We start from the raw sequence: 57,671 nt of genomic DNA on the forward strand, positions 1-57,671 counted from the left end.
CATTGAAAAACAGATCGTAGACATCTGGAAGAGGCACATCGGCGAGATGCTCCTGCCCGTGCAGGAGAAAGCCATTCAGCAATATGGCCTCTTCGAATCCCGCAACCTGATCGTCTTCTCACCCACCTCCTCGGGCAAGACATTCATCGGCGAGATGGCCGCGATCAAGGCGGCCCGTAAAAAGCTCAAGGTCTTCTACCTGGTCCCGCAGAAGTCGCTCGCCGAGGAGAAGTTCGTCGAATTCAGCGAACGCTATGGCGAGGTCGGCATTCGCGTCGTCATCTCCAACCGCGACCACCGCGAGTTCGACGAATTGATCCAGCGCGGTGACTTCGATATCGCTATCGTGGTCTACGAGAAAATGCAGGGTCTGCTCGTGAACACACCTTCGTTGCTCACCAGCGCTGGGCTGATCGTCGTCGACGAACTCCAGATGATCACCGACGAATTCCGTGGGCCGGTGCTCGAAGTGCTGCTCACGCGGATCGTGACGTCGGACGCCAGTCCGCAGATTCTCGGCCTTTCCGCCGTGCTCGGCAAAACCGACCGCCTGGAGAAATGGCTGAAGGCACGCGTCCTCGTCGAGGCGCAGCGTCCCGTTGAGCTTCGCAAGGGCATCCTGTGCCAGGGAGTGTTCAACTACCGCGAACACAATTCGGGCGCCGCAGGGTCGGAGGACATGGTTTGGGACGACAACAATTCCAAGAACGCCGATCTCCAGCTGCTACTCAACATCGCGCACCTCGCCCAACGCGGCGAGCAATGCATGGTCTTCATGCGGGATCGCAACTCGACGGTGTTCGCGGCGCGCAGTCTGTCGGACCTGGTGTCACTTCCTTCCGCGACCGAAGCCATCGAGGAACTCGCCGACATGGAGGACACCTACGCCCGCGAAATTCTCACTGAGCTACTCACCCAGGGCATTGCCTTCCACAACTCCGATCTGACCTGGGCCGAGCGCCGCTTGATCGAAAAGCACTTCCGCGCCGGGACCATCAAGGCGCTGTTCTCGACGTCCACCCTGGCAATGGGCATGAACCTCCCGGCCAAGAACGTGTTCGTCGATTCGCAAAAGTGGAAATACTCTTCCAAATTCCGCCGCTGGGTCACCGAGGACATCACGCGCAGCGAATACGAGAACATGAGCGGCCGCGCCGGGCGACTGTCGCTCGCCTCGGACTTCGGGCGCTCCATCATGGTCAGCCTGGGCGATTATCCGGCGAAGGCGATGGCGCGGCACTATATCGAGGGGAGCTTTGAAGACATCACGCCGACACTCGCCAACGCGCCGCTAGAGAGCCACGTCGTCAATCTGATCGCATCGGGCCTGTGCGCAACGCGGGAAGAACTCTACCACTTCCTCCTCGGCAGCTTTACCGGCCATGAGGTTTGGCGGCAGAAGCAGACGCTCGATCAGTTCCGCAAGGATGTCGACCAAGCTGTGGACATCTGCATCTCGTGCTCCACGGTGGTCGAACACGAGGGGCAGCTGGTCATCACCGAGTTGGGGCGTACCTGCGCTTCACAATGCCTGCACCCAAAGACGGCCTTCGCCTTCTTTCGCTGGGCGCAATCGGCGAAGGATCGTTTCTCCACCGAGTTCGAGATGCTGGTGATCGCCGCGCGCAGCCACGACGCCAACGACATATACGTCACGATGTCGACCGAGGAGAACCGGCGCGCCGGGTATCGGGACCAGGTGTTGAATCGCGCCCGTGGCGGCGACATCGCGCAGTGGGCCGTTTTTCAGGCGGTCGCCAAGGAAACGCACTGCATTTACGAGGTGAACAAACGGTACAAGCTCGCGCTCATGATGGACGACTGGATCGAGGAGCTGCCGATCAAAAAAATCGAGCAGGGATACCGGGTCTGGGGCGGCGCAGTGCGACGGGTCGCCGAGGAATTCGATTGGCTCATTCACGGCATGGCGCTCGTGTGCGAGATCGCCGGGTGGAACGAGAAGCAGGTTGACCAGGTCCACGATTTGTCGCTGCGTCTGACCCAGGGCATCAGGAACGATGCGGTGGAGTTGGCTCGCATGAATCTTCGCGGGGTTGGCCGCGCCGTCCTGCGAAAGCTCGTGGATTCAAAATTGTGCGATCAGAGTGCCCTTGAAGAATCATCCGAGGCTCGACTCAGTGAAATCCTCGGCCCGAAGACCGGCAAGAAATTGTTCGACCTGGTTCGTGAGGGCGCGCCAACGGCGATGCACCAAGAAGAGGAAACTGCTCCTGTGGGATTAGTCGAACCCAATTTCGAAGCCGACCCCATGCCAAGCCTTATCCTCGATATCAAGCAGCACCGCGTGTCCTACAAAGGCGCGATGGTCGACCTGCAACCGACGCCGCTCAAGTTCATCGCGCTTCTTGCGAAGAAGCCCGGCAAGATCGTGACCAAGCAGGAAATTTACAACAGCATCTGGGGCCTCAATGACGCGGCAGACAATCCGATCTATGACCATCAGATCACCGACACAAGGCACACGCTGGTACGAGCATTAGAGAGATTAGCTGGAAATGGGAATGGTATCCGATCTCAGGAAGTACGGGGTCTTATCAAGACCAAGCCGCGCGTCGGTTACTGGCTTGACTTGCCAGGAGATCAGGTTTGCGTCCATGAATGAAAGACACATGTGGAGGACAAAATGGGCTATCCAAGTAGTTTCTTTTTGGCTACTTGAAATTCTTCGTCGGACAGGATCCCTTGCTCCTTTAACGTTGCTAACTTTTGAAGTTCATCTGACAGATTTGTCGCCGGTGTTGTTACTTGCGGTGCCCGAGACTTACGGATAGCTTCATCAATATAATTTTTAATCTCCCTAGCGATTGCATTGTTTTTAGTCTGGGCAAACATGAAAGTGTTTTCGTCTTTTGTTGCGGCTAATAAACCGCCTTTGCTTTCATTGCCACCGGGAATTGTGAATTGAAGATAGCCGCTAAATACCGCACCCGCTTCTTTGAATTGAATAGCCACAATTGATGAAAAGGGAATCTCCTTGGTGCCCTTGAGGCCTTTATTCAGAAAACCCAGGACGCCCTTTGGGGTAATCGTTACCCTGTCTTCGAATATCTCTAACAAATCCCCTACGCCCTTCATAGTATAGACTGTGTTCATTGCCTACTCCTTTTTGTCGTCCCGTAAGTATGCCGGTTCAACCTGAACTTGATTGAAGCCAGTTTTTTATGGTTCGTCAACACACTATCATTTGTCTACTTCTTTGCTCTTCTCCACCCTGCTTGTATTGCCTCCTCCTCGGTGCAAAACCACTTTTCGCCCGCCGCTTCGTTGATCTGCGTCTTATCGTAGTTGTGCTGCCCGGGCACATGAAAGATCCGTTCGCCGCTGGCATTGATGTTACCTTTGATCTTGCACTTGCTATCTCCGGGAGCTGAGGGCGGTGCGCTATCGGGGGTGGGTGTTGGCGTCGCAGATTCCCCACCACCCCAAAGTCCCCGTCCCGCTTCCCGCGCCTCGCGCTCCAGCGCCCGGAATTCTTCCATCTTGGCAAACGGGTACCGCGTGTAGGCGTGGCCGTAACCCTGGCGGATAAGTTCAGCGTTAAGGAGAGTGCCGTCCGGCAAGAACACATAGGCAAGTAAACGCCCGTATTTGTCACGATGGTTCGTCGCGGCGCTCGCTTGGTCGAGTTCGAGGCGCACAGTCTTGCCATCCGCCATTTTGTGGGTGAAGGCGCTCGCTTCTTTGCCGAAGTACTGAACAGGTTTTCTAGGATCAACAGTCTCCGGGGTGTCCACCCCTATAAGTCGAACCTTGTCTTTATGTCCATCGATCTGAATCGCCAGCGTATCGCCATCGACTGCGCGAGTAACCGTTGCGGTAAGAGTGCTGCTCGAATCTTCGGCCAAGCACACCGTAGAGAGAAAAATAAAAGCCAGAAGTGCAAGCACTGAGGCCCGTTTCATCAAACACCTCCATTTTTCAGGATCCGATCTTTTACCGATAGTTTGCCGAGTGTTCGGCGATTCGTCAAAGCCAATCGCGGTCGCGGCTTCGGCAAACCGATAAAGAAACGACTTTGCAGCGAGGATTTCTCGGGCCGCAATCCGGTAAATTCCCAGCTATGCGAAAGCCCAGGCACATCGAGTCCCTGGAATACGGGCCAGGGAAGGAACTGAGAACGACAGACCCCAACCTCACCGAGATTTTCCGGGAGGTCAGATCGATCTATGCACTGGCCGATTTCCCAGTGGTGGTTCAGGGTGAAACCGGTACCGGGAAAGAAGGAATCGCCAGGGCGCTTCATTGGCACAGCCAACGACGCAGCAAGCCGTTCGTAGCGGTGAACTGTGGCGCAATTCCCGAAGGCATCGTGGACAGCGAATTTTTCGGCCACGAACGCGGGGCATTCAGTGGTGCGATCACGACCAGGAAAGGGCACTTCGAGGTCGCCAACGGCGGCACACTTTTTTTGGATGAGATCAGTGAGTTGCCACTGACTCTTCAAGCCCGCCTCTTGCGTGTTCTGCAAGAAAGCGAAATCGTGAGAGTAGGTAGTAGCCGCGTGATCAAAGTAGACGTTCGGATCGTAGCGGCAACGAACAAGGATTTGAAGACTCTCGTCGGCAAGGGGAAATTTCGCGCTGACCTCTACTATCGAATATCGACAGCTACTGTTCACCTCCAACCACTTCGGGAGCGACCCGCCGACATCATGATGCTCGCGAGAACTACTCGCGATGAGTGCCTGGCAAAAATAAAACGGTCGCCTGTTTTGCACTTTCAGCCGATCCTTGCTCGTGTTCTGCGCTCATATCCCTGGCCGGGAAATGTACGCGAGCTTAAAAGCACGATTGAGGTCGCAATTGCTCGTGCTGTCGGGGGACATCGAAAGACCATTTCAATCGCCGATCTTAATGACAATTGTCTACACCAAGAAAACCAGCAACCAGAAAACTTTCAATCTTCTCTTGAACGGCAAATTTCTCAATATTTGGTGTCCGAGCCAGACGCATCAATAATTTCAATCGCCTCCTTTCTGCACGCTGACTACTACAAAGTGCGACGCATCATTTGTAAAATAAAACAGATTCCTAAGTAGCTTTTGCTTCGAGCAGCTGCGTCCTTTTTTCTTCAGGGCTATTCAATGAACTATGCTTCTCGTAATTGGAATCAATATCAATTCAAAGGGTACAAGAAGAGTTGCAAGGGCCACAGTCAGCCGTCGTCTTTTTCGCACAATCCGACTCACGCAAAAGACATTCGCCACAAAAAGTAAAGACAAGATGCCCACCACGCTAAGTACTGATAGAAAGACAACCGCAATCAGGGACTTATTCCAATTGACGAACCAACTCCCACATTGAACAAACAGAACCAACAATCCCAAAAGCCACGCGCTAACAGGACTTGTTAGTTCTGAATGACCACGCTCGGAGGGATCGTGCATGAAGACCTGCCAGAATACCGGAATGATCGCAACAGCAAACCCAACACCGCCGATATTTCCCAACACGACACGTCTTAGATTGTTTCCAGGCTCGACCACAGAATCAATAATGCTTATTATAATGAAAGCAATACCAATACAGAACATTTTTACATTGAGTTTTGTGTGACGGCACAAAATCAATAATATACTTGTCGATACAAATGAAGTATAGAAACCCACACAGCGATAGCAGAACAAACACTGAACTCCATCTGCAGAAAGGCTACGCTGAGGTATTCTGTGACAGAAATGGCCAGCAAATCCTTCCAAGATCGCCCACATTGTCTCTCCTTTCACCGCTAGGAGATCAATCAGACCACCTCACTTCGTGCCTCAGACCCTCTCTGTGCGCATTGAGCAAATGGCTTGACTATTGCAAAACGCTACCTCTTAAGAGGACATTCCCCATTTTCCCGTTGCACTTTCCCTTTATTTGTACTTTTTGGCCCTTTTGAAGGTTTGCGAGTTGACCCTTGGCTTTATCGTCAAACATGCATTGCACACCACCGAAGGAAAAGTCCCCGCCAGCTTTCAGAACGACATACGGTGTGTCCGTAATGTCCTTGCCGATATTATCGATGGTTCCGGAAACAAGAAGAACCTTGTCCTTGAATTTTTCATCAGCTGCAACTTCGTTTGCTTTATAGGCGTTGAATAACTGGTCGGCCGTGATCGACACCGCCGGGCCTTCAGACTGGACGGATTTTGTTTCCTCTCTTTCAGAGCTGCAAGCTAAAAGTAGGGCAAAAATCAGACCAGCCATGAGTAGGACGAGAACAGTTTCCGTACGTCGATTCATGATTCCTCCTTTGTGAAAAGCGAGATAAGTCGTATGGTCCGGCATAGGCGAATTCCTCTGCCGTTGGTACGAGAGCGCTATGATCTAAGAAAGCCTGCCCCTTTCTTTTCTGGATATCGTGATAAACGTAGAGTGTTAGTGGTTCTTGAGAACTATTTTCGGGCGATCTGCAAACGGACTCGAGGAAAGGCATATTGCGAAAATCATTCTGGGCCCAAGACAGCAGGTAAATAATGACACCGATGCCGCCTAAGACACCGGTGAGAAAGCGAAGAGCATTATTACTATGTCTCCAGCCCGCTTCTTGGGTGAGTGCATCGGCAAGTATTGGCAGCATGAATAAGATGGCTATTGTCCGAGTCGTCAAAATTTCAGCCAACCAAAATAAAGGACCAATAACTAGCCCCCAGAAAAGTCCGTAGCAGCGACTGCATATCGGCGAACGCCATCGCCCAATGGCTAAGCAACGTGATTCCAGCCGATGGCAAGGCCAGTATTTGAAAAGGCTATTCATTTCAAGCACCAACAGGTTCTTTGAACTGGCGAATTAGTTGTTCAATGTGGGGGAGTTTTGAAGATTCAAAATAGTAATTTTTACCAGCAATCAAGACCCGATATTTTAACCAGATATTGCCGAGGCAAAGATTTGATGGCTCTGGACCAGTGATTTTGCTCCATTCCGCTTCCAGCGTGTGAAAGGCTGGTCTGCGGTTTTTTAGTTCATCGAATTTACTCGCCCATAAATGGCACCTTGCCTCACCGCGGCTTTTGTCCAGAAGAATCCCGAGAGCGGCAAGGACGAAAAATGTCACGATGTAGAGGAATAGTCCAACGATGAACCCAATTAGCCCCCACCAGCCCCTATGGACTCGCACTGCAGTTATCCCTTTTGGCGATGCGTAAAGGTTCCAGTAATCGAGCGAGACCCAAAGACAAGGCGTATTCGTGGTTTTTACGGCTTCAATTACGGGTAAGGCGACAGTAGGCGAAGCGACAGCATTTTCTGTTTGGCTTGCCCATCCGTCTAAAATCAGTTTCTTTTGGGCTTGAAATTCATCCTCAGATAGAATTCCCTTTTCTTTTAATTCGGCGAGTTTCTCAAGGCGCTCTGAAATATCCATTGGTCGTCTCACATCGAGAGGAGCTTTTTCTTTTGCTCACTGAACTCTTCCTCAGTAAGCACACCTTTTTCTTTTAGCTGAGCCAGCTTTTCCAGTTGAGCAAGAGCATCGGATGACAGCCCTGATGAGCTTGGTGGAGAAACGGCCTGTGAAGGAGCAAAGGGAATGGATGATGCGACTGCCGCTTGCGGCACAGCGCCCGTTGCTTTGAGCGGGACTTCACCTGCCAACACACGTTTTCGAACAGCCAAGTACCACGGGAAGACAATGATCCAAAGAATGACCGCTCCGAAAAAGATGGCCACGGGTCCAGAAAGACCTGTCTTGTATTTATTAATTTCGATCTTGGAAGCATCTGTCGCCGCCCAAATCGCAGTGCAAAGGATGAAAAGCGAGGAGACAAGGAGGCTTGAATTTTCCCCCGCTACTCCAGCAGCGACGCTGGACACAAAGACCATCGCAACCAACAACAGGATCGTGATCAGAATTGCACGGCCCATTACCGCTCCTCCTCAGGCTAAAGGTGTTGTCAAATGATACCCATAACTTGCAGTGTGCGCCTGTTCAGTTCTTTGATGATTCATGTAAGCTAAGCACAATTGAAAGCCTCCCGCAAGGATCTTGGAGGACAGAAACATTTCTCTCCTCCGTTTCTTCGAGCCACGCCGTGACTCTAGCTCTTGCTTGTGACATCCGGGGTCACATAAGCACACAAGGTCGGATTTAAATTCCCCGAACTCGATCTGCAATTCTCTCGCACGGATAAACGTGCCGATTTGAACTCACACATGGCCGATTTCGCTTTCTCGTTGGAGGCGCGTACACGGACAACGCGGAAGGAAGCGGGGGTATCCTTTACAAAACGCGGCGTTGCGTTCGGATGCTTTTTGCGTGCGTTCCTGGTGCTGTTGGGGTGTGCGGCACGGATTCATCGCGGCGACGAGGATGAAGCGCGCGGGATAGCGGATCGTCAGCGCGGCGCGGCTGATGGTAACCTCGCCGTCCTCCAGGGGTTGGCGCAGCATTTCCAGGACGTTGCGATGAAATTCGGGCAACTCGTCCATGAACAGCACGCCGTGATGCGCCAGACTGACCTGCCCCGGCCGCGGCACCGCGCCGCCGCCGATCAAGCCGGCGTCGCTCGCCCCGTGGTGCGGATTGCAGAACGGTCGTTCCGCCACCAGTCCGGTGCCGTTGAGCTTGCCGGCGATGCTGTAGATTTTATTGGTTTCCATGATCTGCGACAGGGCCAGCGGCGGCAGCAGGGTCGGCAGGCGCCGCGCCAGCATGGTCTTGCCCGAACCGGGCGGCCCGATGAGCAGCAGATTGTGGCCGCCCGCCGCCACGACCTCGAGCGCGCGCTTGGCGTGCGGCTGGCCGCAGACGTCGCTCAAATCCACGTCGGCGGCCGACGGCGTGTGGCCCCGAACCGGCGTCAACGGCGCGGCCCCGATCTCCCGCTCGTTGCGCAGCCAGCCGACCAACTCGGCCAGATGCGCAAATCCCCGCACCTCGATGCCCTCGACCGCCGCCGCTTCCGGCACGTTGCCCTGCGGCACCAACAGGCCCTCGTAACCCTGTTCCGCCAGATGCGAAGCGACGACCAGCACCCCGGATACGGCCTTGATCGAGCCGTCGAGCCCCAATTCGCCCAGCATGGCATGGGTGCGCGTGCGCAGCAGCGGCACCAGGCCGTAGGCCTGCATGATCGCGATGGCGATGGGTACGTCGAGCGCCGCGCCCTCTTTGCGCCGGTCGGCGGGCGCGAGGTTGACGATGGTGCGGTGATGGAGGCACGAAAACCCGCTGCTGGACAGTGCTGAGCGGACGCGCTCCTCGCTTTCGCGGACCACGCCGTCGGGCAGGCCCACGATGCGCAGCGCCGGCAATCCGCGCCCGGCGTGGACCTCGACCTGGATCGTGTAGGCATCCACGCCGATCGTCGCCGCCGAAATCACCTGACCCAGCATCGCCTCACCTCCGCTCACAAGCAGAGCAAGGGCGATGCCAACAACCGGGAATCGAGTTGTCCCTTATTTATCAACTTGTTACGAAGATGACTGAAAAAAGTCGGCCGGCAAATGCATTCGGCTTTCGGATTCATGCATCCGATTGCCGGAAAGCGAATCAGCACCCATTTTCAGCTTCGGGAAGGTCCAACTATGCCCTGATCGACCATCAACGCTAACCGCAGGCGTTACCGTCATCATCTCCGGACGAGGAATCCTCGTCGTCGTCTGTCATCCACCCGCCGGAGTCGTCGTCCGAATCATCGGTATCGTCGCCGTTGTCGTCATCGTCAAATGCGGTGTCGTCGCCGTTGTCATCATCCTGGTACGCGGTGTCGTCGTCGTCGGGATCATCATCGTCATCCTCCAGGCTGTACTGTCCGGTTACCAGAATATCGCCGGTCCCGCTGACCCGTACGCCGTGCCCGTTCTCCGTACTCGACCCGTCCGCGCCCTTGTAGGTCGCCATCCAGATCAAATCACCTTCCGGCGAATATTTCCGGGTATCGATCTCGCACTTCTTTCGATAGACATCATAAGGGGGAGATTTCAGTCGGCAGGAATGCCCGACGGCGAACGCGTTGTCCGCATCATCCAGGGCAATCGCCATGGCGATTCCCAAACGTTGATCCGGTTCACCAATGTACTGGTCGAACCAGGCCAGCGATCCGTCCGCCTCGACCTTCATCACAGTTAAATAACCGGATATTGCGCCGTCCGACCATTGGCCGGCGAGAATCGCGCTCCCCGTGGAATCGACGACGATGTCCTGCGCGGATCCTTGGACGCCCTCGCCATGGGCATAATTCCATTGGTATGCGCCGCTCGCACTGAACTTGACCACGAACAGGTTGCGGTCGGAACCGCCGATGAGCAGATTGCCGTCCGCGTCCAGGGCGATCGCATTCACGTCCAACCGGTCATCGCTAAAATCCGGCACATAGGATGAATCCCAGAGCAGATCGCCGTTCGCGCCGTATTTGATGGCATCGACGGAATACACCTCGTTCTTGATTTTCATCACGGCGAGGTAAATGTTGCCCGCCTCGTCCAACACCATGTCTCCGGCATAGTGATAGATCACCTCCGGTTCCGTATGGATGCGTTTCCAACGCGCATTGCCCGCGGCATCGTACGACACCAGCGCGATGCGGGTGTCCAGGCCTTCTTCCGCCGCATGGCCGCAAACGATGGTGTTTCCCGCAGTATCGGTTCGAATGTGGGTCGGCATATCGACAAAGTTATCCGGCACCACGTCCCAGACGGCGTTCCATTGCTGGTTTCCGTCGGCGTCATAACCCATGGTGCGGAAAATATCGCCGTCGCCCAACCCGGTAATGTAGACCTTGCCGTTGTCGCCGATGGTGACTTCGCGGGCGTCAAACGGCACCGCGAGTTGCCAATCCAACGTACTGTCAGCGGTAAAACAAACGAGCTGACCGCCGGCCATGGTCAAGTGGCAGCTTTCGTCGTTCGCGCCAATATCAGCGGCCCAGAGGCTGGTCCAGCCGTCGCCGGAATGCATTTCGTGTAGCAGATTACCCGTAGAATCATAGCGCAAGGTCACACCGTCGGCAAAAACCATTTGCGAGAGCAGCATCGCCGGAATCGCCACCAACAAGGTAATAATCGCTCTCATCGGGGAACCCTCCTTTTTCCAAAAAGCCGGACGAGTGAAGAACCACGCCATCGGCGAGTTTTCCACGATACTATTTAATTGTCAAGGATGTTATCATATGAACGTTATTCGATGAATTCGCCAACCGGCCCGCGCTCGATTGGCTCGGAAGACCCTCAATCGCGGGCGATCGAACTTGCCCGGTTCACAAGCGACAATGCGACAGATAAAACGTGAAAATCGGAAAACAATGATTGCGAACCAATCCCAATTTCTATATAAGGAAACAACGATCTTCCACGGACGTAAAAACCATGAAACACTCCTTTTTTCATCTTTTCGGCATTCTCTTGATCGTCCTCTGTTTTTTCCTCGCCGGTTGCGATAACGACGACCCGAATGACGAGCAATCGGCGGACGGCACACCGGCGGGCGACGACGATCAGGCGGTTGACGACGACGATGACAACGACGACGACAACAATGACGACAACGACGACGACAACGACGACGACAACGACGACAACGACGACGCCTTTTATCCGCCCGACCAAACCGGGCCTTATCCGGTCGGCGTGACGACGATTTACTTCACGGACGAAAGCCGGTGGCAGCTTTGGGGATTGCGCTATCGCGAGTTGCCGCTCGAAATCTGGTACCCGTCGACCGGCGTTGGCGGCGTGCCGAACGACATGACCGCGATGGTCGGCGATCTGCCGGATTGGGCCTGGTCGGTGCTCGGCCTGGTTTACGGCGACTACATGGACAGTCTGCTGGCGATCACCACCACCGCGATGCGGGACGCGGAACCGGATACCACCGACGGGCCGTTCCCGGTGATTTTCTTCAGCCACGGGATTTCGGCCCTGCGCTTTCAAAACTTCACGCTCTGCGAACACCTGGCCAGCCACGGCTTCGTCGTCGTCGCACCCGACCATTACGACGGGGCGATTTTCACCAACATTCCCGGCGAGGCGGTGATCCTCTTCAACCCGGCGACGCTGGTCACCGGCCTGATCGACCGGCCGCCCGACGTCGATTTCATTTATCAATCGTTGCTGAACCTGCCCCAGGACGGTTCGCTGGCCGCCTCGATTCCGCTGGACCTGACGATTTTCGGCCTTTCCGGCCACAGTTACGGCGGCCTGACTTCCATGCAGGTGGGGCCGGAATTCGACTACATCGACGCCATCGCGCCGCTCAACCCGATCTTCCTCGATTACTATCCGCCGTCGTTCGACAAGCCGTTCTTCATGCTGCAAAGCGACCAGGACGAAATCGTCGGCATCGGCAACGACTGGACGCGCGGGGCGTTCGATCAATCCAATTCCGATAAAAAAATCCACCTGCTGCTCAAACGCGGCAGCCATTACAGCGCCACCGACGCCTGCCAACTGTTGCCGCGCTGGTTTATCCGCCCGGCCAACGGCTGCGACAATCCCGAGCGCATCGACCCGCTGTTGGCGAACTACATCTCCTATTCCTACATGACCGCCTTTTTCAAATCGGTATTGATGGAAGACGAACGCTACAACGACTACCTGCTGGTGAATCATTTCCCGGTGGAGTTGGAACTGACGACGCAGTGGGCGGAGACACCCGCGGTGAATTAAGCCGCGCCAAAAAAAAGCGCGCCGGCCGCTCATCGCGGGGCGCGCTTTTCGTTTAACGTTTGCGCGGATTAGTGGGCGATCACCCAGGTATCGAAGGTGTTGCCGTCGATGTCGATGGCGTTGAGCGTCATGACCTTATCATCCACCTGAACGCTCATGAAATGGTGAACGGCGTTGTAGACCGTGATGTGCTCGACGTCGCGCACCCAGTAATCGAGGCTGCCCGCCGCGCCGCCGATGATGTAGCTGGTGACGCCGTTGAGCAGGCCGCGTTCGAAATCGTGCGTGTGGCCGTTGAAGTACACGTCGACGCCGTACTCTTCCATCAGCGGCACCACGAACGTGCGGACCAGCGGTTCGCCCTCATAACCGTCCCAGCCTTCGGTCCAGGGCGGCGTATGGAAAAACACCACGCGGAACTCGGCATTCTGGAATTCCTCGGACTCCAGCGCCTCGGTGAAGAACCGGTACTGCGGGGTGCCGGGAATGCAGATGTTGGCCGTATCCAGCGCCAGGGCGATGAAAAAGACGTTGCCGTAGGTGAACGAGTAGTACTCTTTGTCGTTGTTCGGAAAATGGAACGATTGATAGAAGAACGGCGAACAACCCTCGTGATTGCCGATCGCCACATACAGCGGCGCCTGGCGCCACACGGCCTCACCCGGCCCGAAGAGCTGCTCGTCGAAATCCGGCCCGTTCCAACCGGAGTCCACCGTGTCGCCGGATGAAATCGCCAACCAGGGATCCTCTTCCAGCATCAGGGCCGTAATCTGCGAGAAGATATCGTAGTGTTCCTGGCTGTCGCTGAAGGCGATGAAATTGAACGGCTCGCCGGGTTCGGGCGCGGTGCGGAAGGTCGCGACGGTGGATTCGTTCAGGCAGGAGCGCACTTTATAGTAATAGGTGGTGCCGGGTTCGAGGCCCGTGATCGCCAGTTCGTGATGAATGGTCAAGGTATCGTCGTGGACCCATTGGCCCAGATCGGCGGTCAAACCGTATTCGACCAGCGAATCGCTCGCCGTGTCCGTCCGCCAGAGCACCGAAATACCCGTCTGCGAAACGAGTTGCAGATAAGGCTGCCGGGTGATTACCGCGGGGCAATCCATCGGCGTGGTATCGTCGTCGTCATCGTCATTGTTGTCGTCATTGTCATCGTCGTCATCATTGTCGTCGTTATCGTCGTTGTCGTCGTTGTCGTCATCGTCGTCATCGTCGCCGGTGTCGTCATCGGCGGGAGCGGCATCGTCGTTGTCGTCGTCATCGTCGCCGGAGCAACCGGTCAACAGAGCGGACAGACCGAGAACGAAACCGAAAAGAAAAAGGAACAAAAGCAACAACTTGAACTTCATGGTACTCTCCGTTCCGGCGCATCGTCTTTTTTACCGCGCGGTTTTAGCGTTCGGCGGTTTAGCCACCGCAAATACTCACTGGGATTGCCCTTCAGGTCAACCGGGGTTGTGCAAATTTTTCTTTGTATCAGCAAACGATAAATAACGAGAATCAGGAACAACTTGCCCAAGCCAAGCATACGGAAAACGATGGAAATGGATCTTTTTATTTCCCGGCCTACCGGGGTTTTCAAACAAATGGCGAATTTTAATAATTCACCAATCCGCGCCGAACAGATACAGGATGTTTCATTTAGTTACGCCAACCAATCGCGAGGAGAGTCATTCCGCGTAAAAGGAGTAGAAAATGAATCTCTACCGGCTGATTTTCGGATGCTTGCTTTTATTGCCGCTTGGTTTCGCGACCGCTTTTTTCGGCTGCGGCGACGATGATGACGACAACGACGATAACCACGCCGACGATGACGATAGCGCCGATGACGACAGCGCCGACGATGACGACGACGACAACGACGATAATGACGACAATGACAACGATGACAATGACGATGATGAGGCACCTTTTATCGTCAGCACCATACCCGCCGATAACGCCACCGAGGTGGCTTTGAGCAGCACCATCGTCATGACCTTCAGCGAGCCGATGGACACAACTTCGGTGGAAGAAAATTTCAATCTGGGCGCCCAAGGTGGCGATTTCGACTGGAACGCGAACGAGGATACCCTGACCTTTACCCCCGATTCGCTGCTGACCGAAGGACAGAATTACACGATTTTCATCGGCAGCGGCGCCATGGACAAAGCGGGCAATCCGCTGACGGCCAGCTTTTCCGCCGATTTCCAAACCGTCGATCTATGGACCATGACGTTCAACGATCCGGATAACGAAAACGACCTCGGCAACGGGATCGCGCTGGACGGCGAAGGGAACCTCTATCTGGTGGGGAGCTACACGGAAAGCGGCCAGGAAGAGAATATCTGGATTCACGCCATGGACGCCGCCGGCACCGAGTTGTGGACGCGGAAGGTCAACGGTCCAGCCTCGGACACCGACAACGGCAACGACATTTACGTCGACGGCGACCGGAATGTTTACGTGGTCGGCGATATCGGCCAGACGGTCGGCTATTTTGATCTGTGGGTACGGAAATACGATTCCTACACGACCGAGCAATGGACGCGGACCTACGGCGACATTTCACTGGGTTACGACTACGGCAACGGCATTGCGGTGGACGGTGACGGCAACGTCATCGTCTGCGGCCGGACGGGCGTCAGCGGCGCCGACTGGGACATCCTCATCCGCAAATACGATCCCGACGGCACGATCGTTTGGATGCGCGCCTACGACGGAGGTTTGAACGCCTTTGACGGCTGCAACGACGTGACGACCGACGCGGACGGCAATATCTACACGGTAGGGGTCGTCAACGACGTTACCGGCGAGGATACCAACATCTGGGTGCGAAAACTCGATGCGGACGGCACACCTCAATGGACCAAGACCTGCAACGGTCCCCAAAGCATGTCGGATTCGGGAAACGGCATCGCGCTGGACGCCGACGGCAACGTCTATGTGACGGGTTCGGTGCGGGTCAGCGGCCAATATGCCAACATTTGGGTCCGCAAGTACGACAACGACGGCAATGTCGAATGGACAGCCACGTTGGACGGCGACGACCACCTTTCCGACGAGGGCCGCGACATCGCCGTCGATTCCTCGGGCAACGTCTACGTCGCCGGAAAAAGCGAATCGTCGACCGAGTTCAGCGGCGCCTGGGTCGGCAAATTCGACAACGGGGGAACGCTGCTTTGGCAAGACATTTATCAAGGCGCGGACTCCGGAGACGACACGGCCAACGGCATCGCCCTGGACGGCAACGACAACGTTTACGTGGTCGGTACGGTCTACACCGACGCCCAAAACCGCAATATCTGGTTGCGAAAATACGACTCCGACGGTCACTGGGCGGATTGAAAACAGTCGTTTAAAGAGAACGCCGTTCGTCGCGACGAGCGGCGTTCTTTTATGGTTTCCCGTCCCGCGTCAGATTTTTCACGACGACCGCCATCCACACGGTGTTGGCGATCGCGACGGAAAAAATCACCGCCAGCGGAAGCCAGATCGACCACCAGGGCAAACGATCCCAGGTGCCGAGCGCGATCTGGACCGAGGCGATATTCATCAGCAGAAACAGCAGATTCAACGACGCGGCCATGCCGGCGTAGAACAAGTCGAGCATTGCGAAAAACGGCGCTTGCCGCTCCGGCGGTAGGGCTAAAAACTTTTTCTTGTTGGGAATATTGAGCCATTGCGGGTGCCGGCGAAACCAGGGAGTCAGCCGGGAAAAACCGTACATCATTCCCGTCAACAGCCAGGGAACGGCAAACAGCGAGACGAACTCACCGCCTTTTTCGGCCCAGCGATCCGGCAGACCGTCGGCGCCGAAATGCACCGGCACTTTCGCCGGCAACCGGTTCCACGACCAAAACGCCAGAAAAGTGATCGCCAGCAGAAAAATGATCGTCAGGCCATGACAAAGTAGTAACAAGGTTCGCTTGTTCTCGCCGCCGGTCCCGGGTCCGATTTCTTTTCGCTCGGTGATCATCGTTCGGCTCCCTCTCGCATCGCCTATCGAAAAAAGTGGCAACATGACTTTCCGCGATTCGTTTCTTATAATCCATCCGTTCCGATGCCAGCAATGGAGTAATGATGCCTGCTGTATCTCCGGACCAATCGGTGGAGAACCATTCTCTGACTATCCAATTGCCTGGATTACTTCTCGGGCCGCTGCTCTACGGTCTGATCGCCTTTCAATCCCTGAGCGGCTTATGGATCATGCTCCGGAAAAAACTGGATTTCCTGGATTACTCGTTCCTGATTGTTCATCGCAGCATCGGCATTTTTCTCGCTTTGTACCTGCTTTTTTACGGCTTCTTCCGGATTTTCCGGACCTTTCGAAGCAATCGCGCCGGAATCGTTTTTTCCGGATTGATTCTGTTCTTTATCGGCTTTTATTTTTTTCAGACTCCTTACCAAATCTATTACTTCCTGGCCGCGGCCTTTTTGGCGCTTTATCTCGCCAAAACCGTCCGGATCGAGAAACATCCGGTGAAAAGCGCTGCCCTGGCTTTGTTCCTTTGGTTGCTGGGGTTCACGATCGTCTTTAATGGTTTGCATCTTTGTTTCGTCAATGCGTTGCGCAACGATTTTTATCATTTGCTCCATCGTTACGGCGCCCTGACGGCGGCGCTGTGTTTTTATCTCCTGTTAGGTTTGCCGCCAGCCGTTTCCCAAGCCCGGCGGATTATGCGGATCGTTTTAATAGCCGGATTGCTCCTGCTGCCCTTGATTTATTCCGTCAAAATGGGCTTGAATCTGACCAATCGATATGCCGTTCTCCGCGACCCGACACCACCAAAACCGGTTCAAGTGGACATGGCGGAAGCGCAAGCCGGTAAGATATTCGTGCCGCCCGAACATCTCTGGCCGTCCGCACAATGTTCCACCGGAAGCTGTCACAATCATCATACCATTTACGAACAATGGTATTATTCCGCTCACCGCTTGGCGGGCAAAACCGAACCCTACAAGAAACTGGTCAAACAATACGCCAAGGAAAAGGGACCGGACGCGACTCTCTTTTGTTCGCGTTGCCATACGCCGCTGCTCGCCTTGGCCGGGATGCCCGATAATCCGGACAATCCGGCGCAGGATGCCTGGCGTGACGAAGGCATTTCCTGCCAATACTGTCATTCGATCACCGCGGTCCCGGCCGATGCCGACAACGGACGGGTGACCTTGAGTTTTCCCAACACTCATTTGGACGATTACGATTCGCGCCATCCGGAGATTGCCGGGTGGCGTGACCGCTTTCTCAACGCGAATCTCATGCCCCATCGGGACGCCTTCAAACACCCCGTACACTCCACTTCCGAATATTGCGCCGCCTGCCACCGGGTGAAAATGTCGCTGCAGATCGATGGGAAAACGATCCTCTTGGGTGACACTCACACCCCCTGGCTGACCTCGCAATCCTATCGGGAAGGAATCACTTGCCAGGATTGCCACCTGCCGTTGACCAAGGTTACGAAAAATCCGGATCATCCCTGGCACGCAGCGGGAGATCATCGCTTCGTCGGCACCTGCCAGGCGCTTTCCCTGCTCGTGCCCGGCGAAGAAGGAATCGACAAATATTACGACGAAATCACCGTCCAGCGGCTGCTGGGTGACATTGAAATCCCGACCTACGAATTGTATTACCTCGCGTTCGTTAGCAGCGGAAAGCTACGGGCTTACCAGCATTACCTGAAAAATCAGACGCCCATCGCCATTGAATTGACAGTCCCCGAAAAAGCCGGACCGGCCGCGACGATTTCCTGCCTTGTCCGTTCGCGAAACAACACTCACGCGCATGTTTTACCGTCCGGCCCCCTGGATCTGAACGAACTTTGGCTGGAAGTGACCGCCACCGACGCGCGGGGACGATTGATCTACTCGACGCCCGGTCTGGACGAAAACCATTATCTTTCTGAAAACGCCACCAGCCTGGGAGTCGAACTATACGACGACGACGGCCAGCGGATCTTCAACCACCGTTTCTGGGCGATTGCCCGGGTGGCCAACAAGCGCGTATTGGCGCCGGATGAATTCCGCGACGATCGTTTTGAAATCGCCATACCAGAGAACGCCTTTTTCCCCATCCAAATCATCGCCACCTGGAATTATCGGCGGTACAATCAGCACATGGCCGATTGGGTTTATGGCCCCGGCGTCGTTACCTTTCCCGTCACCCCGATGGCGGAAGAAAAAAAGACCATCGTTTCCGAATGACTTATCGGCCAAGCTTTTTTATAATCCGTACGGCCTGCTGTCATTGCCGGAGCGCCGATGCCTGATGAAATGTCGGAACAATCTCCGAAAAAATCCACCCTCGAATTTCGTTTGCCTGGTTTGTTCCTGGGGCCGTTCCTTCTCGTTCTGATTATTTCGCAGACGGTTACCGGAGTCTGGATCGCCTTGCGGAAGGATTTGAATTTTTACGATTTTTCCTTCCTGACGATTCATCGCGGCCTCGGCGTTCTAATGGCGGGGCTGCTGCTCTTGTACGGTTTCCCGAGAATCTTTCAATCTTTCCGCGCCGTTCGCTTCGGCATTTACTTTTCCTTACTGGTTTCCGTTTTCACCGCTTTCATTAATTTGGCCGAAGTGCCCTATCAGATCAATTATCCGCTCGCGGCGCTGGCCATGGCGGGCTTTCTGATCCTGGCGGTCCGCCGCGATTATTCGCTTGCCAAGAGTTTGCCGGTGATTTTTTTAATCTGGCTGTTGGGTTTCACCGTCGTGCAGACCGGCGTACAACTTTGTTTTCTCAACTCGCTGCGGAATAATTTCTACCATTATCTGCATCGGTACGGCGCCTTGGCGGCGGCGGCCCTGTTTTTCTGGCTGGTTCGCTTTCAACCGGTCGAAAACCGGATTTTGCGAATCGCCCGAATTCCCGTTTTCGCCCTGTTTTTGATCGTTCTATTGATCCATCCGCTGAAAAACGGCGGAAATCTGACCGAAAAATACGCCGCAAAACGCCTGCCGGTCGCCCCGCAACCTCTGCAAGTGGAGATGGCCGAAGCCGGCTCCGGCAAGGTGCTCGTGCCCAACAATCGTTTCTGGCCGTCGACCTATTGCTCGGCCGGCGACTGCCACAATCATCATACAATTTACGAACAGTGGTACTATTCGCCTCACCGGCTGGCCGGCAAAACCGAGCCGTATAAAAAGCTGCTCAAGCAATACGCGAAAGAAAAAGGCCCGAACGCCGTCGTTTTTTGTTCGCGCTGTCACACGCCGTTGATCGCGTTGTCAGGCCTGCTCGACAATCCCGACGATCCTGCCCAGGACGCCATGCGCGAAGAAGGCATTTCCTGCCAATACTGCCATGTCATTACCGCGGTAGGTCCGGTCGCCGCCAACGGTCTGGCGACGCTGCGATTCCCCCGAACTCATCTGGACGATTTCGATCTGACCGATCCGCAAATGATCACCCTGCGAGACTCTTTTCTGACCGCCAACCTCATGCCGCATCGCAAAATCTTTAAACACCCGGTGCAAACCACCGCCGAATATTGCGCCGCCTGCCACCGGGTGAATATGCCCATGCTGGTCAACGGGAAACCGCTGGTGTTGGGTGATACCCATACTCCCTGGCTAACGTCGCAAGCCCAAAGCGAAGGCGTCGACTGCCGGGCCTGTCATTTGCCGCTGACCCGGGTGACCAGAAACCCCGCCCACCCCTGGCACGCCGCGGGCGACCACCGCTTCGTCGGCACCTGCCAGTCTCTTTCTTTGTTGGTTCCCGGCGAACTGGCAATCGACAAGAATTACGATGAGATCACCCTGCAGCGGCTGCTGGGAAACATTGAAATCACCAACTACGAAAAGTTCTATCTGGCTCTGATCCGCCACCCGAAGCTGAAAGCTTACAATCGTTACCTGAAAAACCAGACGCCGATCGCGATCGACCTGACGGTGCCGGCGAAGGCGCAACCGGCCACGACCGTTTCCTGCCTCGTGCACTCGCAAAACAACACCCACGCCCACGTGTTGCCGTCCGGCCCACTGGATCTCAATGAACTTTGGTTGGAAGTGACCGCCACTGACGCGCGGGGACGATTGATCTACTCGACGCCCGGTCTGGACGAAAACCATTATCTATCCGATAAAGCGATCAGTCTGGGAATCGAACTGTACGACGCCGACAATCAACGCATTTTAAACCACCGCTTCTGGGCCATCGCCCGAGTGGCCAACAAGCGCGTGCTGGCGCCCGACGAATCGCGCGACGACCGCTTCGAGATCGCCCTGCCGGCGGACGCCGCCTTTCCCATTCGAATCAAGGCCCGCTGGAATTACCGGCGCTACAACCAGCACATGGCCGATTGGGTCTACGGCCCCGGCCAGGTGACGTTCCCCGTTGCGCTGATGGCCGAAAAGGAAACGATCATCAACGCACTATAACGATTTTTCCACCGAGGATTTCATGAGCGCGAGAGTACCCAAATCGATGGCCGGCTATTTTCAAGGATGCCATACGGTGGTCGTCATTCCCCTGGCCTGGGGCGAGATGGACGCCTTTCAGCACTTGAACAACATCATTTACTTCCGCTACTTCGAAACGGCGCGCATTGCATTTTTTGAAAAAATGAAAATGACGAAAAAAGGTTTGCCGCACGGCGTCGGGCCGATCCTGGCTTCGACCGGTTGCCGATTCAAAGCGCCGCTGGCCTATCCCGACACGCTATACGTCGGCGTGCGCGTCCTGGAGATCGGCGCGGATCGTTTCAAGCTGGAACATCTGGTCGTCAGCGAAAAGCTGCAAAAGGTGGCCGCCGTCGGCGAGGTCGTCGTCGTTTCTTACGATTATTCGGCCCAGGCCAAAACCGGTCTGCCGGAAAGCTGGCGCCGGTGCCTGGAAAAAGCGAAGCATTAACGGGCGAACGCGCGATCGCCGCGTTGTCAGTCGGGGCGGCCGGCGAGTTTGAGCAGCGCCTCGTCGGTCAGGCCCACGGCCATCATGGTGATCGCGCAGTCGATGCGGTACGAGTGACGCGCTTCCATGTAATCGAGCACCCACCATTGGCATTCCTGGCCGCGGCAGGTTTCTTTCAGCAACGGACAGAATTTGCGCGGCGCCTCGCGGCCGGTATCGTTCTTTTCGATCAAATCCTTGCTCATGACTGGGCTCCCGTGATTGGTTCGGATCGTTGAGACGTCGTTAATCTATCATGCCGGCGAAAAGCGAAACAACTTCCCCGGGCCGTCGTTTGTTTTTCAACAGTCCCGATAAAAATTGAGCTGAAAAACTATCGCTCATACTCCGCCAAGCGACCGGACCGATAAATTAAATACATTTGTATACAGTTAGTTACAATAAAGGGCGGTTTTATCCTCCCGGAACTCGTCGCGGAACAAAACTTGCATCGAATGTTAATTGCAACCACTTCAGGAGATTCCCGATGAATTTTTATCGAGTGGTGGCGCGCATCGCCGTATTGATTATTTTGTTATTTTTTGTTGTTCAAGCAAAGGCCGATTATTACTATTCCGGTCCAGGCTATATTTATATCAATCCTTCTCCAAACGTTAACCGTTCGAGCTTTTATGATGGGGAAAACGACCGGCTCCTTTCTCTCTATTTGCGTCCCGGGCTATGGCTAGCCGAATGCACCGCGGCCGGTTGCCTCACCCAGCCGATCGAACCGAGAAATCATAGCATCGACGTAACGTATTTCGGCGCCGATACGGAAGGGCTGTTTTTTCTTTATGAGGACAGGACCCTCGGCGAGATTCGTATCGGGCGAGAGGCAGCCAAGGGCTGGACGGTCGCGACTTTTCATCCCGGCTACGAGTGCGCGGATTTGATCTCGGTGGCCATGCAGCCCGGCCAACACATCGGCCTATTGTGCCGCGACGATGCCGGTACGTATTTCATCCAACGGCGGAAGGAAACCGGTTGGCGGCGCGCCCTGCTGGATTTCCTGCCGGAGAATTCGGCGCTTTCGGCGCAAGCCCTGGCTTTTGGACCGGATGGTTGCCCCTATTTGGCTTTCGCTAAATATGTGGGCTTAGCCGGGCCTTCGCCGGATTACGATATTGTGACCCTCAAGCGGGAAAGCGACGGCGATTGGTCGGAGGAGTTGGTCCAATCCTTCAGTTCGACTCCGGTTAATGCGTATATCGCCGCCGATTACGGAACGCCGCCGTATGTCATGATTTCTTATGGCGCGATGTGGTATCGCCCATCGGGCATCATCGTTTATCAACGGAATTCCAGCGGTCAGGGGTGGCGGTCCATCTGGGGTATCGCCGTATCGACCGAGGAGTCGGTTGGGACCTGCGAAATGGGGATCGGAGAAAACGGCGAACCGATCGTTCCCAACAGCTACTACCTGCCGGCCGAATATGACGAGGATTCCAGTTCGGGTTATCTCGATTTTTGCCTTTATTCGCCGAGCGGAGGCTGGTGCCCGGTCAGCTATTCCTTCCCTTATTATGTTTCTCCTTCCGTGAGAGGGGGGGCGGTCCACAACCGAGCCGATTTGGCCGTCTATTCTTTTCAAAGTTCCTCCGGCATGAAGCGGCCGTTGTATTTTGCGAGCGCGGACGGGGATTTGCAGGAAATCGAAGCGAGCAATTTGTTCTATTATTACGGCTACAATTTGATTTTTGGTCTGCAATGTCTAGGAATCGAGCGTCGGGCCGACGGGTTGGTGCCCTATTGGGGTGGAATGATTCAAAAAAGCTATGAAGCGGATCTATTCCCGCGAATATTCCGCGCGGCGGAAACCGGTTGGGAAAAATGGATCGATCATGAGGCCTATCCGGCCTATTACTCCCGGCCGCCGTGTTTTACCGTCACGGAAAACGGGGTCGATCTCTTGAGCAATGGCAGCAGCGACTATTTGGCTTTGTATCATTATGACGGTGCCGGTCAGGAAACCGCGACGGCGCTCGATAGCGGATTCAATAACTCTTGCGACGCAGTAGCCGACGGCGATCAATCGGTATTTGCCTGGACCGCCTATGCTTATCCGAAATCCATGTTTTTTTTCTTGCGGACCGAAGACGGTTTGCCGCAACGGATGGTGCAGTTGGGTGACCTTCCGAATGCCTATGCGATCACGGTTTGTCCGGATGGGCTGGCGCGCATCGTCTATCGCCTGAGCGGCGAATTTTGGCTCGCGACAGAGGGCGATCCTTTCAAATTGGAACATTTTACCACTGCGCTGACGCCGACGAAGAATCTGGCGGCCGCTTGCGGTCCTGCGAACGATCTGCGGGTGGCTTTCGACACGGCGGACGGCCTGGCGGTCGCCTGGCAAAGTGACGAGGGCGATTGGCAAGCCGAAGTATTGGGCGCCGCCTATTCCGTGGAAGACGCGGTCGTTGCGCCCGACGGCGCGCTGTTGGTCGGCGCTTTCTCGTCCTCCTTGCATACGGTGGAGCTATTCCGCGGCACCCCGGCGAACTGGACGCAAGAAACTTTATCCGACCATCCGACCGATTTCCGGATGGGGCTCTGGGCGGATTCTTCGGATGAGGCGGCCTGCTATTGGAGGCATTACGTCTTGGAATGCCGCGCCACGGCGCCTTTCCTGTATGCGGATGACGACGACGATGACGACGACGATAACGACGACACCATCGGCGATGACGATACGATCGGCGATGACGATACGATCGCCGATGATGACGACAATGATGACAATGACGATAATGACGATAACAATGACAACGACGACAACGATGACAACGACGACAACGATGACAACGACGACAACGATGATAACGACGATAATGATGACAACGACGACAATGACGATAATGACGACAACGATGACAACGATGACAACGACGACAACGATGACAACAACGACGATTCGATTGACGACGACCTGACCGACGACGACAACGATGACGCAACCACGCCGCCGCCGGGCGACGATGACGATGACGATGACAGCGAGTCGTCGCTCTGCGGTTGCTGAAGTCGACTATCTCCGCCCGAGTCCGCTAAAAGCTTGATTGCGCGCCGGCCTGAAACGCGTATCCTGATCTTCGATCCAAAAGGAGAGGGGCATGAAACGAATCGCCTGGTTCGTCTTGTTCTTTCTGCTTTCCACCCCGGCCTGGGCCGCGACCGTCGCCAACGGCGAGTTGGTCACCGTCGATCAATTGCCGGTTCTGCGGCTTTGGGGCACGGCGTATGAAATGGGTTACGCCCAAGGGCAACTGCTGGGCGATCAGCTCATCGAATTGTTCACGGTTTACCTGCCCGAAATGTTTTCACTCACCGCCTATCAACTGATGTACGGCATTTTCACTGATCTTTATCGCATTCCACCGGAATTCGAGGAGGAGGCACAGGGCGTGATCGACGGCGCCGTTTCCGTGGGGTGCGATCCGTTCGTTGCGCTGCTCGGCCGCGAGATCACCGCGCTCGACGTCGCCCTGGCCGGCGCCTCGGCGGATATCGACAGCTTCCTTCCGGCTTGTTCGTCGATCCTGGCGTGGGGTGACGCGACCGCCGGCGATGCCGAACTGGCCGGGCAGCCGATCCTCGGCCGGAATCTCGATTGGCTCGCGTTTCCCGGCGACGAAACCTGGCTGGCGCGGCAGACGCTCATCGTCGCCCGCACTCCCGACGACGGCCGCCGCCCGACCGTGTCGGTTGCTTTCCCCGGTTTTCTCGGTTGCCTTTCCTGCTTGAACGACGCGGGTGTCGCTGCCGTGCAGCACCAGTCCTATCCGAACAATTCGCCGGCGGAGCTCGATTTCAGCGGCCAGTGGGTACCGATCAATCTGGCGATCCGCGCCGGGCTCGAAATGGACGACGCGGACGGCGACGAAAACGCCACGGCGGACGATACGATCGAAACGCTGCTCGCGCTGCCGCGCTCCTCGGCTTACAACGTCATCGTCGTCGATGGCGACCCGGAAGGTCACGCGCCGCGGGTCGTCGAATTGCGCAATCGCGACACCTACGCGCGCCAGGCGGCCGACGAGCCGCTTTTCCCGCCGCAAGTGATGGCCGCGACCAACGATTTCCGCGTGCTGCAGCCGGTCGAGAAATGCCCCCGCTACCGCACGATCCTGCAAAACGCGGTGCAATGGCAGGGGCAATACAACATCGATCGCGTCTGGCAAACGCTGTACGACGTGGAAATGGACAACCAGGGAATGTGGATCGATTACCTGTCGGCGCAGTCGATGATCTTTCTGCCGGCCGAGCGCCGCTTGGCGCTCGCCTATGCCGACGAGACTGGATTCGCCCCGGAAAAATCGCCCGGGTGGACGGATTGGAACGCGATCTTCGGCCTGGAAGATGGCGACGATGACGACACCGACGACGATGATAATTCTCCGCCCGCCGCTGACGACGACACCCCCCCGGCGGCCGACTCGTCGGATGAGGATGAAGAGAACGGCTGCGGTTGTTGAGTGGCGATGAAATTGATGAATTTTTCTACAATTGATTAAAGGAATCGTACCGAACGGTCGATAGAATTAATGGATATCACGAATTCGGATATTCGTGAGGCATCAACGGCGTCATTGGACAAGAGGAGGCCAACCATGGCTAATTGCGACTGCTTTGAATTCTGTCCTTTTCTTCAAGATCAAATGATCCGGAAACCGGCGATGGCCGAAGTTTACAAGCAGCGATATTGCTGCGGTAACAACAAAGAATGCGCCCGCCACATGGTTTTGCTGGCCAAGGGGCGCAATTTTATCCCCGCCGACTTGTTTCCGAACCAGGTTGATCGCGCCAAGCGGATCATCGCGGGGCGGCGGGATCTTTTGGCCAAACCGGCGACCGCATAAATAGGGATTGATTGTCGTGCAAAAGCGGGTCGCGTTCGGGGCGGCGGGCGCGTTGATGTCAGATGCGGATATCGATGTGCAATAAGCCGGCCCCGGCGTTTTCGGTGGCCCCCAACTGCTGATCGATCAATTCCTGCTGCGCTTTCTGCAGCGGCGTTTTTACCGGTGTGTCGCTCGAGGGATTCGTTCCCACCTCGGCGCTGATCGCGTATCGCTGGCCGTCGGAGCCCATCCGGTAACTGTAAGTCACTTTGTCCGGATTGCCGTTGGCGGCGATTTTCTGCGGCACATCGTGATGGCGAACCCGGTCGTCGACCGCTCTTAATACCGCCAGCTTTTTGGCCTCTTCCGCCTTGGACGGATCGGACGAGCCCGAGGCTTTCTCGCCGGTCGATCCGCCGGTCAATAGTTTCATCAGGGATTGCGCCAGCCCACCGGCTTTGGAAACGGAATTGATGGCCATTGTTTTCTCTCCTGTGACAAAAATATGGGTCTTGCTTTGGCGGGAGTCAAACGAGGCGAGGCTGGCCGAATCGGTCGATAACCAAAATTATCGAGTGATTACCAGATAATGCCGATCATTCTCAAAACGCTGACCTTGCCGGATAATCAGGCGGGACGTTCGCCGAGCGCGAACAATTCCTTCACGTTGACCAGGCTTTTCAGTGCGTAGCCGCGATCCGCCAGGGCTTCGCGGCCGCCTTCGTTGCGATCCACCACCGCCGCCACGCCGACGATTTTCACTTCGGGAATTTCCGCCAGGACCGCGTCGATGGTTTTAATGGTTGAACCGGCGGTGGTCACCACGTCGTCGACGATGAGCACGCGCATGCCGGGGCGGATGATCCCTTCGACGCGTTTCCCCGCGCCGTGCCCTTTGGCTTCCTTGCGCACGAGGATGCCGCAAACCGGCATTTTCGCGTCGTATGACCGGGCGACCGCGCCCATCACGACCGGCACCGCGCCCAGTTCCATGCCGGCGATGGCGTCGGCGCCGCCCAGTTCCTTGAGCAGTTCGATCAACAGGTCGCCGATCAGGGCCGAGCCCTCGTGGTGCGTCGAGGTGGTGCGCACATCGATGTAGTAGTTGCTGGTTTTGCCGCTGGTCAGCACGAAATGGCCGGTGCGAAAGGAGCGTTCGTGCAAGATTTCGATGAGCCGTTGCCGCTTGTCCATGAGTGCCTTTCCGGATTGAAGTTGAAATGCGCTTTCGAGTGTCGCGTTGGCCGGGCGTTTACGCCAGGCGCACGGTTTTGGCATCGGCCTTGATGCGGTTGCGTTCGTCGACAAACACGAGGTGCGGTTCCCACTGATGGGCTTCCTGCTCGTCCATCTCCACGTAGCTGGCGATGATCACCAGATCGCCCGGCGAAACCAGGCGGGCGGCCGCGCCGTTGACGCACACGACCCCGCTGCCGGCCTGGCCGCGCAGGGCGTAGGTGTCGAAGCGGGAGCCGTTGGTGATGTTCCAGATCGAGACCTTCTCGTTGGGGATGATGTCGGCGGCGCGAAGCAGCAGGTCGTCGATCGTAACGGAACCCTCGTAATGCAAGTCGGCTTGAGTCACCGTGGCGCGATGGATTTTCGACTTAAGCATGGTGCGGCGCATCGGTCTGTCTCCCTATTCCTTTCCTTCGGCTGCGAAGTGCAACACCCGATTGTCGATCAGGCGGGTTTTGCCGAAAAACACCGCCAGGGCGAGCAGGTGGTCGCCTTGGGGGTGTTCGGCGGCATCCGCCAGATCGGGCAGCCGGCGCAGTTCGATGTAATCGACCCGGGCCGGTGGCGTATTTTCGATCCTCGCGCGAACGGAGCGGAGCAGAGAATCGCGATTTGTTTCCGGGTTATTAACCCATTCCTCGGCTTGATTCAACGACTGGTGCAAAACGACGGCCCGGGCCCGCTCCTCTGGTGAGAGGTACTTGTTGCGGCTGCTCATCGCCAGTCCGTCGGGCTCGCGGAACGTGGGGCCGGGAACGATTTCCAGGTTCAGGTCGAGGTCGGCGACCAGCCGCCGAATGACCAGGAGCTGCTGGTAGTCCTTTTCGCCGAAGACCGCCAGGTGCGGCTGGACGATGTTGAACAGCTTGCAGCACACCGTCGCCACGCCCGCGAAGTGGTCGGGCCGGCTGACGCCGCACAGCGGGCCGGCCGTGCGCGGCACCCGGATCGTCGTTTCGAATCCGGCGGGGTACATTTCCGCCGGCGTCGGATGAAAGATGACGTCGACGCCGACGCTTTCGGCCAGCGCCGCGTCGCGCTCGAGGTCGCGCGGATAACGCGCGAAATCTTCGGTCGGGCCGAACTGCGTCGGGTTGACGAAGATGCTCATCACCGCGGTGTCGGCCGTTTCGAGGGCCAGGCGCACCAGCGACAGATGCCCCTCGTGCAGGTAACCCATCGTCGGCACGAAACCGATCGTCCGCCCCTCGCGGCGCCGCGCCAGCGACCAGGCCTTCATTTCGGCGATGCGTTCGATGATTTTCATGCCCGTCCGGTCCGGTTAAAACAAAAGCCCCGTCCATCCCGTGGGGGGATCGGAAGGGGCCCGATGGGTACAACAACTGTCCGCCGATTAAGCGGATATCGGCACTCGCTTCCGTCCCGGTCCGGCTCAGCCGGATCCAAGCGGGATAAACTGTTTCGTTCCGCGCCGGTGGGTCAGTACCTGTTCCACCAGCGCCTCGAAGTCATCCGGGTTGTGGACAAAGTCGATGTCCGTCGTGTTGACGACCAGGAGCGGGCTTTCGTCGTACGCAAAGAAGAATCTGCTGTACGCGGCGGTCAGCTCCTTCAAGTAGTCCACGGTAATCGGCCGCTCGTATTCGTGGTTGCGGTGTCGAACCCGCTCCATGAGGATGTGCGGCTCCGCGACCAGGTAAATCACCAGGTCGGGGCGGATCACTTCCGGTGCTAAAAGATCGTAAAGCTGCTCGTAAAGGCGCAGCTCGTCGTCCGACAGATTAAGATACGCGAAAATGCGGTCTTTGGCAAATAGGTAGTCGCTGACCGTGCTGCGGGCGAAAAGGTCTTGTTGTTGCAATTCGCGCAGTTGCCGGTAACGGCTGATCAGGAAGAACAACTGGGTTTGGAAGGCATACCGCCGGCGGTCGCGATAGAACTTGTCGAGGAACGGGTTCTCGGCGGGCTGCTCGTAGAGCGGGCGCGCGTTCAGCCGTTCGGCCAGCAGCCGCACCAGGCTCGTCTTGCCCACTCCGATCGGACCTTCCACCGCGATATGCCGCGGCGTGTCCAGCATCTCACCCATCGATTCCATCCCCGGAAAATTGACCATCTCATTGGAAAGGCGATGCAGAATAGCAAAAGATTTTTTGCCGGACAAGGGCGATTTCCGGCCTTTTTTCCGCCCGCGAGCGAATCCGCGACGAGCGAATCCGCGGTTTTTCCTCCCGGCAAAGTCGGCTATAATCGCGTTTCAGGAGGATCGCGGCATGAAAAAACTGTTGTGGGCCTGGATCGCGGTATTACTGCTGGCCGTTCCCGCCTGGGCGGGCTTCGACCTCGAGGTCGTCGATACCGGTGACACCGGCGTGATGACCGAGACGGCGCTGGATCCCGACGGCCGGCCCGCGATCTGTTATTACGACCAGTCGCTCGGCGCGCTGAAGGTGGCCGAATGGCGGCCGGCGGACTGGGAAATCACCGTCGTCGACCAATCCGGCGACATGGGCCAGTACTGCTCGATCTACGTCGACAGCGGCGGCGATCCGCACATCGCCTACCAGGACAATGTCGAGTGGGATTTGCGCTACGCCTACCGCGACGGCGGCGTCTGGGACACCGCGACCTTGGAAGCGTACGGGCCGATCGGCCTGGGCATCAGCATGATGCCCGACGCGAACGGACTGCCGCGCATTTCCTACCTGGACAACGGCGGCGAGGACCTGGTCTACATGTGGTTCACGGTCAGCGACTACGATTACTCGTACGTCGATACCGACCGCAAGGTCGGCGGCCACGCCACGAGCCTCGCGGTGCTGAGTTCCTCGCTTTCGTACATCGCCTATTTCGATGACGGCCCCGGCGATCTGCGCCTGGCCAAGGGCCACGGCGACAACTGGCAGACCTACCTGGTGGACGCCGGCGAGGCGGAGGAGGAAGTGGGCCTCGATCTGGCGCTGGCGGCGGATGTCGAAGGCGTTTTGCATCTGGCCTATTACGATTCCACCAATGGCCGGCTCAAGTACGCGACCGGCGACGAGAACGACATGGCGATCGAGGTGGTGGACGCGTCCGGCTGGTGCGGTTATCCGCTCGACCTGACGCTCGACATCGCCGGCCGTCCCCACGTCTGCTACTACGACGACGGCGGCAAGATGCTGCGCTACGCCTACCGCGCCGGAAACGACTGGCACCGCTTCCAAATCGATTCCGGCGACCAGGTGGGGCTGGATTGCTCGCTGGTGGTCGATGACGACGGCGTGGTGACCATCGCCTACCGCGACGGCGCGGCCGGCACGCTCAAGGTGGCGCGCGGCGACAGCTCGGGGATGCCCGAATTCGGCGACGACGATGACGACGACACCGCTGACGACGACACCGGCGGCGATGACGACAGCGCCGACGACGACAACGACGACAGCGCCGATGACGACAACGACGACTCCGGCGACGATGACGACAGCAGCCCGCCGGGCTTCAGCGGTGGTTCCGACGACAACGAGGATCCCGCCGACAGCGGCAGTTGCGGCTGCTGAGCGCCGGGGACTCTCCATCCATTTAAATATAAAAGGGCAGCCGACGGCCGGTTGCCCTTGAACGTTTGTGGGGATCAGTTCGCCCGCGTGGCGGCCAGATCGGCGGCCGCCGTCGTGGTCGGCATGATGTTGAATTTATCGACCAGCACCTGCAGCACCGCCGGGGTGACGAACGCCGGCAGGCTCGGGCCGAGCCGCATGTTGCGGATGCCCAGGTGCAGCAGCGTCAGCAGGATGCAGACCGCCTTCTGTTCGTACCACGAGAGAATGAAGGAAAGCGGCAGGCCGTTCACATCGGTGCCGAAAGCCTCCGCCAGCGCCACCGCGATCCGGATCGCCGAATAGGCGTCGTTGCATTGGCCGATGTCCAACAGGCGCGGCAGGCCGCCGATCGTGCCGAAATCGTGCTTGTTGAAGCGATACTTGCCGCAAGCCAGGGTGAGGATCAGCGAATCGGCCGGCACGGCCTGGGCGAAGTCGGTGTAGTAATTGCGGCCGCTCTTGGCGCCGTCGCAACCGCCGATCAGGTAGAAGTGCTTGATCGCGCCGCTCTTCACCGCCGCCACCACCTGGTCGGCGACGCCCAGCACCGCGTGATGGCCGAAGCCGACGAGGATCGTCTTTTCCGGTTCGTCGGTGAGGAAACCCGGCGCGGCCAGGGCGGCGTCGATCACCGGTTTGTAGTTGTGGCCCTCGATGTGCCGAACGCCGGGCCAGGCGACCAGACCGCTGGTGAAAATCCGGGATTCATAAGTGTCCCGCGGTTTCTGGATGCAATTGGTGGTCATCAGGATCGCGCCGGGGAAGGCCGCGAATTCCGCCTGCTGATCCTGCCAGGCGCCGCCGTAATTGCCGGCGAGGTGCGGGTACTTTTTCAGTTGCGGATAGCCGTGGGCCGGCAGCATCTCGCCGTGGGTGTAAACGTGGATCCCCGTGCCGGCGGTCTGCTTGAGCAGTTCCTCCAGGTCGCGCAGATCGTGGCCGCTGACCAGAATCGCTTTGCCCTTGACCGGCGTGATGCGGACCGGCGTCGGCGCCGGATGGCCGAAGGTGGTGGTGTGGGCCTTGTCGAGCAGTTCCATCGTCCACAGATTCACCTCGCCGCACCGCAGGTTGTAGCCGAGCAATTCCTCAACGGTCGGCCGCGGATTGGTCAACGCCGCCAGCGCTTCGTGGAAAAACGCGAAGATGCGGTCGTCGGTCAGGCCGAGAATCGCGGCGTGGTGCGCATAGGCGGCCGTGCCCTTGAGGCCGTAGGTCAATAATTCCTGCAGGCCCGCGAGATCGGCGCCGAAATCCGCCTGCCGGCCGACGATGCCGACAGCGACGCCCTGGCCGATCATGCCCTCGCGATCGGCGGCGAGTTGATAAACCGCCGGACCGGTCAGCGCTTCCGCGGGTTTTCCCGCCGCGCGGCAGGCCGCCTCGTAGTCCTCGCGCGCCTGTTGCCGGACGGCCACGGCTTCTTTAAGCAGCACCTCGAGCCGGGCGGGATCGAAATTCACGTTGGTCACCGTGGTAAACAGGGCGTCGAGAAGGAAGGAATCGACCGCCGGATTTTTCCGGCCCAGTTGCCGGGCGCGATGCGCGTACTGGGCGACGCCCTTGGTCAGGTGGACCAGCAAATCCTGCAGGGCGGCGGTTTGCGGATCCTTGCCGCAGACGCCGCTCACCGTGCACCCGGATCCCTTGGCGGTTTGTTCGCATTGATAACAGAACATGTTCGACATTTCGTTTTCCCCTTATTGTTTAATGGTTCAGAAAAAATATCGGGCCAGCCAGTCCAGCCGGCCATGCTTGATGAGCTGCATCCCCGAGAATCGCATGACCTCCCGCATCTTTTTCCGCTCGGCCGCGCGGTAACAATGGACCGGGCATTTCTTGCAGGACGGTTTCGGATCCAGCGGGCAGGCTTCCAGCCGCCGCAAGGCGTAAGCGAGCAAGTCCGCGCAATCGCGGCACAGTTCATTTTTCGCGCCGCCGTGCTTGGCGCGGCAGTAGATACCGACGAACCGACGCAAAATCCGCTGGTCCTTTTCGACGGTTTTCGCGGCCCGCATTCCCGGCTCCTAACAGGCGGTTGAAAGAGGCCTTCCTGGCCTTTTTCAACCTCGCTCAACAAAAAGCGTGGTTTTTCTTTCGCTTCATTTTCGGCAACTTCGGAAGTTACCGAAAATGGCGATCCATCCATGGAGCGCACGCCGGGTGTTTTGCAACACCCTGCTAAGCCGTGCTTTTTTGCGAAACCGCCGGGCGCGGCGGTACGGTTTCGCGTTGCCGGATCAGGCCGTCGATGCTGACGGTGTGGATCTCCACCGGCAGAGCGACGCCGGCGGCGTCGCGGGCGTTCAGGGCCGCGTAAGCCAAACCGCCGCAGCAGGGCACTTCCATGCGCAGGACGGTCAGACTGTGCGGTCTGGCCAGGCTCAGAATCGCGGTCAGTTTTTCCTGGTAGTGCGCCAGGTCGTCCAGCTTCGGGCAGCCGACGAGCACCGCGCGGCCGTTCAGGTAGCGCTGGTGAAAACCGGCCAGGGCGAACGGCACGCAATCGGCGCAAAGCAACAGGTCGGCCTGCTGCAAAAACGGTGCGGTGGGCGGAACCAGCCTGAGCTGCACCGGCCAATGCCCCAGCGCTGAAGGGCCGGTGGCCGTGAAGTCCGGGCCGGGCGCCGAGGCGGGTGACAGTCGGCGAATCGCCGATCCGGGGCAGCCGCCGAAATGGGCGGGCGCCGCCGGTTGAGGGGCGGGAGCGGCCAGATGTTCGGCGACGGCTTCCTCGTCGAAGGGATCGGCATCCACTTCCTCGATCGTCAGGGCGCCGGTCGGGCAGTGCCCCAGGCAGGCGCCGAGACCGTCGCAGAAGATATCGCGAACCAGCCTGGCCTTGCCGTCGATGACGGCGATGGCGCCTTCTTGGCAGGCGGTGACGCAGTCGCCGCAGCCGGTGCACTTTTCTTCGTCGATGCGAATGAGCGGTCGTTTGATTTTCATTTTTTTTCTCCGAAAATTCGGGTCAGACTGGTCAACCGGGTGTCGGCGAAGTGGTTTTTCACCATTTGATGAACCGAAACGTTGAGCCCGCCCAGGAAGCATCGGTCGCCGCCGCACAGCGGCACCGAACCGAGGAGGCAGGAACGCGGCTCGAGGGGGCCGTCGACCGCCTCGTAGATTTCCAGCAGATTGATTTCGCGGTCGCTTTTATTGAGTTGAAAGCCGCCGGCCGGGCCGCGGGTCGAACGAATCAGGCCCGCGTGAACCAGCCGCTGCATGACCTTGGCCAGGTGGTGCTCCGAGGCCTTAAGCGCGCCGGCGATGGTTTGCGTGGTGATCTTTTCCTCCGGAAAAGCCGCCAGGTAAACCATGGCGTGCAGCGCCAGCGAAGCGGCTTCGGAAACGCGAAAAATGTCCGGCATCGGGTTTCTCCTCTTGGTCTTTAGCGCAATCTGGTACTTGAATACCATAATAGACAAAGGCCGTCAACATTTTTTTTAATTTTTTTTTCGGGGGTAAACTAAGATTCCAAGAAAATTGTCAATCGACGTGGCAAAGGAATCTTACCGAATACGCAGGTTGTTCAACTGCGGATCGAAGAACTCGAATTCTGGGTATAACATCGCGGGAATTATTCTTGAGAAAAATGAAATGGCATTGTGGTTATCGTCCTTCGCGGAGATGAACTTGCCTTCATCGGTGCAGGATGTATATGTTTGTCAATGATCCTAGCCGGAGAATACGAGTGAAAACACGCTGGCGGATATGGCTTTTGACAACCCTTGTTTGTGTCGGTCTGATCTTGGTCGCCTGCGACGACCCCAATGATGACGATTCCGATGCGGATGATGATATATCCGACGATGATGCATCCGATGATGATGCATCTGACGACGACCAGAGCGACGACGATGTAAGTGATGATGATACGCCGCCGCCCAGCATCTATGATGAACTGAATCCGACCGGATCTGTCTTGGGAGAGACATTCGGCCTTGCATCGCAGATGAGTGGCAGCCCCGAAGAACCTTGGAAGCGGGAGTTCGAGGCGATGACTCTTCAGCAGATGGAAATTCATCGTATACGCGTCGGATTTTCCTGGGAAGAGGTCGAACCCGCCGACGATCAATGGGACTGGTCGCGCACGGACATCCTTCACCAAATAGGTCTTGATTACGACTTGTTGTGGGACGCGCGCCTTGCCTACACGGTGGCCTGGAACGCGCCGGGAGGCTCGCCCTCGGAAATTGATCCCGACGATTTCGCTGATTATTCGGCGCATGTTGCCGCTCGGTACTGTTCGGACATCAAACGATATGAGATCTGGAACGAACCGAATTTGTACCATTTTTGGGAGCCGGAGCCGGATCCGGCTCATTACGGCCTGCTGCTCAAGGCGGCGTACGAAGCGATTAAAAGCGAGTGCCCTGATGCAGAGGTGTTGTTTGGCGGCCTGTCCAGCAACAATTTCTCTCAGGAATTCTATTTCAATATCTATCCCTTTTTCGACCGCGTTGTCGCCGCCCACCCAGATATCTGTAACTATTTCGATTTGATGCCGATTCATCCATACACGATCCTGCAAATGATGCGCCCCGAGGCGGCAATGGATTTCCTAGGCCGCTTTGCTCCGGATATTCCCGGGCAGGTGGATGATATCCGTGCCCGCCTGACCAAGGCAGGATGCGGCGATAAACCCATCCTGTTCACCGAGTTCGGATATCCTTCCACGTATATCGGCGATCCGATTCAGGCCGCTTATCTGATCCGTACGATCCTGCTCGGCATGACAAGGGAATTAGCCGGCTATTATCTCTATACATTTTGGGACAAGATTGGCCGCCAGCCACCGACCGAGAACGACTTCGGTCTTTTTGAATACCCGACGACACCAAACGATGAAGACCATGTGCCGAAAGCTTCCTTCTTTGCGTACCGGACGCTGGTTCAAAACCTGAGTTCCACCCGTTTTGCCGGCGATCTGTCGAGCGCCTTGTCGTTGCCAAAAAACGTTTATGTCCTGGCATTCGAGGATGTGGCTACGGAACGCCTTATGGTTGCCGCTTGGGATGGGCGGGCCAAACCCAACAGTACTTTTAAACTTTCCCTGCCGGTGCCGTTTGGGGCGACAACGGCCCGGCTGGTGAAAATGGATGGTGAAACCATCGATGAGAGCCTGACCGATCCCCTCTCTCTCTTGTTAACCTACGAGGTCCAGTATGTCGAATTCGGATTCGCCTCTCCGTTGCGATTCTCCGCCAAAGAAACAAAGCAGATAGACGAAGGTAACAATTAGAAGCGCCGGAACCATAACCGTCAGTCCCAATACTTGGTCAAGGAACTATCGGGGTAGAGCGACATTTCGATGACGAAGATTCATTCGCACGCGAGACAGGATGCGCTTGTCTGGTTGCAGTGCGCAAGTATCAGGGGTCGTTGCGAGTCAAGTAGCAGAGACTCCTGCCGATTGTTGGCGGAAGCGGCTGGAAATCGAAAAAACGACCTTTTTCGGCCGCTCGTTATTGGAGCCTTAAACGCCGGCTACTCTTTCCGCGTCAGCAACGGCAAGGGTTTGACCGCATCGCTGCGCGGATTGATTTTCAGCGCGAGGGTTTGTTCGTTGCGGATGTCCTCGTCGGTGATGAAATACAGGTCGAGCAAGCGGTCCGTCTGATAGCCGGTGCGCAGGTAGTTGATTTCGCCCAGGCAGAGGCTCCAGCCTTCGAGCCAGGCTTTGAGCGCTTTCATCTGTTGTTCGTTGGCGTCGACGTGCAACAAGAGATCGATATCGCTGTCGGGCCGGGCGGTCGCGGTTTTGGTGCTGCCGAAAACGTAGATCGCCTTGACGCCGAAATGCGCGCCGTCGAGGGTCGCGGCGATTTTCTCGGCCATGCGCAGCCGCCACATCCAGTATTGTTCACGACCGCCTTCTTCGCGGTCCTCGCTGGGCTCGGGCAGCACATATTCGGAACTTCCCGAAAGAGTGCCCAGCATGCCGATGGCCTTGCCTTCCTCGCCGCTCATCAATAGCTGCATGGTCTGTCCGCCGGCGCTGTGCGGCACGTCGATGACGTGTAAAACGTGCGCCAACTGGGTGTACTCGGGCAGCATTTCGGCCAGGCGGTTGGGGCCGCCGAGCAGGAACTTGCGGTTGAAGACGACCGTCGGATCGTCGGGATAGAGCGGCAGATAGCTGATCGAGGCTTCCACCAGATCCTGGAAAAAGTGGGTGCCAAACGACAGATCGGGGAGGTAGTCGCCTTTCTTAAAGGCGATCTCGATCAGCGCGGCGGTGTTGTTGATGTCGGAATAGCCGACGCTGACGCCCAGCTTGACGTCGCCGCGGCTGCCCCAGCGGCCGGGGCCCATCAGAATGAACCGGCGCTTGGACAGCAGGGTGTTGAGCTTGCCGACCGCGCGGCCCACGGCCTTCATTTCCTCGATGTTGTGCAACGCTTCGTAAGCCTCGGGGTCGACGTAGACAATGTGGGTGATGTCGGGGATGAACCCGTCGGAGATGTATTTGTCGGCGGTGAAGACCAGTCGCTCGGCCGCGATGTTGTGGGGCAGGGTCACTTTCAGGCGGTGCTTGAGGCTGCTCTGAGCCCGGCATTGCAGCAGGTAATAATCTTGGCCGTCCGCGGCGAACTCGATATCCACCGGGGAGCCGAGTTCGTGCGCCAACAGGTCCATCAGGATCTTCAGTTCGGCGATGAACGAGGTGCGTGTGACCAGGCCGTCGAAGGTCGCCACCAGTTGGGCGCCCTCGAAGTCGATCAGGCCCGTCGCGGGTTGCAACAGACCGTTTTTCAATTCCGAGAAAATCTGCTTGGCGCGGGGATATTCGCCGCCGTGGGCGTGCAGCAACTCGGCCAGCGGCACGGTTTCGATCGAGCGCGTCGCGAGATTGATCGCGTCGACGAAGCGCGGTGCGTACTGCATCGTCTCTTCGATCGAGGCATTGACCCGCAAGCCCGGCTGACCCGGCGCGATGAGTACCGGATAGTCGTTGCTCACCCGGTCCACGGCCCGCGTGCCGAGCCCCGGCACCAGCCGTGCCAGGCCGTCGTCGCGGCGGATGCGCGGCGACCAGCGAAACTCGTTGTGGCTGAAAGCGACGCCGGCGAAGGCCGGGCACAGGTAGGGGCCGACGCGGTCGCCGACGACCTCCTGAATGACGATGCCCATTTCCTCGGGAAAATCGAGCAGGCCGCGCTCGGCCCGGTACTCGATCGGGTCCGGCCCGAACGTCGAGGCGTAGACCTCGGCGATGGCGTCGAGCAGCGATTGCAACCGCTCCTGCTTGGTACCCTGGTTGGCGATGAACAGGCTCTTGTATTTGCCGGAAAACGCCGCGCCCTGGCTGTCCTCGAGCAGCGAACTGCTGCGGACGATCAGCGGCCGGTCACCCAGGTCGTCCAGGGCCATCGCCAGGCCCTTGATCATCTCCGGCGAGAAGGACGAATTCTTGAAAAGCTGGATGAGGTTGGGATACTCCAGCCGGATCTGGTCGATCTCGTGGTACTTGTACTCGAGCAGATCCTCCAGGTGGTTGTGGTGCAGGAAGTCGAAGATGCCGTCGGAGGGGATGTACCAGGTGCGCGGCACCTTCATCTGGCGCAGCGCCTGCAGCCGGTCGCCGTTTTTGCGGATGATTTCCCTGGCGACCGACATGCCCGCCGCCTTGCCGCCCAGCTTGCCGTTGCTCTGCGGCGGGTAAATGAACCGCTGGGTCAGGTCGTACAGCGTGTCGAGCGTGATGTGCTTTTTGGCGATGTTGATGAATTCGAGGCGGCGGCTGAATAACCGGCGGATCAGGCTGACGTGGACCGCGTCGATCGTGGCGCGCGACAGGTCGCTTTCCTGAAAGCCCGATTCGCGGAAGCGGACGATGGCCTCGGCGATGTCCGACAGCTTCGAGGTGTTGTCCTCGAGCACGTCGAGCAGGAAGCTGACCTTGTTTTCTTTGATCCACTTCTGGAAGTAGGCGAAGATCATGTCGTCGCTGAGGCGGCGCGCGGCGATGACGAAAATCTGTTCGGCGAGTTGCAGGTTGATTTCGACCGGCTGGATGCGGATCGGCCGGTTGACGCCGTCGTGCTGGGTTTCTCCCCGGGTCTCGGTGAAATTCCAGCCCAATTTGCCCAGCAGTTGGCGCGCTTCCTCGACGCCGATGTAGCACAGGTAGTTGAGCATGCGGCGTGAGATTTTCAGCAGCAGGTCGCGATCGGTCAGCTTGAGCATGTCGTACACGACCTGCCAGTTGTGGCGCTCGATCTCCTTGTCCTTCTGATCGGTCCGCATGTCCCGGAAGAGGGATTCGAGCTGCTTGTGCAGGATGGTCTGACCGAGCCGTTGCGCCACGGTGTCGATCAGCCGTTTTTCCTCGCGCAGAAACGGTCCGTCGTCCAACGCCGGCATTTCGCGCGGATAGCCGACCTCGATCCAGCCGAGCCGGTCGTTCTGCACGATCAGGTCGGCGGTCAGTTTCCATGGCGAATCCTGGAAGCCCGGGGTTTGAAAAACCTGATTTTCAACCACGATGCGCGCCTGGGCGGCTTCGGCGTAGAACATGCCGGCGGCCAGCGACGGCACGATTTTCTCGCTCATCTGCGCCAGCGACTGGTCCGTCTGCCGCAGCACCTCCTCGACTTCGTAAAGGCAGCTCAGTTCCTTGGCGCGTTCCTGCAGGGAGGAGACCAGTTCGTCGAACGGCTTGTCGGTATCGCTCATTTTAGAATGACTCCCCGGCTGCGCCGGCCGTCCACCTTGACGCAAAGCGGAGCGTTCAGGGCGACGCAGCGGACGAACGATTTTTCCTTCCAGGTCGGTTGCGCGGCGAGCCACGACCAATCGATCCGTTTCTCGGGATCGCGCACCGAAAAATAGCTTACCTGGAAAGCGTTGATGTTGTGAAAGAAATGCGAACCCTGGCTGAGGTCGACGTTCATGTCCTCGAGCATCGCCTCGACGATCGTCCGGGCGCCGCCGATCTGGCCCCAGGTCACCGGAATGCCCAGCCATGGGTCCGACGAACCCCAACGCCCGAAGCCGATCAGCAAATACGGCTGCCCCGCCTCGACCAGCGCGCGGTTGATCGTCGCCAGTTCGGCGGCCACCTTGGTCGACAGCGCGAGGGAGAAGGTGTCGGGTTTGACGTAGACGATGTGGCGGAGGTCTTCGTGGATGCCGTTGCCCAGGACGCTGGCCGAGGACAGCAGCACCCGGTCGCCGCTCATTTCGGCGTCGTCGATCTCAACCGCCTCGCGCGAAACGACCATCGGCCGCACCTGCAAGAAACCGAAACGGATCGGCCCGTTTTTCGGCAGGGTTGCGGCGAATTCGATTTCGACGTCAGCGCTCAGGCTTTCCTTGGCGATTGCCAATAGTTCACTGATCACTTCGTTGAGCGGCAGCACACGCCCGACGAGCAGCGGCGCGAAGGTGATGGCCCGCGGCCCGGCCCCGGCGGTGCCCATTTCGAGCCGGTCGTTGGCGCCGTCGTAGGTTGACGCCACGAGGCGCAGGTTGTCGTCGTATTCCGCGTCGGCCAGCGCGGCGGCGCTCAGGTATTCGGTTTCCTTGATCGGGTCGTGCGCGGGCGGCCGGCCCATGTTGACCGCCCAGAAGGTTTTTTGCGTTTCGTCGAGCAATTGGCGCAGTGAGTTGTACGGCGGGTTGGACCGCGGCAAGCGCGGCGAATATGTCCACGAGGTGCCGCCGTCGACGATGGTTTTGCCCAGGCCGAGCGCCAGATTGACCACGCCGTCCTCGGGTTTGGCGCCGCCGAACGCGTAATAGGTGTAGGATCGCCCGACGCCGGAGATCACCGGATAAAAGCGCTCGCCGAACCGTTCGCCGATCACTTCCTGGATGATGACGGCCATTTTTTCCTGGTGCGGCTCGATGCCCGTGGCCCGCATGTATTCGCGCGCCGTCTGAAAAAACGTCGAAGCGTAGACGAACTTGACGGCCTCGATCAGCTTTTGGAAGCGGACGTTCGGGTCCGGCTGGTTGTTGGGGATCATCTTGGTTTCATAAATGCCCGCGAACGGGCGGGCGAGGGCGTCCTCCAACAGGCTCGACGAACGGACGGCGAGGGGCGTCCGGGTCTGGCTGACCAGCGACCACAGGTCGCCGACCAGCATCGGTGAAAGTTCCGCCCGCTGAAATTCGTGGGCGATGCGTTCGTCGGAATGCTCTTCTTCCAGGAAGTCGTAAAGCCGGTTCTCCTCCATGAACAGGTCGAAATACTGGGTGGTGATCACCGTCAGCTTGGGAATGCCCACGACGATGGGAGCGAAGCGCTCGGCCGGCAGTTTTTCCGCCAGAATGCGCTTGATGAACGCCAGACCGTGCGCCTTGCCGCCGATTTCGCCCTCGCCGATGACGGAAAAATCGTGATCCGCCGCTAGAAATCGCCGGTCAAAGGGCAAAAATTCCGTCATCGTGGCCGCGCGCGGCGCGTCGCTCATTTGCCATTCACTCCCTTTTGGGATCCTGCCGACTGTCGTTCACCTTAGCATCCGTCTGCCGGCGTTGTCCACCAAAGCGAAATCCGCGAACCGGGCGATGGCGAACCCGGCAAGATGATTATTCAGTGCAAATAATGCTTTCGGGTCGGTGCACGGTTCGTATGTTCAAAGTTCCGGAATTGGCGTGCTCGTCCCTGCCGCTTTTCGATCTTGCTATTTGGCCCTAAATGCAGGATAATACTAACTATGGATTAATTAGATGATTTGCATGCTTCTTGTGGGGTCGGGCGCGAATCCGAAAAGATTGAATCGTTATTTTGTCCAATGGGGGGATAATGAAAAAAAGCAATACGCCCAGGGCAATGAAAAAAATACGGAAACCCGTTGCGATAAAAAAGCCTTTCCAGAATGAAGAAGGGAGAAAAAAGAAAATGGAAAAAGGGAAAATGGATGCCGCCAAAGCGCCAGTTTCATCCCAACCGGCCACCGGAAACATTGATCAGATTCGCGATATTCTTTTCGGCAACCAGGTTCGCGAATACGACAAACGATTCGCGGAAATGGAAGAACGGTTCTCAAAACGATTGTTGGACCTGCGGACCGAAACCACCAAGCATTTCGAGTCGATCGAAAATTATTTCAAGGGCCAGTTCGACAGCATGGCTGATCAATTGAAAGAAGAAAAGGACGAACGGACCGGCGACCACAAACAGTTGGAAAGGGATCTGAAGGAGACCGCCGCGTCGTTCGAGAAAAAATTATCGAAATTGACTGAACAAACCGCCAAGTATGAAAAGGAATTGCGCCAACAATTGCTCGAGCAATCCAAAACCTTGCGCGAGGAAATCCGGCAAAGCATCGAGGATCTTTCAACCGCCGTCACGCGTCAGTTGGACGATCTGCGTGGCGCGAAAACCGATCGCGCCGCCTTGGCCGCCTTGTTCATGGATGTCGCCATGCAACTGAACAGCGAAATCGCGCCCAATTTCGATAAATAGTCATTCGCACGATGAGCGATGAATCTCGGCCAGTCGTAACGACCGCGGAAAGGGAGGCGATTCCCACGTCCGGCGGCGATGAACTGCAAAAATTGCGGCACTTGCTGCTGGGCAAGGAGCAATCCCAGATCGGCCGGCTGGAGGAGGAAGTCGACAAGTGCCGCCCCACGGCTGAGAATCTCGCTTCGGTTCTTCCCAAGGCTATTGACCGGGCTACCGCTCTCGACGATCAGCGGCTCACCGACTCGCTTGCGCCGACGGTCGAGAAAGCCATTCAGATTTCAGTGAAAAAGGACGCCACGCCGCTGGTCAACGCGTTGTTTCCGGTAATGGGTCCGGCAATCCGTAAGGCGATCGCCGAAACCTTCAGCGGAATGATCCAATCGTTGAACCTGGCGCTGGAAAAAAGCTTTTCCGTCCAGGGGTTGAAATGGCGGCTCGAAGCCTGGCGAACCGGCAAGCCTTTCGGGGAAGTGGTTTTGCTGCACGGCCTGGTGTTTCGGGTGGAGCGGATCTTCTTGATCCACCAGAAAACCGGCGTGCTTTTGTGGCATGCCGCCGACGATGCCGCGCAGTCGCAGGACGGCGACATGGTTTCGGGCATGCTGACGGCGATTCAGGATTTCGTGCACGATTCGTTCGCCGTGCGGCAAGGCGATAAACTGGAAACCATCCAGGTCGGCGAACTGAAAGTATGGATCGTGCAGGGGCCGGCCGCCTTTCTCGCGGCGGTGATTCGCGGCGACGCGCCGGAATCGTATCACGAGGTCCTGCACGAAATTCTCGAACAGGTCCACCGCGAGCGCGGGCGGGAATTGGCGGAATTCACCGGCGATACGGAGCCTTTCGCGGCGATCGAGCCCGAATTGCGGCGCGGATTGCGCGCCCAATACAAGGAAAAGGAGCACTCGCTCCGGCGGGCGTATCTGGCGCTGGGCGCCGTTCTGGTCGCGCTGCTGTTGTGGACGGGTTTTCTGACGCGGGACAATCTGCGGTGGGCGGATTACCTGGCTCGCTTGGGTTCCGAACCGGGTCTGGTCGTGGTCGAGAGCGGCCACCGTTTCGGCCGCTATTGGGTCAATGGGTTGCGCGATCCGCTGGCCGCCGATCCGGCTTTTTTGCTGTCCACCGTCAAACTGAATCCGAAAAAAGTGTCCAGTCGGTGGCAGCCCTTTCAATCCCTGGACGATAAATTGCTGTTGAACAGGGCCCGGGCCGTCCTGCTGCCGCCGGAAAAAGTATCCCTCCGGCTCGAAAACGGGACGTTGTTCCTTTCCGGCGTCGCGCCACATTCATGGATCGTCGCCGCCCGGGAACGAGCGCGGGGAATAGCTGGGATTGTCGCCCTGGATACGAAAACCTTGTTGGACGAGGATGGGGATCGCCTCCAGGCGCTCAAGGCGCGCGTTGAAAAAGCGGAGCTATGGTTCCAGGTGAATTCCACCCAATTGCTGCCCGACCAAATCGACAAGTTGGATTCTCTGGCCGCCGATATTCGCGAAATCGACGCGACCGCGACGCGCACGGGCCAAACCGCGCGTTTTCGGTTGATCGGCCGAGCCGACAGCCGCGGCACCGAGGCGGTCAATGCGCAGCTCAGCCAACGGCGGGCGGAGGCCGTCGGGCGAATTTTGTTTTCAAAAGGTCTGCGAACTGATATCTTTTCCGTGGATGGGTTGGGCGCGAATAAACCATTGGAATCGGAAGACACCGAGAACGGACGGGTTCGCAATCGCTCGGTGGTGGTGGAAGTCGTGATAACCGGCATCGTCCCATAAAGGCCGCGGCGATGATCAAAAAGAAAATCTGCCTCCTGGGCGCGTTTGCCGTCGGTAAAACCAGCCTGATCGAACGGTACGTTCAAAGCGTCTTTTCCGACAAATATCACGCGACGGTCGGCGTGAAAGTCGATAAAAAAGAGATCCGGGTCGCCGATCAGGAGGTGACTCTGTTGATTTGGGATGTCCAGGGAGAGGACGAGATCCAGAAAATCAATGCGAATTATCTGCGCGGATCCGCCGGATTTTTTCTGGTGGTGGACGGTACCCGGCGGGAGACGGTCGAGGTGGCGCTGGAAATCGCCCAACGGACGGTTGACGCGGTGGGCGAAATCCCGCTGGTGGTGCTGCTGAACAAGACCGATTTGGAAGACGAATGGGAATTGGGGGCGGATGAGATGGAAAAGTTGTCCGCGCGCGGCTGGCTGATCGCGAGGACCAGCGCCAAATCCGGTCTGGGCGTGGAAGAAGCGTTTCAACACCTGGTCGTGAAAATTCTATCATCCTGACACGCGGAGCGTAAAAATTTCCAACTTCAACGGTCATAACCTGACGGATTTGCCGGGCGAAATCCTGGCGTACTTGGATCAGATCCTCTCCGAAAGCCGACCGATCGCGTTTTTGCGGATCGATCCCGAAGGCTTGCCGCTGCATTGCGGCGGGGACTGCCGGCACTTCGGCCTGGACTCGTTGCGCGAGGCGATCCGGGTGGACGACCAGCTCGATTTTCTGTTCGGCCTGTTGCCGCTGCCGGATGAAAGGCTGGTTCTGCCGCTGGTGCGGATGGCGAACGGTTCGATCGCGGAAGTCCATCTGGTCCGGGACGACGCCGCGGGCGACTGGATCCTTTTGATCGATGCCGGCGCCCATGCCAGAGAGCACCTGAGGATGCAGCAATACGCGGACGACTTGAACCTCCTGCGCAAGCAGCAAGAGCGGCTGCTGGCTCGCATCGAAAAGAACAACCAGGACCTGCAGACCATTTTCAATCAGATGCGGCTGATCACCGCCATCGTCGAGGGCGACGGCCGCGTTTCGTTCATCAGCGAAACCGGTCAGCAATGGTTGCAGCGCGACGCCGCGCAGATCATCGGTTTGCCCTGGGAAGAGGTGCTGCCGTTTGCGGAGCAGGATCAGGACCGGATCCGGAATTTATTTTCCTTGCCGGCCGGCCAGCGCGAAAAACTTCACCTGCACGGGCAGACCGAGCCGGGACGGCACTTTTGGATCGAACTCGACCTGCAAGACGATCCGCGCGACGCGAATAGAAAAATCATCCATCTCTACGACTGGACGGAAATTCACGATCTGCGCCGCCAGCTCGACGAAAAGGTCCGGTTTCAGGGACTGATCGGAAAAAGCAAACAGATGGAACAAGTCTTCGACCTCATCCAGGAAGTGGCGGCGGTCGATTCCACTGTATTGATCGAGGGCGAAACGGGATCCGGCAAGGAACTGGTCGCGCGGGCGATTCATCATTCGAGCCTGCGCAAGGACAAGCCGTTTATTGCCGTCAACTGCGCCGGTCTGGTCGACTCGTTGATCGACAGCCAGCTCTTCGGACACAAAAAGGGCGCCTTCACCGGGGCGATCACCGACCAGATGGGCGTGTTCGAGGCCGCGGACCAGGGGACGCTGTTTCTCGATGAAATCAGCGACATTCCGCCCAACGTGCAAACCCGGATTTTACGGGCGCTGGAACAGCGGGAAATCACCCGCATCGGCGAAACGAAAATCCGCCAGGTCAATGTCCGCATCCTGGCTGCCACCAACAAAGACCTGAACCTGGAGGTCGAGAAGGGGAATTTCCGGTCGGACTTGCTGTACCGCATCCGCGTGGCGCGGATCACGATTCCCCCGTTACGCGATCGCGGTTCGGATATTCCGTTGTTGGCCGACGTGTTTCTGAAAGACGCCGGCGCTTCAGCCGGCAAGGAAATCGACGGCTTCAGCAGCGAGGCCATGCGCATCCTGTGCGAGCATCAATGGCCGGGAAATGTCCGCGAATTGCGCAATGCCATCGAATACGCCGTGATTTGTTGCAAGGGGCCGGTCATTCAGGCCAGGAACCTGCCGCCGGAAATATCGGAATCCTCCGTTCACCACAAGGTCGACGGCTTGCTCCGGGATTTGGATGAAAAGGAACGGATCATCGTCGCCCTGCAAAAGACGCGCGACAACCGCAAAGCCGCCGCGAAACTGTTGGGCATCAGCCGGGCCACTTTGTATCGTTACCTGGAAAAGTACGGTCTTTCCGCCAAGTAGAGATTTTCCCAGTCGGTTGGTCACCATAAGACACGATATAAGACACCATTGAGACACCCGTGACAGGCTGTCCCAGGTTCGCCTTTCGGCCGAAAACGGTTCATCTATTTGATTTAATTGTGAATTTTATTTCATTTCTCGATACACCGATTTGGCATGCGCCATGCTTTTTAGGGAAAATGAAGCGATTCTTTCGGTTTGCGATCGAACCAGGCTCGAAAAAAGAGGAAATAATGGATAGAATGCCGGAACTTATTTCTGATTATCTCTTAGATATAGTTTTGAGAGATCTCACTCCGGCCTATTTCCAGATCGATGAAAAAAAACGGCTCCTTTCCTGGGGGGGCGATCTTGGAAAATTTGGAATCGACCCGGATCATCACGTGTCGCTAAGCATCGGTGAGCCGATTATCGATCTGCTGCCCTTTCTGGAAGGAGCGTTTCCGGCGGCCGGCGAGACGATTTGCCTACCGTCGGTGGAATTAACCTCGGAACGTTTTGCCGACGTCCATCTCATTTCGGGAGAGACCGGATATCGTATCCTGCTTCTCGATTCGACGACCGTGACCACTCAACAAAAAGCCCTACGTGAAAAGATCAATGCCTTGCGACTGTCCAACGCGCAGAACGCGCGGCTGATGAAAAAATTGAATTTTGTCAATAACTTATTAGTGGACTCGATGAAGCAGGTCCAAGCGAAAAATAAGGTTTTGCGAGAAATCGCCCAGAAGCGGGAAGAATTTTTCAGCTCGGTGCTGCATGACATCCGTTCGCCGCTCTCCTCGGTCCAGATGTTCATGGATGGAATGAAATTGGGCGTTCTGGGCGAACTGAGCGAAAAGCAGAAAAAGTTGTTGGATCGGTTGGCTGAGGCGCTAAAGAAGCAAATGTCCCAGATCAACGAAATGGTCGTCTCCGTCCAGTACGATGTCGATGATCTACGCTTGGATCGACAAACGGCGAACCTGAGTGAGTTTCTGCAGGAAATCTTTGTTGAGTTCAAACCGATCGCCCGGAAGAAAAACGTGGATCTCTTTCTGATGGAAACCGACGATCTTCCCGCCGTGCAATTCAATAAAAATAAAATCCGACGAGTACTTGAAAATTACCTCACAAACGCGATAAAATTTACTCCTGAGGGAGGAAAGGTTATTTTATTCGCAAGCTTTATCGCCGAGGAGGCGGCGATCAAGGTGTCGGTGCGTGACACGGGCGTGGGAATCGACGCGGCAGACATCCCGAAATTATTTCAAAAATATCAACGCGCGAACAACAAGCCCACTGGTGACGAACCGAGTTGCGGGCTTGGCTTGTATATTTGCCGGCGCATCGTCGAAGCGCACGGCGGCAAGACTGAAGTTCAAAGCCAGATCAATAACGGCAGTACTTTTTCTTTCACCTTGCCGGTCTGAAAAAACCGGCCGGTACGTAAATGGGAGAAAAGGAGAAAAATTATGTCCTTGAATAAACGCGCTCTGGCCGAGATGATCGGCACCTTTTGGCTGGTTTTCGGCGGTTGCGGCAGCGCCGTGCTGGCAGCGGCGTTTCCGGGAGTCGGGATCGGTTTCCTGGGCGTCGCGCTCGCCTTCGGTCTGACCGTGCTGACGATGGCCTACGCGATCGGCCACATTTCGGGTTGCCACCTGAATCCGGCGGTGACGGTCGGGTTGATCGTTGGCAAGCGTTTCCCGCTGAAGGAAGCGCCACACTACGTGATTGCCCAGGTCATCGGGGGGATTCTTGGCGCGGGGGTCCTCTATTTGATCGCCAGCGGCAAAGCGGACTTTTCGCTCGCCGGGGGTTTCGCCGCCAATGGTTTCGGCGAGCATTCTCCCGGCGGTTACAACCTGCCGGCCGCGCTGGTGGCCGAGATCGTGCTGACCTTCATGTTTCTGATGGTCATTCTCGGTGCGACCGATCCGCGCGCTCCCCAAGGATTCGCCCCGCTTGCCATCGGCCTGGCGCTGACCTTGATTCATCTGATCGGCATTCCCGTCACCAACTTGTCGGTGAATCCGGCGCGGAGCACCGGCCCGGCCGTGTTCGTCGGCGGGTGGGCGCTGGCCCAGCTTTGGCTCTTCTGGGTCGCGCCGATCGCCGGCGCGGCGTTGGCCGGGATCGTGTATCCGCTGATTGGGAAAAACAAAGAATAGTTTGCTACGGCAAATTAGTGATTAAGAATAAGCGAGGGATTCCAAGCAGGTCATTAACCAAGAAAGGAAATTAATAATGAAAAGAACACTGTTTGTGGCGCTAGCGGTCGCACTTTTGCTTACCGCCGCGGCCTTTGCGGAGGACACCGCGATTCTCACCGACGACAAGGGATTCAACCTGGCGCACTTCCGTCCCAATATTTTCGGCGGCCATTACCTGGCCATCGAGGATTCGGCGGCGCTGTGCCCCTGGACCATCGGCGGCGGGCTCTACTACGAATACGTCAACAAGCCGTTTTCCTATTACAAAGACAGCGGCACGGGCACGGAAACGGAACTGGATTATATCGGCCACTATCAGGGCATCCACGGCGTGCTGGCCTTCGGTTTGTGGGAATGGATGAGCCTGGGCGCGACCGTGCCGTACTACATGGCCCGGATGCGTCCGGTCGAGGATTTCAGCCTGGCCGATCCACCGGCCACTTTGCCGGAATTGTCGAACGAGAGTTTTCTCGGTGACGTGAAAGCCGAAATAAAATTCATGCCGCTCGATGCGAAGGAGCACGTTTTCGGCATCGCCATCGCGCCGTACGTCAACTTCCCGACCGCCCCGAAAGACAGCCTGTTCGGCGAGGGCCGCACCACGGGCGGCGGCAACTTGATCCTGGGTGTCGACACGAAATACATCAACTTCATGGCCAACGGCGGGTATCTCTACCGCGGCAAGGGCGAATTGATGACCGCGGAAATGGGCGACGCCATCACCTTCGGCGCCGGCATCGGCAATGCCTATGACAGCGGCTTCGAATGGTCGATCGAGGGCTTCGGCTCTTACTATTTCATGGACGACGAAAACGACATCCTGAAAAACAACGTCCCGGTGGAAGTCCTGGCCACGCTGCGCTATCGCTTCGGCGCCAATGGTCCGCGGATCGTCGCCGGCGGCGGCACGGGCCTTTCGGGCGGCCCCGGCGCCGGCCAGTACCGCGTGGTCGGCGGCATCGATTACTTCTGCCACAATTGCGGCCCCGAAACGGGCGTCCTGACCATCAAAACGGTCGACCAGAACAACAAGCCGCTCGCGGCCACCCTGTCGATCGTCGCCCCCGACGGTAAGAGCCAGACCGTCGCCTCCACCGGCGAATGGAACTCGGAATTCGTCGTCGGCGATTACAGCGCGAGCGCCTCGCGCGAAGGGTTCCAGGGCGATAAGCGGTCCGCTTCGCTGTCCGCCGACGGCGCGGTGATCACGCTGATGCTCAAGGAGATCGTCAAGCCGAAATCGCCCACCACCGTTTCGCTTTCGCTGCTCGACAAATGCAGCAACAAACCGGTGAAGGCGGCCGTTGTGCTGAAAGACGGCGCGGGCAAGGAAACCGCCATCGCGGTCGGTGAAAACGGTTACCAGGGCGCGCTGGCGGCGGGAACCTACCAGGTCACGATCTCGGCGGACGGCTATCAGCCGAAGACCGACTCGGTCACCCTCGTCGCGGAGAAAGACACGCCCCTCAAGGTCGCGTTGATCAAAAAAATCGAGTTGAAAGGCACGATCTTCTTCGCGGTCGCCAGCGACAAGATCCTGGCGAAGTCGTTCCCGGTGATCGACGACGCCGCCGAACAGATCAAGGGTCTCTGCCAATATTCCAAGATTCGCCTCGAAGGGTACACCTCCTCGGAAGGCAAGCTGGAAATGAACAACGAGCTGTCGAAGAAGCGCGCCGCGGCCGTGAAAGCCTATCTGGTAAAGAAAGGCATTCCGGCCGACAAGTTGGAATCCGAAGGCTACGGCCCGAAGAACCCCATCGCGCCGAATGACACCGAAGCGAATCGCGCGAAGAACCGTCGCGTCGAGTTCATCATCGTCGAATAAAAGGGTCGGTCGGCTAACGGAATCTTGCCCTTCCCAAACCAATGGGAAGGGCAAGATTCTACCCTTGAAAGGGGGGATGTTCGCGATCAAGAAAAAAACGTTTCCTTGAAAAAATCAAGCATCAGCAGAACAGAAAGGCAAAGAAAATGAACACCAGTTTTCGTCACGTCCTATCGGCGACAGTGGTCTTTGCGGCCATGTCGGTCATCGCGATGATGATCTCCTGCGGGGGCGGCGACGATGACGACGATAACGCCGTTGCGCCGTTTTCGCTGTACCTGATCGATGCGCCGGTAACCGACGCCGATGAAATCAACCTGACTATCAATGCCGTTGCGGTGAATGGCCCGGAAGGTTGGACCGATCTGGCCGTCACGCCGGAACGCTACAACCTCCTGGAACTGATGAACAACGCCGGAGTGGTGTTGGCCGAACAGGATTTACCCGCGGGCGATTACGGCGAAATCCGGCTGGTAATCGAATGCGAAGGTGACGAAGCGCCCGAGATCGTGATCGCGGGTGAGAGTTATCCGCTCCAGGTACCGAGCGGTTGCACCAGCGGTTTCAAACTGAAGGGCGAGTTTTCGTTGGTCGCGGGTCAGGAAACCATGCTGATCATGGATTTCGACATGACGAAGTCCGTGCATGAAACCGGCAACGGCAAGTACCTGCTGAAACCGGTGGTCCGGTTCGTGCAGGCGGACGCTGCCGGCAATCTCATCGGCCTGGTGACGCCGGTCGTGCCGCGTACCGTCGTTTACGCCTTCGAAGCCGGCGCCTTCACCGGCGATAATTTCGACGACGCCGTCAACTCGACGATCATTCGCGATGACGGCACCTTTACGATTGCGGCCTTGCCGGCCGGCTCCTACGATGTGGTCGTGGTGGCCGCCGGTTACGAAATCGCCGTTTATGTCGAGGATGTCGTCATCGAGGCCGGAACCGACCGGACGCTGGAAAATCCCATCGAGCTGACGCCGGAATCGTAAAAACCGGCGCGGATGCTTCTGATGCGGATCGGCCGGGAAAGTTCGCGGGGAAGTTCTTTCCCGGCCGCGATTGTCTTAACCCGAAAGGAGAAACGCCATGCCCAATCGTGCTTTCCGGATGATCGCCCTGATTCTGGTGTTCACCGTGCTGATTTTTTCCTTCGCTTCCTGCGCGGGCAAGTTTTCGCTGACCCATAAATTACTGAACTGGAATCTGAGCCTGAACAAATGGCTCGGCAGTTTCCTCTTGTTCGTGTTCATCATCTTGCCGGTCTACGGTATTTGCCTGTTGATCGACTGGGTGATCCTCAACGTCATCGAATTCTATTCGGGCAACAATCCGGTCGCCGCCAACTCCCCGCCGGCGACCAAGACGGCCGTCATCGACGGGCGGCAGGTCTCGCTGACGATGTATCCCGGAAAGGGCGTCAACCTCGATCTGGCGACGGAAGAAACCGACGGCAGTGTCCGGCTGATGATGGTGCGGACCACCGAAAACGGCGTCGAAGCCAAGCTGATCGAAAACGGCAAGGAATCGCTCATCACCGCCCGGCCCGGCGCCGACGGCGACGTCGTGCGCTGCGTCGAAAGCCAATGCCGGTCCATCGACCGGGAAGAACAAAGCGCCATGCTGGAGGAAGTCGAGGGCCTGGATCGTTTACTGGCCGAGGCCCATTAATAGTACGGTCCGGTCGGAGCGATTGAAAGTTTCGGAACGCGAAGACGCCGATTTCGCGGGAAATCGGCCGTTTCATCGCCGGGAGGTTTCATGTCGAACGAATCGCTGAAATATCGCTGGACCTTTTTCCGCGCCGGCGGCGTCGATCAGGTGTCGTTGCGCCAGGGCGCCGATTTGCGACAACTGGGTCAACTCGACCAGAAGCTCTGGACGGCATTAGCCATGCCGACCAAGGGAGTCGAACTGGACGCCCGCACGATCGCGCTGCTCGACGCCGATCAGGACGGCCGGATTCGCGTGCCGGAAATTCGCGCCGCGGTCGCGTGGGTCTGCGACGTGCTGCATGACCCCGACGAGGTATTCAAGGGCGGCGACAGCCTGCCACTCGCGGCCATTCGCGACGAGTCGGTGCTGGCCGGGGCGCGCCGCGTCCTGCAAAACCTCGGCAAATCCGAGGCCGAGACCATTTCCCTTGCCGACGTGCGCGACACCGACAAATTCTTTTCCGCCGCCAATTGCAACGGCGACGGTATCGTGCCGCCGGAAACCGCCGGCAGCGAGGACAAGGCGCAAATCGTCCGGGACATCATCGCCACCGTCGGCTCGGTGAACGACCGTAGCGGTCAGCCGGGCATCGACCAGGCGAAGGTCGACGCGTTTTTCGACGAAATCGCCAAATACCTCGACTGGCTGACCCTGGCCGAGACCGACCCTTCGTTGCTGCCGCTCGGCGAGGCCACCGCCGGCGCGTTCGAGGCGCTACAGCCGGTGCGGGCTAAAATCGAGGATTTCTTCACCCGCTGCCGGCTGGCCGCGCTGGATCCGCGCGCGGCGCTGGCCGTCGGCGGGACCGAAGCGGAATTTCTGGCGCTCGCGGGCAAGGAACTTTCTTCCGCCACGCCGGAGTTGCGGCAACTGCCGCTGGCTGCCGTCACCGCGAATCGCGGGCTGCCGTTGCGTACCCTGCTCAACCCGGCCTGGCTCGACGAAATGGCGGCCTTCGTCGCCAAGGCGGTGGACCCGCTGCTGGGTGCGGAACACGTCGCCCTGAGCGAAGCCGACTGGAAAACACTGCAGGCGAAGCTGGCGCCCTACGCCGCCTGGCTCGCCGCCAAGCCGGCGGTCGTCGTGGACAAACTGGGGGCGGAACGGTTGCGGTTTCTCGCCGGCAGCGGAGCGCGGCAACAGATGGAGGAATTGATCCGCGCGGATTTGGCCGTCGCCACGGAAGTCGCTCAGGTCGCCGCGGTGGAAAAGCTGCTGCTCTTTCAACGGGATCTGCAGCGCGTGCTGAACAACTTCGTCAACTTCGGCGATTTTTACGCGAAGAAGGACGCGATTTTCCAGGCCGGCACACTTTACCTGGATGGCCGGGGTTGCGCGCTATGCCTGGAAGTCCTCGATCCGGCCAAGCATGCGCTGATGGCGGGTCTTTCGGGCATGTACCTGGCCTATTGCGATTGCACCCGTCCGGGCGGCTTGAAAAAGCAGATCGTGGCCGCGTTCACCGACGGCGACTCCGACAATCTGCTGGTGGGCCGCAACGGCGTTTTCTACGATCGCCAGGGGCAGGATTGGGACGCGACGATCATGCGCATCGTCGCCAATCCGATCAGCCTGCGCGAGGCTTTCTGGTCACCCTATAAAAAACTGGGGCGCATGGTCGCCGAGCAGGTAGCCAAGCGGGCCGCCACGGCCGAAGCGCAGTCGCAGACCAAGCTGGCCGGCACGGCGGAAGCCACGGCCAACGTGGACAAGGCGGCCAAGCCCGTCGAAGCGAAGAAGATGGACGTCGGCACGGTCGCCGCGATCGGCGTCGCGGTCGGCGGCATCGGCGCCATGGTGACGGGGCTGGCCAGCGCCTTTTTCGGGCTGGGCTGGTGGATTCCGGTGGCGCTCCTGGGCATCGTCCTGGTGATTTCCGGGCCGGCGGTCATCCTGGCCTACCTCAAATTGCGCCGCCGCAACCTGGGGCCGATTCTCGATGCAAGCGGTTGGGCGATCAACGGCCGTGCCCGCATCAATGTTCCCTTCGGCGCGGCGCTGACCGATCTGGCGGTTTTACCCCCCGGCGCGAAACGAATGATGAGCGACCCGTACGCCGAGAAAAAGCGGCCCTGGAAACTGTATCTCTTCCTGCTGGTGGTGCTGCTGCTGGCGCTGGCCTGGTACTTCGGCAAACTCGATCCGTACCTGCCGCTGCAATTGCACTGCGGCAACGTGCTCGGTTCCTATGCGCCGGCCAGCGCGCTCCCGCCGCCCGCGCCCACGCCGGTTCCCGTTCCCGCGCCGGTGCCGGCGCCGGTCCCGCCTCCGGCGCCTTGACCGAATGATTGAACAGGGACGGGGAGGGCCTCACGGTCCTCCTTTTTTTTATTTTTCGCCGGCGGTTGCCGCTTCGTGATCTTGCCGCGTGTAAATGTAATCGACGCCGCCGAGAATGCGGTAAATCGGCGCGCCGACTCCCTGGCTGACGCCGGGGCCCGCGCCGACCAGCGCCCGCGGGCCGCTTTGGCCGAAGCGGTAGCGCAGGGTCGCCAGCACTTCCATCGGGTTGTTGTGAAAGATTTCCCGGTCGTCGACGGCGTAGTAACCGCCGGTGTATTCCAGTGAGAATCCGAAGCCGCCGGCGAAATCGCGCGCGATGCCGGCGCCCCATTGATACGCATCGCCGACCGTTTCCAGCAGCACGTCGTTTTCACCGCGGTACAGATAGCCGCCCTCCAATCCGAGGTTGAACGGGCCGAAGTCGTGGCCCAGGGCCAGCTTGCCGCCACCCGTGATTCGCCCTTCGCCGAGATAGCTTTCGGTCTTGCCGGTCGGGAAGTCGACGAATGGGATCAACGCCAGGCCGAGCCAATGCTTGTCTTGGCGCAGTACGCCGAATTTCAGGGCGGCGCGGATATCGCCGACTTCGAAGCCCCACTCGAGGTCTTTTTCTTTCAGCTCGGTTTCCGCCAGCGGATGGTAAACATCCTCGACCGGACGGTGGTTGGCGTAATGCAGCGGCACGTCCAGGCCCAGGCCAAGCCAATCGAGCGGGGCGAACGAAAGCAGGAGATCGCCAGTGAACAGGTCGGCGAGGTAATCGAAACCCGGGTCGTCGTTCTGGTAGTCGGTCAGCAGGCTATGGGTGTAATTGAACAGCGCGCCGGCGTGAAAGCTCAGGGCGCCCAGGGGGCGCGATTCGTCCAGCGAGACGAACGGCCCGCCGAAGATGGACGGCCGGAAAAGTTGGACGTTGATTCCCTGATCGTCGTCGCCGTCGGCGGCGCGGGCGAAAGCCGAAAGGACGAATATCGCCACGAATAGACCAATGCCGACGAAAACCTTTTTCGTTGCCATGCGGTTCTCCCCCGAAACGAATCGTGATGGCGCTTGGTTGCCGAATTGTCGTGATTTAGCGCTTTTTCGGCGCCGAAATCAAAGGTCCGCCGTGCAGTGCGGACACTTTTTCGCCGGTTCGGGGATGGCGGTGGCGCAAAACGGGCACGGCTTGGTTTTCATCTCCACCATCGTCACGGGCTTGGGCGGCTGCAGCTTGTTAACCGCCCGCACCATGAAGTACACCGCCAGCGTAACGATGAAAAAGTTCAGCACGGCATTGATGAACAGGCCGTAATTCAGGGTCGGTGCGCCGGCCGCCTTGGCGGCGGCGATCGAATCGAACGGCACGCCGGTCAGGCTGATGAACAGGCTGGAAAAATCGACGTGGCCCAGCAGCAAGCCGATCGGCGGCATGATGATATCTTCCACCAGCGAGGTGACGATTTTTCCGAAGGAGGCGCCGATGATGACGCCGACAGCCATGTCCAGCACGTTGCCGCGCAAGGCGAACGCTTTGAATTCCTTCCACATGCGACCGACTCCTTTTCAACGGACGATCAGGAATTCGCCTGCCGTTTATCGACCCAAAGCGAGGCGACGACGGCGATGGTCAGCATGACGATGATGATGCCCAGGCTGAGCAGGACCGGCACGTGGATCAGGTCTTCGATCAGCATTTTCAGGCCGATGAAGCCCAGGATTGCCGCCAGGCCGACGTTGAGGTAACGCAACCGGGTCATCATGCCGGCGATGAGAAAGTACATCGCCCGCAGGCCCAGAATGGCGAAAATGTTGGACGAATACACGATGAAGGGATCCTTGGTGATGCCCAGCACCGCCGGCACCGAGTCGAAAGCGAACAGCACGTCCGAAAATTCCACCACCAGCAGCACCAGGAACATCGGCGTGGCGAGCCAGAGCCCGTTGGACCGGGTGAAAAATTTCGTGCCGTCCAGTTCCGGGGTGGTGCGCAAATATTTTCTCGCGATCCGCATGATCAGCGTCTTGGACGGATCGATCGGCTCGCCCTTGTCGAAAGCCAGCTTCACGGCGGTGTAGATCAGGAAGGCGCCGAACAGGTACATCATCCAGTCGAAGTGCGAAAGCAGGGCGGTCCCGGCGTAAATGAACAACGCCCGCATCACCAGGGCGCCGACCACGCCGTAAAACAGCACCCGGTGCTGGAACTCCAACGGAATTCGGAAAAAATTAAAAATCACCAGAAAAACAAAGAGGTTATCGATCGACAGTGAGCGCTCGACCAGGTAAGCGGTGAAAAAATTCAGGGCGTCGGTGCCGCCATGGTCGTGCCAGATGTACCCGTTGAAAATCAGTGCCACCACCGTCCAGACGACGCTCCAGATGGCCGCTTCCAGCAACTTGATCTCGTGAGCTTTGCGGTTGAAAACCACCAGGTCGATCAGCAGCATGCCCACGACGATGACCCAAAAAGCCGCCCATTCGATCGTTGTTCCTGATCCGCCCAAGCGAGCCTCCTTACGTGCTTTTTCGCCCAAAAGGGGGGTCATTGTAACGGCAAAGTCGGCCCCCGACAATCGACTCGCCTCGCCTTCGGGAAGGGCCGTTAAATTTTTCAATACCCATTCAATTTGGGCTTGGGTTTTTTCTCAATATTTGTATATAATCCCTCGGTTTAGTTTGTCCACTTTGTATTTTCAGCCCCTCCCGGGGCGTTGTATTTGGGGAAACCACGAAGGCGGGGAACATGAATACGCATGGGCTTAGGGTTGACCATTCGCGGGGTCGGTTGAGCTTTCTCCTGTTTTCCATCGCATTGTTTTCCCTGGTCGCGTCGGCGTGGCCGGCGGCTGCCGTGGCCGCGACCTGTTATCAAGACGGCGACGGCGACGGCTTCGGCAACGCAAGCGTTTCGCAGATCGTCGGCGGCTCCACTTGCCCGGCGGGTTGGTCGCTGTTGGGCACCGATTGCGACGACACCCGCGCCGCCATTCACCCCGGGGCGACCGAGATCTGCAACGGCCTGAATGACAACTGCGTCAACGGCGTCGACGAAAGCAACGTCTGTTACACCGTTTACTACTGCGACGCCGACGGCGACGGTTACAT

49 protein-coding genes and 2 pseudogenes (1 of these 51 running past the window's edge) are annotated in these 57,671 nt (G+C 57.8%); 24 read left to right on the forward strand and 27 right to left on the reverse strand.

Annotation, left to right across the window (positions count from 1 at the left end):
* On the forward strand, window positions 1-2,623 hold a 2,623-nt coding region (locus GX444_08590), incomplete at its 5' end, for a DEAD/DEAH box helicase (GenBank protein ID NLH48648.1).
* A gap of 26 nt (window positions 2,624-2,649) precedes the next feature.
* Here GX444_08590 and GX444_08595 read toward each other — a convergent pair.
* Window positions 2,650-3,114, reverse strand: coding sequence for a hypothetical protein (locus GX444_08595; GenBank protein ID NLH48649.1), 465 nt, complete (start codon window positions 3,112-3,114; stop codon window positions 2,650-2,652).
* 95 nt (window positions 3,115-3,209) lie between these two features.
* Window positions 3,210-3,923 (reverse strand): thermonuclease family protein, encoded by a 714-nt coding sequence (locus GX444_08600; protein NLH48650.1) that lies wholly within the window; start codon window positions 3,921-3,923, stop codon window positions 3,210-3,212.
* A 158-nt stretch (window positions 3,924-4,081) separates the two neighbouring features.
* Here GX444_08600 and GX444_08605 point away from each other — a divergent pair, with 158 nt between their 5' ends.
* Complete coding sequence (locus GX444_08605) at window positions 4,082-5,059, forward strand: sigma 54-interacting transcriptional regulator (GenBank protein NLH48651.1); 978 nt, start codon at window positions 4,082-4,084, stop codon at window positions 5,057-5,059.
* 42 nt (window positions 5,060-5,101) lie between these two features.
* Here GX444_08605 and GX444_08610 read toward each other — a convergent pair whose 3' ends face one another.
* From GX444_08610 to GX444_08640, 7 genes are all read right to left on the reverse strand, one after another.
* Complete coding sequence (locus tag GX444_08610) at window positions 5,102-5,731, reverse strand: DUF2085 domain-containing protein (protein ID NLH48652.1); 630 nt, start codon at window positions 5,729-5,731, stop codon at window positions 5,102-5,104.
* Between the two features lie 88 nt (window positions 5,732-5,819).
* A complete protein-coding gene (locus GX444_08615) occupies window positions 5,820-6,128 on the reverse strand; it encodes a hypothetical protein (GenBank protein ID NLH48653.1) in 309 nt (102 codons plus the stop codon).
* Between the two features lie 40 nt (window positions 6,129-6,168).
* The gene (locus GX444_08620) at window positions 6,169-6,762 is read right to left on the reverse strand and encodes a DUF2085 domain-containing protein (protein NLH48654.1); all 594 of its coding nucleotides are present in this window, start codon (window positions 6,760-6,762) and stop codon (window positions 6,169-6,171) included.
* 1 nt (window position 6,763) lies between these two features.
* The gene (locus GX444_08625) at window positions 6,764-7,369 is read right to left on the reverse strand and encodes an SHOCT domain-containing protein (protein NLH48655.1); all 606 of its coding nucleotides are present in this window, start codon (window positions 7,367-7,369) and stop codon (window positions 6,764-6,766) included.
* Window positions 7,370-7,377: 8 nt separating this feature from the next.
* Window positions 7,378-7,869, reverse strand: a complete 492-nt coding sequence (locus tag GX444_08630) for an SHOCT domain-containing protein (protein NLH48656.1) — start codon at window positions 7,867-7,869, stop codon at window positions 7,378-7,380.
* 282 nt (window positions 7,870-8,151) lie between these two features.
* Complete coding sequence (locus GX444_08635; protein ID NLH48657.1) at window positions 8,152-9,339, reverse strand: YifB family Mg chelatase-like AAA ATPase; 1,188 nt, start codon at window positions 9,337-9,339, stop codon at window positions 8,152-8,154.
* A 214-nt stretch (window positions 9,340-9,553) separates the two neighbouring features.
* Complete coding sequence (locus GX444_08640; GenBank protein NLH48658.1) at window positions 9,554-11,017, reverse strand: hypothetical protein; 1,464 nt, start codon at window positions 11,015-11,017, stop codon at window positions 9,554-9,556.
* A gap of 293 nt (window positions 11,018-11,310) precedes the next feature.
* Here GX444_08640 and GX444_08645 point away from each other — a divergent pair, with 293 nt between their 5' ends.
* Window positions 11,311-12,609 (forward strand): hypothetical protein, encoded by a 1,299-nt coding sequence (locus tag GX444_08645; GenBank protein ID NLH48659.1) that lies wholly within the window; start codon window positions 11,311-11,313, stop codon window positions 12,607-12,609.
* Window positions 12,610-12,677: 68 nt separating this feature from the next.
* On the opposite strand, the gene GX444_08650 is transcribed toward GX444_08645, so the two are convergent.
* The gene (locus tag GX444_08650; protein ID NLH48660.1) at window positions 12,678-13,958 is read right to left on the reverse strand and encodes a metallophosphoesterase family protein; all 1,281 of its coding nucleotides are present in this window, start codon (window positions 13,956-13,958) and stop codon (window positions 12,678-12,680) included.
* Between the two features lie 346 nt (window positions 13,959-14,304).
* Between GX444_08650 and GX444_08655 the strand changes: the two genes are divergently transcribed.
* Window positions 14,305-15,936, forward strand: coding sequence for a hypothetical protein (locus tag GX444_08655; GenBank protein NLH48661.1), 1,632 nt, complete (start codon window positions 14,305-14,307; stop codon window positions 15,934-15,936).
* Window positions 15,937-15,985: 49 nt separating this feature from the next.
* On the opposite strand, the gene GX444_08660 is transcribed toward GX444_08655, so the two are convergent.
* Together GX444_08660 and GX444_08665 are read right to left on the reverse strand one after the other, a co-directional pair.
* Window positions 15,986-16,567: a DUF1648 domain-containing protein gene (locus GX444_08660; GenBank protein ID NLH48662.1), complete on the reverse strand. Its 582-nt coding sequence runs from the start codon at window positions 16,565-16,567 to the stop codon at window positions 15,986-15,988.
* A 221-nt stretch (window positions 16,568-16,788) separates the two neighbouring features.
* A complete protein-coding gene (locus tag GX444_08665) occupies window positions 16,789-17,178 on the reverse strand; it encodes a hypothetical protein (protein NLH48663.1) in 390 nt (129 codons plus the stop codon).
* Here GX444_08665 and GX444_08670 point away from each other — a divergent pair, their 5' ends adjacent.
* The 3 genes from GX444_08670 to GX444_08680 are packed head-to-tail and all read left to right on the forward strand — an operon-like array spanning window position 17,179 to window position 21,445.
* Window positions 17,179-18,792 carry a hypothetical protein gene (locus GX444_08670; GenBank protein ID NLH48664.1) on the forward strand — a complete coding sequence of 538 codons (1,614 nt, stop codon included), beginning with the start codon at window positions 17,179-17,181 and terminating at the stop codon, window positions 18,790-18,792.
* A 57-nt stretch (window positions 18,793-18,849) separates the two neighbouring features.
* On the forward strand, window positions 18,850-20,973 hold the full coding sequence (locus tag GX444_08675; GenBank protein NLH48665.1) for a hypothetical protein: 2,124 nt from the start codon (window positions 18,850-18,852) through the stop codon (window positions 20,971-20,973).
* Window positions 20,974-21,019: 46 nt separating this feature from the next.
* On the forward strand, window positions 21,020-21,445 hold the full coding sequence (locus tag GX444_08680) for an acyl-CoA thioesterase (protein ID NLH48666.1): 426 nt from the start codon (window positions 21,020-21,022) through the stop codon (window positions 21,443-21,445).
* A gap of 26 nt (window positions 21,446-21,471) precedes the next feature.
* Here the strand turns inward: GX444_08680 and GX444_08685 are convergent, their stop codons facing one another.
* On the reverse strand, window positions 21,472-21,690 hold the full coding sequence (locus GX444_08685) for a hypothetical protein (GenBank protein NLH48667.1): 219 nt from the start codon (window positions 21,688-21,690) through the stop codon (window positions 21,472-21,474).
* A 692-nt stretch (window positions 21,691-22,382) separates the two neighbouring features.
* On the opposite strand from GX444_08685, the gene GX444_08690 reads away from it, so the two are divergent.
* The 3 genes from GX444_08690 to GX444_08700 all read left to right on the forward strand — a co-directional run bounded on the left by GX444_08690 (window position 22,383) and on the right by GX444_08700 (window position 26,340).
* Window positions 22,383-24,503: a hypothetical protein gene (locus tag GX444_08690; protein ID NLH48668.1), complete on the forward strand. Its 2,121-nt coding sequence runs from the start codon at window positions 22,383-22,385 to the stop codon at window positions 24,501-24,503.
* Window positions 24,504-24,594: 91 nt separating this feature from the next.
* A complete protein-coding gene (locus GX444_08695) occupies window positions 24,595-25,956 on the forward strand; it encodes a hypothetical protein (GenBank protein ID NLH48669.1) in 1,362 nt (453 codons plus the stop codon).
* Between the two features lie 135 nt (window positions 25,957-26,091).
* Window positions 26,092-26,340 (forward strand): hypothetical protein, encoded by a 249-nt coding sequence (locus GX444_08700; GenBank protein NLH48670.1) that lies wholly within the window; start codon window positions 26,092-26,094, stop codon window positions 26,338-26,340.
* A gap of 58 nt (window positions 26,341-26,398) precedes the next feature.
* On the opposite strand, the gene GX444_08705 is transcribed toward GX444_08700, so the two are convergent.
* From GX444_08705 to GX444_08725, 5 genes are all read right to left on the reverse strand, one after another.
* A complete protein-coding gene (locus tag GX444_08705; GenBank protein NLH48671.1) occupies window positions 26,399-26,803 on the reverse strand; it encodes a hypothetical protein in 405 nt (134 codons plus the stop codon).
* A 146-nt stretch (window positions 26,804-26,949) separates the two neighbouring features.
* Complete coding sequence (gene pyrE / locus GX444_08710) at window positions 26,950-27,516, reverse strand: orotate phosphoribosyltransferase (GenBank protein NLH48672.1); 567 nt, start codon at window positions 27,514-27,516, stop codon at window positions 26,950-26,952.
* Window positions 27,517-27,574: 58 nt separating this feature from the next.
* Window positions 27,575-27,949 (reverse strand): aspartate 1-decarboxylase, encoded by a 375-nt coding sequence (locus tag GX444_08715; GenBank protein ID NLH48673.1) that lies wholly within the window; start codon window positions 27,947-27,949, stop codon window positions 27,575-27,577.
* Between the two features lie 12 nt (window positions 27,950-27,961).
* Window positions 27,962-28,828 carry a pantoate--beta-alanine ligase gene (locus GX444_08720; protein ID NLH48674.1) on the reverse strand — a complete coding sequence of 289 codons (867 nt, stop codon included), beginning with the start codon at window positions 28,826-28,828 and terminating at the stop codon, window positions 27,962-27,964.
* A gap of 126 nt (window positions 28,829-28,954) precedes the next feature.
* A complete protein-coding gene (locus GX444_08725) occupies window positions 28,955-29,596 on the reverse strand; it encodes a deoxynucleoside kinase (protein NLH48675.1) in 642 nt (213 codons plus the stop codon).
* Window positions 29,597-29,792: 196 nt separating this feature from the next.
* Between GX444_08725 and GX444_08730 the strand changes: the two genes are divergently transcribed.
* A complete protein-coding gene (locus GX444_08730; protein ID NLH48676.1) occupies window positions 29,793-31,058 on the forward strand; it encodes a hypothetical protein in 1,266 nt (421 codons plus the stop codon).
* 74 nt (window positions 31,059-31,132) lie between these two features.
* On the opposite strand, the gene hcp is transcribed toward GX444_08730, so the two are convergent.
* From hcp to GX444_08750, 4 genes are all read right to left on the reverse strand, one after another.
* Window positions 31,133-32,779 carry a hydroxylamine reductase gene (hcp, locus tag GX444_08735; GenBank protein ID NLH48677.1) on the reverse strand — a complete coding sequence of 549 codons (1,647 nt, stop codon included), beginning with the start codon at window positions 32,777-32,779 and terminating at the stop codon, window positions 31,133-31,135.
* Between the two features lie 36 nt (window positions 32,780-32,815).
* Entirely contained in the window at window positions 32,816-33,118 is a 303-nt protein-coding gene (locus GX444_08740; GenBank protein ID NLH48678.1) for a nitrous oxide-stimulated promoter family protein, read from the reverse strand.
* A 163-nt stretch (window positions 33,119-33,281) separates the two neighbouring features.
* On the reverse strand, window positions 33,282-34,043 hold the full coding sequence (locus tag GX444_08745; GenBank protein NLH48679.1) for a 4Fe-4S binding protein: 762 nt from the start codon (window positions 34,041-34,043) through the stop codon (window positions 33,282-33,284).
* Window positions 34,044-34,045: 2 nt separating this feature from the next.
* Window positions 34,046-34,471, reverse strand: a complete 426-nt coding sequence (locus tag GX444_08750; GenBank protein ID NLH48680.1) for an Rrf2 family transcriptional regulator — start codon at window positions 34,469-34,471, stop codon at window positions 34,046-34,048.
* A gap of 410 nt (window positions 34,472-34,881) precedes the next feature.
* Here GX444_08750 and GX444_08755 point away from each other — a divergent pair.
* Window positions 34,882-34,977: pseudogene (locus GX444_08755) on the forward strand (DUF3027 domain-containing protein).
* Between the two features lie 1,613 nt (window positions 34,978-36,590).
* On the opposite strand, the gene GX444_08760 reads toward GX444_08755, so the two are convergent.
* Together GX444_08760 and GX444_08765 are read right to left on the reverse strand one after the other, a co-directional pair.
* Window positions 36,591-39,782, reverse strand: coding sequence for a pyruvate, phosphate dikinase (locus GX444_08760; protein NLH48681.1), 3,192 nt, complete (start codon window positions 39,780-39,782; stop codon window positions 36,591-36,593).
* Window positions 39,779-41,524 (reverse strand): hypothetical protein, encoded by a 1,746-nt coding sequence (locus tag GX444_08765; GenBank protein NLH48682.1) that lies wholly within the window; start codon window positions 41,522-41,524, stop codon window positions 39,779-39,781. Before GX444_08765 ends, GX444_08760 begins: the two co-directional genes overlap by 4 nt.
* Before the next feature lie 259 nt (window positions 41,525-41,783).
* Here GX444_08765 and GX444_08770 point away from each other — a divergent pair, with 259 nt between their 5' ends.
* The 11 genes and pseudogenes from GX444_08770 (at window position 41,784) to GX444_08820 (ending at window position 54,425) form a co-directional block, all read left to right on the forward strand.
* Window positions 41,784-41,936, forward strand: a complete 153-nt coding sequence (locus tag GX444_08770; protein ID NLH48683.1) for a hypothetical protein — start codon at window positions 41,784-41,786, stop codon at window positions 41,934-41,936.
* Between the two features lie 19 nt (window positions 41,937-41,955).
* A complete protein-coding gene (locus tag GX444_08775) occupies window positions 41,956-42,522 on the forward strand; it encodes a hypothetical protein (GenBank protein NLH48684.1) in 567 nt (188 codons plus the stop codon).
* Window positions 42,523-42,533: 11 nt separating this feature from the next.
* Complete coding sequence (locus GX444_08780; protein ID NLH48685.1) at window positions 42,534-44,300, forward strand: OmpA family protein; 1,767 nt, start codon at window positions 42,534-42,536, stop codon at window positions 44,298-44,300.
* Entirely contained in the window at window positions 44,297-44,809 is a 513-nt protein-coding gene (locus GX444_08785) for a GTP-binding protein (GenBank protein NLH48686.1), read from the forward strand. Before GX444_08780 ends, GX444_08785 begins: the two co-directional genes overlap by 4 nt.
* A gap of 73 nt (window positions 44,810-44,882) precedes the next feature.
* A complete protein-coding gene (locus GX444_08790) occupies window positions 44,883-46,565 on the forward strand; it encodes a sigma 54-interacting transcriptional regulator (GenBank protein NLH48687.1) in 1,683 nt (560 codons plus the stop codon).
* A 233-nt stretch (window positions 46,566-46,798) separates the two neighbouring features.
* Window positions 46,799-47,977 (forward strand): HAMP domain-containing histidine kinase, encoded by a 1,179-nt coding sequence (locus tag GX444_08795; protein NLH48688.1) that lies wholly within the window; start codon window positions 46,799-46,801, stop codon window positions 47,975-47,977.
* Between the two features lie 42 nt (window positions 47,978-48,019).
* The gene (aqpZ, locus tag GX444_08800; protein ID NLH48689.1) at window positions 48,020-48,718 is read left to right on the forward strand and encodes an aquaporin Z; all 699 of its coding nucleotides are present in this window, start codon (window positions 48,020-48,022) and stop codon (window positions 48,716-48,718) included.
* A 76-nt stretch (window positions 48,719-48,794) separates the two neighbouring features.
* Window positions 48,795-50,588, forward strand: a complete 1,794-nt coding sequence (locus tag GX444_08805; protein ID NLH48690.1) for an OmpA family protein — start codon at window positions 48,795-48,797, stop codon at window positions 50,586-50,588.
* A 146-nt stretch (window positions 50,589-50,734) separates the two neighbouring features.
* The gene (locus tag GX444_08810; protein NLH48691.1) at window positions 50,735-51,577 is read left to right on the forward strand and encodes a DUF4382 domain-containing protein; all 843 of its coding nucleotides are present in this window, start codon (window positions 50,735-50,737) and stop codon (window positions 51,575-51,577) included.
* Between the two features lie 97 nt (window positions 51,578-51,674).
* Window positions 51,675-52,256, forward strand: a complete 582-nt coding sequence (locus GX444_08815; protein ID NLH48692.1) for a DUF3332 family protein — start codon at window positions 51,675-51,677, stop codon at window positions 52,254-52,256.
* A 90-nt stretch (window positions 52,257-52,346) separates the two neighbouring features.
* Window positions 52,347-54,425: pseudogene (locus GX444_08820) on the forward strand (hypothetical protein).
* Between the two features lie 204 nt (window positions 54,426-54,629).
* On the opposite strand, the gene GX444_08825 reads toward GX444_08820, so the two are convergent.
* From GX444_08825 to GX444_08835, 3 genes are all read right to left on the reverse strand, one after another.
* Window positions 54,630-55,601: a hypothetical protein gene (locus GX444_08825; GenBank protein ID NLH48693.1), complete on the reverse strand. Its 972-nt coding sequence runs from the start codon at window positions 55,599-55,601 to the stop codon at window positions 54,630-54,632.
* Window positions 55,602-55,679: 78 nt separating this feature from the next.
* Window positions 55,680-56,114: a large conductance mechanosensitive channel protein MscL gene (gene mscL, locus GX444_08830; protein NLH48694.1), complete on the reverse strand. Its 435-nt coding sequence runs from the start codon at window positions 56,112-56,114 to the stop codon at window positions 55,680-55,682.
* Window positions 56,115-56,140: 26 nt separating this feature from the next.
* Entirely contained in the window at window positions 56,141-57,112 is a 972-nt protein-coding gene (locus GX444_08835) for a TerC family protein (protein ID NLH48695.1), read from the reverse strand.
* Window positions 57,113-57,351: 239 nt separating this feature from the next.
* Between GX444_08835 and GX444_08840 the strand changes: the two genes are divergently transcribed.
* A protein-coding gene (locus GX444_08840) for a hypothetical protein (GenBank protein NLH48696.1) crosses the window boundary here: on the forward strand, window positions 57,352-57,671 show its start. The gene runs 1,354 nt beyond the window's last position; the window shows 320 of its 1,674 coding nt (coding positions 1-320); the start codon lies at window positions 57,352-57,354; its stop codon lies beyond the right edge, outside the window.

The organism is Myxococcales bacterium (assembly GCA_012517325.1).
Taxonomy (GTDB): domain Bacteria; phylum Lernaellota; class Lernaellaia; order Lernaellales; family Lernaellaceae; genus JAAYVF01.

Bases quoted from the DNA above. Each gene is read 5' to 3' on its own strand.
- GX444_08595 (NLH48649.1), bottom strand. From the start codon at position 3,114: ATGAACACAGTCTATACTATGAAGGGCGTAGGGGATTTGTTAGAGATA.
- GX444_08600 (NLH48650.1), bottom strand. From the start codon at position 3,923: ATGAAACGGGCCTCAGTGCTTGCACTTCTGGCTTTTATTTTTCTCTCT.
- GX444_08605 (NLH48651.1), top strand. From the start codon at position 4,082: ATGCGAAAGCCCAGGCACATCGAGTCCCTGGAATACGGGCCAGGGAAG.
- GX444_08610 (NLH48652.1), bottom strand. From the start codon at position 5,731: ATGTGGGCGATCTTGGAAGGATTTGCTGGCCATTTCTGTCACAGAATA.
- GX444_08620 (NLH48654.1), bottom strand. From the start codon at position 6,762: ATGAATAGCCTTTTCAAATACTGGCCTTGCCATCGGCTGGAATCACGT.
- GX444_08625 (NLH48655.1), bottom strand. From the start codon at position 7,369: ATGGATATTTCAGAGCGCCTTGAGAAACTCGCCGAATTAAAAGAAAAG.
- GX444_08630 (NLH48656.1), bottom strand. From the start codon at position 7,869: ATGGGCCGTGCAATTCTGATCACGATCCTGTTGTTGGTTGCGATGGTC.
- GX444_08635 (NLH48657.1), bottom strand. From the start codon at position 9,339: ATGCTGGGTCAGGTGATTTCGGCGGCGACGATCGGCGTGGATGCCTAC.
- GX444_08640 (NLH48658.1), bottom strand. From the start codon at position 11,017: ATGAGAGCGATTATTACCTTGTTGGTGGCGATTCCGGCGATGCTGCTC.
- GX444_08645 (NLH48659.1), top strand. From the start codon at position 11,311: ATGAAACACTCCTTTTTTCATCTTTTCGGCATTCTCTTGATCGTCCTC.
- GX444_08650 (NLH48660.1), bottom strand. From the start codon at position 13,958: ATGAAGTTCAAGTTGTTGCTTTTGTTCCTTTTTCTTTTCGGTTTCGTT.
- GX444_08655 (NLH48661.1), top strand. From the start codon at position 14,305: ATGAATCTCTACCGGCTGATTTTCGGATGCTTGCTTTTATTGCCGCTT.
- GX444_08660 (NLH48662.1), bottom strand. From the start codon at position 16,567: ATGATCACCGAGCGAAAAGAAATCGGACCCGGGACCGGCGGCGAGAAC.
- GX444_08665 (NLH48663.1), bottom strand. From the start codon at position 17,178: ATGATAAAAATCGTTGCGCAACGCATTGACGAAACAAAGATGCAAACC.
- GX444_08675 (NLH48665.1), top strand. From the start codon at position 18,850: ATGCCTGATGAAATGTCGGAACAATCTCCGAAAAAATCCACCCTCGAA.
- GX444_08680 (NLH48666.1), top strand. From the start codon at position 21,020: ATGGCCGGCTATTTTCAAGGATGCCATACGGTGGTCGTCATTCCCCTG.
- GX444_08685 (NLH48667.1), bottom strand. From the start codon at position 21,690: ATGAGCAAGGATTTGATCGAAAAGAACGATACCGGCCGCGAGGCGCCG.
- GX444_08695 (NLH48669.1), top strand. From the start codon at position 24,595: ATGAAACGAATCGCCTGGTTCGTCTTGTTCTTTCTGCTTTCCACCCCG.
- GX444_08700 (NLH48670.1), top strand. From the start codon at position 26,092: ATGGCTAATTGCGACTGCTTTGAATTCTGTCCTTTTCTTCAAGATCAA.
- GX444_08705 (NLH48671.1), bottom strand. From the start codon at position 26,803: ATGGCCATCAATTCCGTTTCCAAAGCCGGTGGGCTGGCGCAATCCCTG.
- pyrE (NLH48672.1), bottom strand. From the start codon at position 27,516: ATGGACAAGCGGCAACGGCTCATCGAAATCTTGCACGAACGCTCCTTT.
- GX444_08715 (NLH48673.1), bottom strand. From the start codon at position 27,949: ATGCGCCGCACCATGCTTAAGTCGAAAATCCATCGCGCCACGGTGACT.
- GX444_08720 (NLH48674.1), bottom strand. From the start codon at position 28,828: ATGAAAATCATCGAACGCATCGCCGAAATGAAGGCCTGGTCGCTGGCG.
- GX444_08730 (NLH48676.1), top strand. From the start codon at position 29,793: ATGAAAAAACTGTTGTGGGCCTGGATCGCGGTATTACTGCTGGCCGTT.
- hcp (NLH48677.1), bottom strand. From the start codon at position 32,779: ATGTTCTGTTATCAATGCGAACAAACCGCCAAGGGATCCGGGTGCACG.
- GX444_08740 (NLH48678.1), bottom strand. From the start codon at position 33,118: ATGCGGGCCGCGAAAACCGTCGAAAAGGACCAGCGGATTTTGCGTCGG.
- GX444_08750 (NLH48680.1), bottom strand. From the start codon at position 34,471: ATGCCGGACATTTTTCGCGTTTCCGAAGCCGCTTCGCTGGCGCTGCAC.
- GX444_08760 (NLH48681.1), bottom strand. From the start codon at position 39,782: ATGAGCGATACCGACAAGCCGTTCGACGAACTGGTCTCCTCCCTGCAG.
- GX444_08765 (NLH48682.1), bottom strand. From the start codon at position 41,524: ATGAGCGACGCGCCGCGCGCGGCCACGATGACGGAATTTTTGCCCTTT.
- GX444_08770 (NLH48683.1), top strand. From the start codon at position 41,784: ATGATTTGCATGCTTCTTGTGGGGTCGGGCGCGAATCCGAAAAGATTG.
- GX444_08775 (NLH48684.1), top strand. From the start codon at position 41,956: ATGGAAAAAGGGAAAATGGATGCCGCCAAAGCGCCAGTTTCATCCCAA.
- GX444_08780 (NLH48685.1), top strand. From the start codon at position 42,534: ATGAGCGATGAATCTCGGCCAGTCGTAACGACCGCGGAAAGGGAGGCG.
- GX444_08795 (NLH48688.1), top strand. From the start codon at position 46,799: ATGGATAGAATGCCGGAACTTATTTCTGATTATCTCTTAGATATAGTT.
- aqpZ (NLH48689.1), top strand. From the start codon at position 48,020: ATGTCCTTGAATAAACGCGCTCTGGCCGAGATGATCGGCACCTTTTGG.
- GX444_08805 (NLH48690.1), top strand. From the start codon at position 48,795: ATGAAAAGAACACTGTTTGTGGCGCTAGCGGTCGCACTTTTGCTTACC.
- GX444_08810 (NLH48691.1), top strand. From the start codon at position 50,735: ATGAACACCAGTTTTCGTCACGTCCTATCGGCGACAGTGGTCTTTGCG.
- GX444_08815 (NLH48692.1), top strand. From the start codon at position 51,675: ATGCCCAATCGTGCTTTCCGGATGATCGCCCTGATTCTGGTGTTCACC.
- GX444_08825 (NLH48693.1), bottom strand. From the start codon at position 55,601: ATGGCAACGAAAAAGGTTTTCGTCGGCATTGGTCTATTCGTGGCGATA.
- mscL (NLH48694.1), bottom strand. From the start codon at position 56,114: ATGTGGAAGGAATTCAAAGCGTTCGCCTTGCGCGGCAACGTGCTGGAC.
- GX444_08835 (NLH48695.1), bottom strand. From the start codon at position 57,112: ATGACCCCCCTTTTGGGCGAAAAAGCACGTAAGGAGGCTCGCTTGGGC.